This window comes from Marinobacter sp. OP 3.4, from assembly GCF_036224885.1.
Taxonomy (GTDB): Bacteria; Pseudomonadota; Gammaproteobacteria; order Pseudomonadales; family Oleiphilaceae; genus Marinobacter.
This window is the reverse complement of the sequence record NZ_JAVVLT010000054.1, coordinates 1-57,671: the sequence shown is the minus strand read 5'-3', so window position 1 is coordinate 57,671 and position 57,671 is coordinate 1. Positions and strand designations below refer to the sequence as shown.

The window sequence follows — 57,671 nt, the reverse complement described above, 5'->3', positions numbered from 1 at the left end:
CCCCAGACAGCCGGCCATGGTGACGGCCGGAATGCCGGATGAGCTGTACGATCCTGTCACCCGCCTGCTCCAGCTACTCGACCAGCCGGATGATCGTGAGGTGCTGGAGCCCCTGGTCCGTCGGGAGATCTGCTGGCGTGTCCTGCGCTCGCCGCTGGGGCCGGCCCTGCAGCAGATCGGCCTGAAGGACAGCGATACCGCCCGCATTGGCCGGGTAACGGCCTGGATGCAGGCGAACTACCAGCAACCCTTCCGGGTGGCCGAGCTGGCGGCGATGGCGAGCATGAGTCCGGCCTCTTTCCACCGGCATTTCAAGAGCATCACCCGGTTAACGCCGGTGCAGTTCCAGAAGCTGGTGCGCCTGCAGGAAGCGAGGCGACTGTTGTTAAGCGAGCAGGAGGTGGCGAGCGTTGGCTACCATGTGGGCTACGAAAGCCCCTCCCAGTTCAGCCGCGACTACCGCAAACTGTTCGGGGCGCCGCCGGGCCGGGACAAGGCGGTGATGCGGTCGAGTGTGGCGATTGAGAATGGTGTTTGAGGCGGACTATTCGCCCGCCGATGCAGGCTCATCGCTTTTACGCGTCCGCCGATACACCCACGCCAGTCCCAGCAACGCGAGCCCCAGCCCCATAAAGGCGGCGACCCGCCACAGCCCCTGCAGGCCGGACATGTCCACCAGGAAGATCTTGGCGATGACCACCCCGAGCAGGGCCATGCCGCCCTTATGGAGCCACTCGCTGTTGCGGCGGATCGACCAGAGGATGGCGGCGATGGCGTAGCCCATGCCCACGATGGAGTAGGTATACAGCTCGCCCTCGGACGCACCGTACCAGTAGGCGATGTCGCTGCCCTGCCACAGTTGCCGGATTTCCAGGGACGTGAACAGCAGGAACGCGGCGGCGGCCCCGCACTGGGCCCAGCGCTTCGGCACAAGGTCGGTGAAACGGGCATGGGCCAGGGCCAGCAGCACCGGCGCACCATAGGCCAGCAACAGCAGGTTGAAGACCGGTGTATCGCCAACAAGGTCCATCTGCCACCAGGGATTGTTCACCGTGATCACCGTCAGGTAACTCAGTCCCGCCAGCACCAATAGAATCCGTGCCAGCAGCCGATGGAACCAGGCCATGGAGACACTGGCCTGCGCCCGGATCACGTACACCACGCTCAGGCTGCCCCACAGGGCGGTATTGATGGCCGCCTCGGGGAGCCCATAGCTCTCGATAAAGATCTGACCGTCGTACAGCCAGTAACGCAGGACCGCGCCCAGGAACAACACCACGAAATGCAGGGTCGCACCCTCCAGCCACAACCGGATACGGCTGTCCCGGGACGTCAGCCACGTGGCGATGGCGCTGCTGAGGGCGACGCCGCCATAGGTCAGCAGCGTCCAGTGAACGCTGGCCTCATAGTTGTCCAGCCAGGGGTTGAAGGTCAGGCGCGCCACCACAACCGCCAGTATGGCTTTCAGCAACAGGTACAGCTCCGGGGCCTGGTAACGTCTGGCGAGCAGCACGAGGCTGACGAACTGCGCCGCCAGGGCCAGGGTCAGCGAGGCCTCCTGCAACCACATGACCACCGCCAGGGAGTAGCAGGCATGGGCCGCCAGCAACGCCCAGACCAGGCCGGCCCGATACCGCTCGTTCCGGTCCATAAACCAGGCCAGCCCACCGTACAGCCCTCCGGCCAGCAACGTGAAGATCGCCCAGGGGACCGACGACGTTCCGCCGCTGGTCAGCAGCCACCCGAGCACCAGCCATACCACGGGAGACAACAGCACCAGCGATGCCCAACGCCGGAGGTCCACCTGCTGCTGCCACCGCCAGACGGCCGGCAGGACGGTCGCCACGGCCACCATGCCCAGGTAGGCCAGGAAGGCGCCGTGATGAGCCGTGTCCAGGGGTGTCAGTATCTCAATTGAGTGGCCGCGTCCTGCGTATCCCAGCCAGCCGGCAACCGTGGCCAGCACCGCCGCCCAGGGCAGGAACCAGAGCACACCCCGGCTCATGGGTGCCAACACCGCAAGGGGGAGCAGTATCAGCCATCCGGCAAACATGGGATCGCCCAGGGGCTGCAACGTGATCGACACCGCCCAGGCGAGCAACAACAGGGCCGACGCGACGGCACTTTGATGAATCGGGACCCGGGGCGTTCCCGGTAGCATCGAGAACAGTACAAACAGCGCTGAAAGATACACGGGGACAGACAGATCGCTGGCGAACGAGACCATCACCAGCAGCCACCACAGCAGTGCGCCAGCCAGCGTGGCGTACCACAGCCAGAGACGGAACACGTAGCGCATCAGCATCAGGGAACTGAGGGTAATCACAACGCTGTAGCCCAGCAGGAAGGCGGCACTACCGCCCTCACCACCCACCAGAAGCGGCACCACATAGGCACCACTGAGCCCCATCACCGCCAGCAGCGGCCCGTGCACCAGGGCCAACGCCATGGTAATCAGCGAGACCACCGCCAGGGCGACCAGGGCGGTCGCCGGGCCGAGCAGATCGAAGACGTGAACGCCTGCCAGCAGCGCGGCATAGAGGGTCACGCTGCCGCCGCCGGCAAGCGCCGCGAATATCTGGTCGGATCCCATATGGCGACGGCGCAGGAACTCCGCGCCGGCGTGCAGGGCCAGGCCCACCAACAGCGCCAGCAGGAACTGCTGGACGGGGCCGATCAATCCCGAGGTGATGGAGTGGCTCACCATGAAGATGCCGGCCAGGCTGACACTGAGGGCCCCCAGCCAGACCATCCAGTTTTCTTTCAGGGCGGCCAGCAGGCGGTTTTCCATGGACGTCACTGGCACGGGTTCTGGCGCCGTTGGTGGGACGTCGCGGGAAGGGGCATCAGGTTCGGACGGGGTGACAGGCTGGGGCGTCGGATCAGGCTGTCGGCTCATCGGTTCCGATTCCTGAGCCGGTTCCAGATCCAGATCGAGGAAGGGCTCTTCTCCCGGGTCTTCCCCTGGAGGCGCCTCTTTCAGGCGGGCAAGCTCCTGGCGTAGCTGGGCCAATTCCTTATCAAGTTCCGCCACTCGCCTGGCCTGCCGACCATTGGCACGAAAGGCGAGAAAACCCAGCAATGAGCCCACGGGCACCAGTAACACGATGCCGGCAACTACAACGATAAGAAGAGCTTCCAATGCGTTAATCCTGATCCGCTACGTTATTTTTCTGTGGTCGTGACGGCCTCAAGTTAATGGAAAGCGACGGGGCCAGCAAGACGGACAGTCCAACCCCGTGACACGTATGGGATGTATGCAGTGAATAGACGCCCGGGAGGCCCTGGCTGATTGCGCTGGAACCCGGGGCTTCCGGCAGAAACCCCGGGAAGTATGGGTTACTCCCTGGCAGCCGCGGCCTTCTCAGCCGCATCAAAGTTCGCCTGGATCCGCTGCAGCAGGTAATCCCGGGCGGAGATGGGCGGGTACTTCTTCTCCGGGCCCTGGATGATCTCTTCCTTGTTGGCCTGGCAGAAGAAGGCCAGGCTGTAGCGGGGACCGTTGTAGTCGCCCGGTTTGGGCATGCGTACCCGGTGCAGGGTGGACTTGAGGCGGTCGTCGCTCCAGCGCATCAGCATATCGCCGATGTTGCAGGTGATACGGTCTTCCTTCGGGGTCACGCTGAACCACTCCCGGTCATCGCCCTTGCCTTCCGCGTCCTTGCCGGGGCTGACCTGCAGGCCACCCTGGCCTTCCTGCTGGAACACCATGGTCAGGCAGTCGAAGTCAGTGTGGGCGCCGGCTCGCCAGATGGATTCGTCGGGCTGGTGATCCTCCGGCAGCGGCAGGTAGTGCAGCAGCCGCAGGGTGCTCTGGTAGTCTTCCTGGCTGCGATCGTGAGCGCGGGTGAAGAAGTCCCGTTCAAAACCCAGGCGCTCGGCGAAGCAGGACAGCACCTTCATGCCCAGTTGCCAGGCCCGGTGCTCGAAGTCCAGCATCACCCGGTGGAACTCCGGCACCAGGGTCTGGTTCGGCCAGAGGTCGTCCATATGCGGCAGAGTGATCTGGAAGGACTCCTTGTCATCCGCGGTGCCGGTGGACGGGCGCACCTGGGACTTGAACTCCCAGCCGGCGTTCAGGCCCTTCTTCAGGGGGAACCGCTGCTTTTCGGCTTCTGGCAGGGCGAAGAATTTTTCCGACAGGCCAAAGGCCTGTTTGACCAGGGCCAGGTCCAGGCCGTGGTTGGAGAGCTGGAAGAACCCCACTTCCGTAGCGGCGTCCCAGAGCTGGTCGGTGATCTCCTCCCGCCGCAGGTCGAAGTCGGTCAGGTCGATCACGGGCACGTCCCGGTCGATCTCCTTTCCCATGCCACCAAAGGTGGTCTCCAGGTTCAGTTCCTTGAGGGTGTATTTCTCTGCAGTAGTGGTCATCGGTGCCTCCCGGGCAACTCGTCAGTAAACAGTGGACACCGGAGGCGAACAGGCAGGTAACGGCGGGAAGGCAGTGGGTCTGGAGCACTGTCGCCGCCAACCGTTCTGGCATCTCCGGTCGACGACTGAGCAATGACCCGACACCAACCGGATGGCTGGCGCCTGACTGCTTCTACTCAGACTGGGCAGGTAAGCCACCTGGCTATGCCCTGCAGAAGAGTAGGAAGCAGCATCCATGCCACCGACTCCCGAGGAAAACTCTTCTGACAATCAGCCACTTGGCCACAGTGCCGGTATGCATCCACCCTGTTCCGGAACCATGACGGTGCACAATCTGTCACAGATGCACCGTGAAGGTGCTACGTTGAGGCTTATCAGGCGAACAAATCGTTGATCTGACCAGTTGGTCAGATAATGGAAACGATCTTGCATTGCGCTATCTACCAGTGTCATTCCAGACACAGCCAGTGTCGTACCATACACAGAGAGTAGAAGCGGTCAGAGGCCTGCCGGAACGGTGAGGCTTCGGGACATTGCTCTTTCGTTCGCAGAGGAGCAACCAGTGAACTATCTGATCCAGAATGCCGTCGCGATACATTCCGAGGAGGTCCCCGGCGCCCGGGACATCCGTATCCGCGATGGTCGCATTACCGAGTTGGGCCGGGACCTGACGCCCACACCCGAGCACGCGGAAACCGTTATCGATGCTTCCGGCTGCGTCGTCTGGCCGGGGCTGGTGAACACCCATCACCACCTGGCCCAGTCCATCATGAAGGGGGTGCCCGCAGGGCTGAACCAGGGCCTCGGCGAATGGCTCAGCAGTGTGCCCTACCGGTTCTGGCCCAAGGTCACCCCGGAACTGATGTACCACGCCGCCCGCCTGGGCCTGTACGAGCTGATCCGTTCCGGCACCACCACCTGCGCCGACCACCATTACCTGTACCACGCCACTACCAGCCCGGAACTGGAAGAAGCCGTCTGGCAGGCGGCGGAGGATCTGGGCATCCGACTGGTGCTGTGTCGTGGCAGTGCCACGGAAACCGGCTCCCATGAGGGCATGATCGAGCACCGCATTGAGCCGGAAACCATTGAACAGGTGATCGACCGCCTGGATGCCACCCGTCGCAGGCACCATCAGGACGGCCCCAACGCCATGAAGAAGCTGGTGGTGGCCCCCACCAGCCTGATCCACTCCAGCACACCGGACGGCCTGAAAGCGCAGGCACAATGGGCCCGGCAGCATGGCCTGAAGATGCACTCGCACCTGCTGGAGGTGGCGTTCGATGAGATCCAGGCCCGGGAGAAGTACGGCCTGAGCGCCATCGACTACGCGGAATCCTGTGACTGGCTGGGGCCGGACGTCTGGTACGCCCATCTGGTGCACAGCGATCCGCACGCCATTGAGCGTCTTGCCGCCACCGGTACCGGCATTGCCCATTGCCCCACCTCCAACTGCCGGCTGGGTAGCGGTATCGCGCCCGTCATCGATATGCAGAAAGCCGGGGTGCCGGTCTCCCTGGCGGTGGACGGTTCCGCCTCCGCCGAGTCCGGCTCCATGCTGCAGGAACTCAACCTCACCTGGCTGATACACCGGGCGGTGCACGGCCCTGACGCCACGACGCTGGAACAGGTGCTGGACTGGGGCAGCCGGGGCGGTGCGGATCTTCTGGGCCTTGGCGATACCGGCACCCTCGCGGTGGGCAAGGCGGCGGACCTGGTGCTGTACGACATCGACCAGCCCCGATTTGCCGGCGTGCACTCGCCACTGATGGCACCGCTGATGTGTGGTGAGCCGGTGTTTGTGCGGGACAGCTTTGTGCAGGGACGGCAGATTGTGAAGGATGGCCGGATCGGCGACCTGGATGAGACCGAACTGACCCGCCAGGTGCAGGAGAGCGTTGCCAAACTACTGGCCGACGCCTGAGTACAGAAAAGCCGGCAGGTGATAGCACCCGCCGGCTTTTGGTTTGCCGCTCAAAACCGGAGAAGCTTACTCCGGCAGGTTGGCGGTCATGCCTTCCACGTACCAGTCCATGCTGGCCAGCTCTTCCCTGGTCATGGTCTCGCCTTCCGGTACGCGCAACTCACCGCTCTGGTCTTTCAGCGGCCCGGTGAAGGGATGAAATTCGCCACTGTCGATGGATGCGATTACGTCGTCCACTTTGGCACGCTGCTCGTCGGTCAGACGGTCGCTGATGCCGACAATCTGGATGACATCCTCGGAAATACCACCCCAGTAATCCTTCGACTCCCAGGTACCATCCATAACGGACTGAATCGTCTCGATGTAGTACGGTGCCCAGTCATTGACCACGGACAAGAGGTGGGCGTCGCCACCGAACTTGCGCATGTCGGAGGCCTGACCCACACCCCAGTTACCCCGCTTTTCGGCGGCCAGCAACGGCGCCGGGCTGTCGGTGTGCTGGACAATCACGTCGGCACCCTGGTCCATCAGCGCGTTGGCGGCGTCGGCTTCCTTGGCTGGATCGAACCAGGTGTTGGCCCAGACCACCTTGAGTTCGATGTCCGGGTTCACTTCCTTGGCGCCCAGGTAGACGGCGTTGATGTCACGGATGACTTCCGGAATCGGGAAGGACGCGATATAGCCCAGGGTATCGGTTTCGGTCACCAGGCCCGCCGCAGTACCGGTCACGTAACGACCCTCATAGGTGACGGACAGATAGGTACCCAGGTTCTCGGCCTGCTTGTAGCCGGTGGCGTGCAGGAAGGTCACGTCCGGGAACTGCTCCGCCACCCGCGCGGTGGGGTTCATGAAACCGAAGGAGGTGGTGAAGATCACGTCGTTACCCGCCTGGGCCAGACGACGGATGGTGCGTTCGGCATCGGCGCCCTCGCTGACATTCTCCACGTAGGTGGTGTCCACCCTGTCGCCGAAGTGTTCCTCAACGGCAAGACGCCCAAGGTCGTGCTGGTAGCTCCAGCCATGGTCACCAATGGGGCCCACATAGACAAAGCCCACTTTCATGGGGTCCTGTGCCATGGCGGGGGCAGACAGGGTAATAGCGGCAGCAAGCGCCAGGCTGCGTTTAAGGCTCATGGATACATCTCCTGAACGGTTTGATTGTCGTCGTTTTATTGGGTGAACGAATCACACCTTCATGGGCGAGCAAAAAACTGGCCAAGTGTTCAGGAATTCCATTGCCTTGATTTAAAATGACTTTATTTATGTTGCCGGTATCATGCCAGGAAAACAGCACCAAACTGGCGCACTATGGGAACCCCGTGCCACATGAGAAACCGGGTCAGCCCGGTTTCTCTGAAGGAGAAACTGAAAAAGGAACGCCAGCGGGGCGGCAAGTACACCACGACAGCATTAATGGCATGGCAAAAAAACACTCTCTTTCAGCACATCAGAAGATCCTTCTCCTACTGAGCACACTGATCCTTGGGGTTGGCGTATCCGGATTGCCGGAGCACGCAGCCGCCCTGTTCGACAAGCCGGCGGAGATTGCAGCCCCCACTCCCGCCAAGACGCCGGAAACGCCCGACGCATCGCCGCCAACCATCCCCCTGGTGGCAGTGCCAGAGCCCGATCCCGTCGAAACCTACCGTATACGGGAGGGCGATACCCTGAGCGGCATCTTTGATGACAGGGAAATACCGGCCAGTGACCTGCACAAGCTGCTGGTGGCCGATGCGGAATTCCTGTCGCTTGAAACCCTACACCCCGGCAAAACGTTGACGTTCGAGTTTGACGAAAACGAGGACCTGGAGAAGCTGACGCTGCACCAGGACCCCGCCCGCGAAGTAGTCTTTGAGCGTCAGCCAGACGGGGAGTTTGCCCACCGGCAGGTCGAAGCCGAGACCTACTGGTCCCATGAGGTACGGTTGGGAACCATTCAGCGGAGCTTCTATCACGCCGGCATGGAGGCGGGGCTGAGCGAACGACAGGTGGACGAACTTGGCCGGTTGCTGAAGAAGAGGATCGACTTCCGGCGGGACATCCGGAAGGGCGATCCGTTCTCGGTGCTCATCGCCAATGAAATGACCGGAGACCAGAGAACCGGACGTTACCGCATCGAGGCGGTCACGCTGTCAGCCGGAGGGCACGAGACCAATGCCTTCCTCTATACCGACGGCAACTACTACGATGACAGGGGCGAGAGCATCCTGCCGGCCTTCAGGCGCTGGCCCACGGCCAGGCATTACCGGGTGAGTTCCCCATTCGACCGTAACCGCCTGCACCCGATCACGGGACGGGTATCGCCCCACTACGGAGTCGACCTGGCCACCCCCGTCGGCACCTCGGTCCTCGGCACCGGTGACGGCGTGGTCACCCGCGTCGGCGACCATCCCTACGCCGGCAAGTACGTCGATATCCGCCACAATGGGTCGCTGTCCACGCGCTACCTGCACCTGAGCCGGGTACTGGTCAACAAGGGGCAGCGGATCAAGCGTGGCCAGGAGATCGCACGGTCCGGGAACACCGGTCGCTCCACGGGGCCGCACCTGCATTTCGAGTTCCGCATCGACGGTCGTCCGGTCGACCCGATGACCGCCGATATTCCCACGGCTGCCCAGGTGCCACCAGATGAGCTTGAAGGCTTTGAGGCGTTGGCTCACAAACGTCTTACCATGATGAATGTCTCCACCAATAGGGCAAGGGTTCATGCCCAGTCGACGGGGCCACAGAATGGTGGAGAGAGCTAGTACCGTGTCGGGCCTGGCTCCCAGGCCTCTCCCGCCAGGCTACTGCTCCCGCAGCACCAACACCCGACCATCCCGAACCGATGCCCGCACCGGCTGCTGCCCCACCAGAACCTCATAAGGCGACTGGCCCTGCAACACCACACACCTGGCAGGCAGGCCGCTTTCAATGCCGTATTCGGAAAGGTCCAGCGCCGCCGCGCCGTTGTCGGTGATCATCTCCAGGCAGCGATCGATGCGCTCCATTCCCAGCATGTGGCAGGCGTGCAGCCCCACATCCAGGGTCCGTAGCAGGTTGCCGTTGCCCAGCGGGTACCAGGGGTCGCGGATCGAGTCCTGCCCGAAGGCGACTTTCAGGCCCGCATCCAGCAGTTCCGGCACCCGGGTGATGCCCCGGCGTTTCGGGTAGGTGTCAAACCGGCCCTGCAGGTGCAGGCTTTCCGTGGGCATGGACAGGAATCTCAGCCCCGACTTTTTCAATAGCCGGAACAGCCGGCTGCAATAGGCGTCATCGTAGGAGCCCATGGCGCAGGTGTGACTGGCGGTGACGCGGGAGCCGTAATCCAGCCGTAGCGCTTCCGCCGCCAGCACCTCCAGGAACCGGGACTGGGGGTCGTCGATCTCATCGCAGTGTACATCCACCAGCCGGTCGTGTTTATGGGCCAGTTCCACCAGCCAGCGGACGGATTCCACACCATAGTCCCGGGTATGCTCGAAATGCGGGATGCCACCCACCACATCGGCACCCAACCGGACCGCCTCCTCCATCAACTCCCGACCGTTGCGGAAGGACCAGATGCCCTCCTGGGGGAAAGCAACGATTTGCAGATCCACCAGGTCCGTCATGCGCTCGCGCACCGTCAGCATGGCCTTGAGGGCGGTCAACTGTGGATCGGTGACATCCACGTGGGTGCGCACGTACTGGATGCCGTGGTCGGCGAAAAGCTTCAGGGTCTGCTCGGCGCGGTTGATCACGTCTTCCTCGGTGAGCATGGCCTTACGTTCGGCCCAGCACTCAATGCCCTCGAACAGGGTGCCGCTCTGGTTCCAGCGGGGTTCGCCCGCGGTCATGGCGGCGTCCAGGTGGATATGGGGTTCCACGAACGGCGCCACCACCAGGTTGCCCCGGGCATCCAGCGTCCGGCCAGGGGCGTCTACCGGGGCAGACTGGAGGGTGATATCACCAAAGACACCGTCGTCGATGGCAATCTGGTGCAGTCCGTCGCGGCCCTGCAGACGGGCATTCACGATGGTGTTCAGGGGTTCTTGCATAACCTCTCCGGTTCAGGATGGTGTGGCACTGTCCGGCCCTGTCAGCAAATGGGCCAGCAGTAAGGTTCGGAATTCGGCATGGGTCAGGCCGCCCGTCAGCCCATGCATGCGGTTGCGTATGGTATTGCGGTGGCAGCCCAGGGCCTGGGCCATGGCCTGCTGGTTACCGCCGTGGATGAGCCAGGCGTCCAGCAGATCGCCGGCTTCGGGCAGGCCTTGGCCGATGGATGGCAGATAGCGGTCCAGCAGCGGTTCCAGCTGGTCACCGCCGATCCGGTCGACAATGGCACCAGCCAGGGTATCGGCTGACGCCGGTTGCTCCCGGGCGACGATGGCCCGGCTGACCGCTTCGGTGACCCGGACCATGGGCAGCGAATAGGGCTGCTCGAACACAGGGATCGACAGCTCGTCCGCCAGCCGGCTCAGTATCGCCGGGAACTGACCGATATAGGCCTCCCCGGTCAGCACCACCAGGCCGGCGATGCCGCACTGTTTACCCTCGTAGAGACATTCCGCCAGGTTCTCGGGGCTGCGGTGGCGGCTGATACCGGTAACGAAGACAAGTTCGCCGCCGTCCACCCAGTCACGGAAAGACCGGTTCTCCGCCACGTAAGGCCAGCGAATGACGTTCTCCGCCCCGGCCTGCCCGCCCCGCAGCCGGATAGCCTCAAGACCGGGCAGTGTCGGGATGTCCCGGCAGCGGAGCATGGCTCAGGCGGCGCCGGATGTCTGGGCGCGGCGCTCGCGGACCGAGTCGGTCACCAGCAGCAGGATCCCGTAACTGCCCGCGGCGACCACCACGCCCACGATGGGGGCAATCCACGGCGAGGTGTAGGCCACCGCCGAGCCGATGGCGTAAGCCGCCAGGCCCGGCACGTTGAAGGCCGGCAGGGAGACCTGATCCAGTGCCGGGTACTCACGTTTGTAGCCCACGAAATAGCTGGCCATGATCACGCCACCAATGGGGGGAATAAAGGTGCCCAGCAACACCAGGAACGGAATCAGCCACTCGTACATGCCCAGCACCGCCAGCACGGTACCGATGGCCGCGCCGCCAACAGTCACCAGCTTGCGGCGGCGGGTGCGCAACAGGTTGCAGCCGGCCACGGCAAAGTTGTAGACGGTGTTGTCCTGGGTGGTCCACAGGTTCAGGAACAGCATCAGGATGCCCAGCGTGGCCAGGCCCTGGGCCACCATGATGTCGACGATGTCTGCCTGCTGGTACACCAGCGCACCGAAGGCACCGATCAGGGTCATCAGGCCATTGCCCAGGAAGAACGCCAACAGCGTGGCAATGACGGCGGTCTTGCCGGAGCGGGCAAACCGGGTCCAGTTGGTGGCCTGGGTGCCGCCGCTGACGAAGGTACCGAACACCAGGGTGATCGCAGCGGCCACGGTCATGTCCTCACTCGGACTGATGGACATCAGCCCGGCCAGGCCGCCCGCATCGGACCCGGCAATGGTCATGCTGACCGCCACCAAGATGATCATGGCAGGCACGGCAAAGCGGGAAAGTACTTCCAGACCACGGTAGCCGATAAAGGCGGTGACACAGAAACCGAACCCGAACACCACCATCAGCGGCTTGGTCCAGCCCTCCGGCAGGCCGGTCAGTTTCACCAGCAGGATCGCCATGGTCGCCGTACCCCAGGCGTACCAGCCAATCTGGGTAAACCCGAGGATCACATCCGACAGCTTGCTGCCGATTTCGCCAAAGGTGAACCGACTCATCAACGCCGTATTGAGACCGCTGCGGGCGGCGATGTAGCCAAGGATGGCCGCGTAGATGCCCAGCAGCAGGTTACCGGCGCCGAGTACCAGCAGCATGGTGGGAAAGTCGAACGCCACACCGACGCTGCCGCCGGCCCACATGGTGGCGGTAAAGAAGGTGAAGCCAAGCAGCACAAAGCCCATGGACCACAGGCTCTTGCGCTGGTCCAGGGGCACCGGGCTGAGGGGGTAATCCTGCTCCCGGGGTGAGGGTTGTGAGGTCATTGCCATCTCCTGTCATGAACGTGTACACAGCAGCGCGCAAGGTTTATGCCATAGCCCATCAGACTGGCTTGGCAGATCGCCAGCCGCAAGACAAAGCTGTGCACATTGCACAATCGGGAGCCATCAGGTTAGGTCATCAGGCACTTTTTGCATGATTCCGGGGCAGATTCAGGCGTCGGTTTCCAGTTTGGTGCACCTGCGAACCTGTCCACACACGGGCGTGTGGATATGATGGGATAGATGATCGCCGGGCTCCGGCAGGGCGGGCATGCAGATCAGGAATTCAGGGCAACGGGCTGATACCCGTGCGGGGCAGAAAGGCAAAGCCGCTGGTGGCCGGAACCACCAGCGGCGGATGCGGGATGGATCAGTAGGCCGCCGCTCGCAGTTTGCGGGCGGCTGACACCACGTTGGTCAGGGCCGGCACCACTTCCTCCCACTGGCGGGTCTTCAGGCCGCAGTCCGGGTTGATCCAGAGCCGGTCCCGGGGGATGCGCTCGGCGGCCCTGGTCATCAGGGTGATGATGTGATCCTCCGCCGGGATATTCGGTGAGTGGATATCATAGACCCCGGGACCGATCTCGTTGGGGTACTCGAACCGCTCGAACACATCCAGCAGCTCCATATCGGAACGGGATGTTTCGATGGTGATGACGTCAGCGTCCATGCGGGCGATGGATTCGATGATGTCATTGAATTCCGAGTAACACATATGGGTGTGGATCTGGGTTTCGTCCTTCACGCCGTTGGCGGCAATGCGGAAGGCACCCACCGCCCAGTCCAGGTAGTTTGCCCATTCCGAACGCCTCAGCGGCAGGCCCTCCCGCAGGGCCGCTTCGTCGATCTGGATGATGTTCACGCCGGCGGCTTCCAGGTCCAGCACCTCCTGGCGTATCGCCAGGGCCAGTTGCCGGCAGCTCTCGCTGCGGGGCTGGTCATCACGGACAAAGGACCAGTTGAGGATGGTCACCGGGCCAGTCAGCATGCCCTTCATGGGCTTGTCGGTGAGGGACTGGGCGTACCGGATCCACTCCACGGTCATGGCCTTCGGGCGGCTGATATCACCAAACAGGATCGGCGGTTTCACGCAGCGGGAGCCGTAGGACTGCACCCAGCCAAACCGGCTGAACACATACCCCTCAAGCTGTTCGCCGAAATACTCCACCATGTCGTTGCGCTCGGCCTCGCCGTGGACCAGCACGTCCAGGCCCAGGGCTTCCTGCTCACGCACCGCCCGTTCGATCTCCGCCTTCATGCGGGTCTCGTACTCAACGGCGTCAATCTCACCCTTCTTGAAAGCCAGGCGATCCCGGCGGATGTCCTGGGTCTGGGGGAAGGAGCCGATGGTGGTGGTCGGGTACAGGGGCAGCTTCAGATGTTCGGACTGTTTGCGGGCCCGTTCGGCGTAGGGGCTGCGGCGCTGCCCCAGTTCCGGCGTGATCCGGCTGACCGCGTCCTTCACCGCCGGGTTGTGGACCCGGGTGGAACGATTGCGACGGTCCATGGAGGCCTGGTTGTCCGCCAGCGCCCCGGCCACGGATTCGCGCCCCTGGTTGAGGGCCCGGCCCAGCACCACCAGTTCATCCAGCTTCTGGGTGGCGAAGGCCAGCCAGTCCCGGATCTCGCCGTCCATGCTGACTTCACTGTCCAGGTCCACCGGCACATGCAGCAGCGAGCAGGAGGGCGCGATCCACAGCCGGTCTCCCAGCTTTTCCGCAATCGGCTCCAGCCAGTCCAGGGTCCCGTTCAGGTCCGTCTTCCAGATATTGCGACCATTGATGGCGCCCACCGACAGCACCTTGTGGGTGGGCAGCCAGTCCACCACCCGGGTCACTTCCTCCCGGCCACGCACCGCATCCACGTGCAGCCCCGCCACCGGCAGGTTGCAGGCCTGGTGCAGGTTTTCCTTCAGGGCACCGAAATAGGTGGCCAGCAGAATTTTGGGGCGGTTGGCCTTGAGGCTGTGGTAGGCGCTATCCAGGGCCTGCTTCCAGTCGCTGTCCAGTTCCGTGACCAGCACCGGCTCGTCGATCTGTACCCACTCGGCGCCGGCATCCGCCAGCTTTTCCAGCAGTTGGCTGTACACCGGCAGCAGTCTGGGCAGCAGGTCCAGGCGATGGGAGTCGTCCTTCTCCTTGCTCAGCCACAGGTAGGTCACCGGGCCGATGATCACCGGCTTGGCATTGACGCCCTGCTCCCGGGCCTCTTCCAGTTGCCCCAGCAGGCGCTCCGGGTTCAGGGTGAAGTCGGTATCCGCCGTCACCTCCGGTACGATGTAGTGGTAGTTGGTGTCGAACCACTTGGTCATCTCGCCGGCATGCACGCCGCAGCCACAATCCTGGGCGGAGCGACCACGGGCCACGCGGAAATAGTTATCCAGTCCGGCGCCATCCAGCGCCGCCACCCGCTCGGGGATATGCCCGAGGGTAAAGCTCATGTCCAGCACCTGGTCATAGAGGGAGAAGTCCCCCACCGGCAGCAGGTCCAGGTTTTTCTGTAGGCGCCAGTTGGTGGCCCGCAGCCGGCTGGCCACATCCAGCAGGTCCTGGGCCGGGGCCTGGCCTTTCCAGTAGCCCTCAAGGGCGAATTTCAGTTCACGTTTCGCGCCGATGCGCGGAAATCCAAGGTTATGTATCAGTGCCATGCGTGTTCCTCCCAATGATTGGTGGCCAGCCTAACCAAAAACACCCATGACGAATAATGGTATGATTTCATCCATCAATGACATAAATTCATGGATTAACCAATGATTGAACGCATCCACCTGCGCATCCTCCGGGAGATCGAACGCCAGGGCTCCCTCACCGCCGCCGCGGACAGCCTGCACCTGACCCAGTCGGCCCTGAGTCACACCATCAAGAAGCTGGAACGCCAGGTGGGCACGCCCCTATGGACCCGGGACGGTCGCCGCCTGCAACTGACCCAGGCCGGCCACTACCTGTTGCGGGAGGCCCGGCGGGTGCTGCCGCAACTGGAACGGATGGATGAAGTACTGGAGCAGTATGCGTCCGGGGAAAAGGGCACCCTGCGCATCGGGATGGAGTGCCACCCCTGCTACCAGTGGCTGCTGAAGGTGGTGGAACCCTTCCTGGGCCGGTGGCCGGGGGTGGATGTGGACGTAAAGCAGGAATTCCAGTTCGGCGGGGTTGCGGCCCTATTCAATCACGATATCGATATGCTGGTCACCCCGGACCCGATCCGCAAGGCCGGCATCGGCTTCGAGGCGGTGTTTCCCTACGAGCAGGTACTGGTGGTGAGCCGGAACAATCCTCTGTCTCGGCTCAGCCATGTGGAACCGGCGCAGCTATCGGACCAGGTGCTGTACACCTACCCGGTGGACACCGAGCGGCTGGATATCTACCAGCAGTTCCTGCTGCCGGCCGAGTGCAGCCCGCGCCAGCACAAGACGGTGGAGGCCACGGAAATGATGCTGCAGATGGTGGCCGCCAACCGGGGCGTCGCCACCCTGCCCCAGTGGCTGGTGGCGGAATATGCCGAACAGCTGCCGATTGCCCCGGTCAGGCTTGGCCGGCGGGGTATCCACAAGCACATCCACCTGGGGACGCGGGACACGGAGGAACAGCCACTCTATACCAGGGCGTTCCATACCCTGGCCCTGGAGACCGGTCACCATTGACCAACAGAACAGGGACCATCAGAACGGGCCCCCGTAGATGGGTCAATTTTCCCAGGCCCTGACACATTACTGTCACACGAAGCTGCCACTATGAAACCTCACGAGATGCATTGTGCCATTGTGAATGGTTTTAGTGATTGTTGCCGGACTCCATTGGATGTCCGGCTTTTTTTTGCCCGCCACCGCTCGAATCCACCATCGTCCAGTTCATCGGATCGGACTGACGGTTACGATTGGTTACGCAGCCCAACCCTGCCAATATTTAATGTAGGAACGTTTGGGTATAGAATAATCAGGTTGCGAGTTGCCAGGGAGGCCCTCTCCCCGGCCCGTTACGCTGTGTCATCAATAACACGAAAGACTTCAGCCTCAAGGAAGAAGCCAATGACTATTCGCGGACACTGGAGCGTCCTGCTGACGCCCCTCATCCCCCTCGCCCTGGGTCTGTACCTGCTCAACCATTTCGGCGTCACCCCCGGCGAAACCATCGCCAAGATCCAGCATGTCATGAGCCGGCAGCCCCCCTTTGAGTGGACCATTGTCATCGATATCGCCGTGTGGCTGGTGATCGGCTTCGGCGCCGTGGTCATGGCCGGTCGCATCGCCTGGCTGCTGACCACCCGGGTGGATGTGGCGAAGAACGGCATCGAACACCGCACCGGGCTGCTCCACCGGTACACCTCGCGGATCCAGTTCAAGGACGCCGAATGCCTGTCACTGTACCAGTCCTGGCTGGGTTACCTGCTGGGTTACGGCACCGTCACCGTGCACGGACGAGGCAGTGCCACGGTGGCCCTGAAGAACGTGGCCACGGCCCGGGACCTGATGATGCACATCGACCAGCAGATGGCCCACGCCGACGCCGCCGCCAGGCCCACGGCACCGGCGGTTCCGGTATCCCGGAATACGGATGAGGCAAAGGACGACGACGTCGCCCTGGCCGGATAACCCCCGCACTCCCCCACACATCATGTTCCTGTACCCATCGTCCGATGGGTACAGGTGTGTAACCATTGCACGTCCTGAAGTGTTAGGATCTTTCTCCCATAACGAAAAATCGCCTGCCCCGATAAATCCGCCGTCCCTTCCAGACACACCTATCGGGCCAACAACAAGGAGAAGCACATGGATATCCAGAACCGTATCGTCGTCGTCACCGGTGCCGCCGGTGGCATTGGCAAGGCCCTCGCCATCCGCCTGGCCCAGGCCGGCGCCAAACTCGTGGTCTGCGCCGACCTGGACCAGCAGGGCGCCGAAGCCACCGCCGCCGAGATCAACGGCGTCGCCCGCCAGATCAATGTGGCTTCCGAAGACGAGATCCGCTCCCTGATCGAGGACGTGGAAAATGAACATGGGCCCATCGACCTGTTCTGCTCCAACGCCGGCATCATGGTCAAGGGCGGCCCGGAAGCTGCCAATGAAGACTGGCAGAAGATCTGGGACATCAATGTGATGGCCCACGTCTACGCTGCCCGCCACCTGGCGCCACGCATGAAGGAACGGGGCCACGGCTACTTCCTCAACACCGCCTCCGCCGCCGGACTGCTGTCCCAGGTGGGCTCCGCGCCCTATTCCGTCACCAAGCACGCCGCCGTGGCCCTGGCCGAGTGGCTGGCCTTCACCTACGCCGACGACGGCATCAAGGTCTCCGTACTCTGCCCCCAGGCGGTGCGCTCCGCCATGACCAAGGGACACGAAGAAGGCGTTGCCAGCATGGACGGTATGCTGGAGCCGGAGCCGGTAGCCGATGCCTGCCTGAAGGCTATCGAGGAGGAAACCTTCCTGGTGCTGCCCCATGAGAACGTACTGAAGTACTTCCGCAACAAGGCGGAGAACTATGACCGCTGGATCGGCGGCATGAAGAAGCTCAACCGCATCTACAAGTAAACCACCCGTGACCGCCCGGACTGCCCCTGCATTCCCGGCGGTCACCTGGTAATCCCAACGGAGGCAGCCAATGAGCACACAGTGGATCAACGTCACCAATGACGATGGCGACACCTTCGACGCCTACCTGGCCCTGCCACCCACCGGAGAAGGCCCCGGCCTGGTCCTGATACAGGAAATCTGGGGTGTGAACGCCCATATCCGCAGCCTGGCCGAGCAATATGCCCTGGACGGATTCGTGGTGCTGGCCCCGGACGTGTTCTGGCGACAGGAACGGCGGGTGGACCTGCCCTACGACAAGCCGGGCAGTGAAAAGGCGTTCTCGCTGGTCAAGGCAACGGATGCCGAACAGAACGGAGCCGACATGGCCGCCACCGTGGAATACCTGCGCAACCTGGAGCAGGTCACCGGCAAGGTGGGCGTGATGGGCTTCTGCTTCGGCGGCCAACTGGCCTACCGGGCTGCTGCCATTGGCAAACCGGACGCAGCCGTCAGTTACTATGGTGGCGGTACCCACAACCACCTGGACCTGGCTGGTAACATCCAGCAGCCAATCCTGTTTCACTTCGGGGGCGAGGACCCGATGATTCCCTCCGAGGCGGTAAACAGCATCCAGGAAGCGTTTGCGGATCATCCCCGGGCACACTTCCATGTCTATGAGGGGGCCGACCACGGCTTCAACTGCTGGGGACGGCCGTCCTACAGCCAGAAAGCGGCGGCACTGGCCCACGGCCGGACGCTGGAATTCCTGGCAGAGCACCTGTCACCGGACGCCTGACTTCCCCCCGGAGTACCGGATACGGTATTTCGGGTCGCCAAACTTGACAACCCAGTCAGGTTCCATCTTTACTTCCATGAAGCTTCCAGACGTGATTCAGGAATCCGTCCTGATCGCGTCTTGCTGTGTTCGAAAATCCGCCGTCACAGCTATCGGAAACATCCGGTATGGCCAATAATAAAAACACCCCACTGCCCGCCTGGCCAGGCAAGCAGCCGTCAGGCAAGCAATAGTGGGGCAGACAGGGTGACGATCCGTGAGTGAAAACCAGCCTGATTCATCCGTAATCCTTGAAACCCGGGGCCTGACCAAGGACTTCAAGGGATTCAAGGCCATTGAAGACATCAATGTGCAGGTGCAGACCGGGCACATCCACGCGTTGATCGGTCCCAACGGGGCCGGCAAGACCACGTTCTTCAACCTGCTGACCAAGTTCCTGACACCCACTTCCGGCAGGATTCTCTACGACGGTAACGACATTACGCGACACCGCCCGGCGGATATCGCCCAGCACGGCCTGATACGTTCGTTCCAGATCTCGGCGGTGTTTCCGCACCTGTCCGCCCGGGAGAACGTACGCATCGCCCTGCAACGGAAGCTGGGGGTGTCCTACCAGTTCTGGCGATCCATCCGGATACTCGACCAGCTCAACGAGGAAGCCCAGCACCTGCTGGAACAGGTGGGCCTAGGGGACTTCGGTGACACCCCGGCGGTGGAGCTGGCCTATGGTCGTAAACGGGCCCTGGAAATCGCCACCACCATCGCCCTGAAACCGCGCCTGATGCTGCTGGACGAACCCACCCAGGGCATGAGCGCCGAGGATGTCGGCACGGTCACCGACCTGATCCGCGAGGTGGTGAAAGACCGCACCATCGTCATGGTGGAACACAACCTCAATGTGGTCTCAACGCTTGCCGACCGCATTACCGTACTCAACCGGGGGCAGGTGCTGGCCGAGGGTGACTACGAGGCCGTGTCCACCAACCCTGCCGTGATGGAAGCCTACATGGGGACCACCGATGCCGCCTGAGAACGCCAGAGAGCTGCTGAAGATCGAGAACCTGCACGCCTGGTATGGCGAGTCCCACATCCTCCATGGCCTGGAACTGACCGTACACGAGGGTGAAGTCATCACCCTGCTGGGGCGCAACGGCTCCGGTCGCAGCACCACCCTGAAGGCCATCCTGGGGCTGGTGGGCAAGCGTACCGGATCCATCCGGGTCAACGGTACTGAACTGATCAACCTGCCCACCCACCAGATCGCCCGGGTCGGCAAACTGGGTTACTGCCCGGAAGAGCGGGGCATCTATGCCTCCCTCAACGTGGACGAGAACCTGGTGTTGCCACCAGTGATTGCAGAGGGCGGCCTGTCCGTCGACGAGATCTACCAGATGTTCCCGAACCTGAAGGAACGTCGCAAGAGCCAGGGCTCCAAGCTCTCCGGTGGCGAGCAGCAGATGCTGGCCATTGCCCGCATCCTGCGTACCGGGGCCACCTTACTGCTGCTGGACGAGATCACTGAAGGGCTGGCGCCGGTCATCCTCAAGTCCCTGGACGATGTGATCCGCAAGCTTCGGGCCCGGGGCTTTACCATCATCCTGGTGGAACAGAACTTCCGCTTCGCGGCACCGCTGGCGGACCGGCATTACGTGATTGAGCACGGGCGCGTGGTGGAACAGATCGCCGCCGACGAGCTTGACGCCAAACAGGACCAGTTGAACAGGCACCTGAGTGTCTGATCAAAGGTGAGGGACACGCCCCCACCCAATACAACAAGAAGGGGAAACAACATGCTCAAGAACTGGAAGACAGGACTCACCACCGTGGCCGCTGCCGCTGCGGTGTCACTTCCCATGACCGCCAGCGCGGAGCTGTCGGACGAGGTACTGAAGATCGGCGTCCTCAGCGACATGTCCGGTGTCTACAAGACCCTGGAGGGTCCCGGCGCCGTGGTTGCCGCGGAGATGGCCGTTGAGGATTTCGGCGGCTCCATCATGGGCACACCCATCGAGATTGTCTCGGCGGACCACCAGAACAAGGCGGATATCGCCGCCAGCACCGCCCGGGAGTGGATTGACGATGACCAGGTGGACATGCTGACGGCCCTGGACAACTCGTCCGTGGCCCTGGCGGTCCAGGGGCTGGCCGAGGAACGCAAGGTGATCACCATGAACACCGGCGCCGGCACCACCGCACTGACCGAGGAGCAGTGCACGCCCTATGGCATTCACTATGTCTACGACACCCACGCCCTGCCGGTGGGCACGGCAACCGCCATGGTGAAGAACGGCGGCGAGAAGTGGTTCTTCCTCACCGCTGACTACGCCTTCGGCCACTCCCTGCGGGACAACACCGGCGCCGTGGTGAAGGAGCTGGGCGGCGAAGTGGTCGGCAGCATCGAGCACCCGCTGTCCACCAATGACTTCTCCTCCTACCTGCTGCAGGCCCAGTCCTCGGGGGCGGAAGTCATCGGCCTGGCCAACGCCGGCCAGGATACGGTCAATGCCATCAAGCAGGCCAACCAGTTCCAGATTGTGCAGGGCGGACAGAAACTGGCTGGCATGCTGGTGTTCATCACCGATGTGCACAGTATGGGCCTGGATATCGCCCAGGGTCTGCAGTTCACCACCGCTTTCGTCTGGAACCAGGACGAGGAGGCCCTGGAGTGGTCCAACCGCTTCTATGAGCGCCACGGCGCCATGCCCACCATGGTGCAGGCGGGGGTCTATTCCGCCGTCAGCAACTACCTGAAAGCCGTTGATGAGGTGGGCACCGACGACAGCGATGCGGTACGGGCAAAACTGGGTGAAATGGAGCTGAACGACTTCTTCGTGAAAAACGGCAAGATCGCCCCCAACGGCTCCATGCTGCACGACATGTTCCTGGTGGAAGTGAAGTCCCCGGACGAGTCCGACAGTGAATGGGACCTGCTTGAGGTGGTCTCCCGGATTCCGGCGGAACAGGCCTACATCACCATGGAAGAGACCAAGTGCGGCCTGGTTAATAAATAACCGGCAGCGTCGTTCATCAATAACAACAAGAGGGGATAACCGACGTGTCGATGCAGGTCATCCTGGCCCAGGCACTGCTGGGGCTGAACGTAGGTGTGTTCTACGCCATGCTGAGTCTTGGCCTGGCGGTGATATTCGGCCTGCTGAATATCATCAACTTCGCCCATGGCGCCATGTACATGCTGGGGGCGTTCGTCGCACTGATCGGTTATTCCTACCTGGAACAATGGTTTGGTATCAGCCTGCAGATCGGCTTCTGGGGGTCGCTGATTGTGGCGCCCCTGGTGGTCGGCCTGCTGGGCATTCTCATCGAGCGCACCATGCTCAAGCGGCTGGCGGACCTGGACCATATCTACGGCCTGCTGCTGACCTTTGGTATCACCCTGATCCTGCAGGGACTGTTTGCCAACTATTTCAACGTCTCCGGCACCCCTTACCCGGGCCAGCCGGAAGTGCTTGGCGGCGTGCTCAACCTGGGGTTCATGTTCTTCCCCACCTACCGCATGTTCGCCATCGTCTTCTCCCTGGTGGTGTGCTTTGCCACCTGGTACGTCATCGAACACACACGACTGGGGTCACGATTACGGGCGGGCGTCGAGAACCCCCAACTCACCCAGGCCTTCGGCCTCAATGTCCCGCTGATGGTCACTCTCACCTTCGGCTTCGGCGCCGCCCTGGCGGGCCTGGCCGGTGTGCTGGCAGCACCCATCTACTCGGTCAGTCCGCTGATGGGGGCGGACCTGATCATCGTGGTGTTCGCGGTGGTGGTGATCGGCGGCATGGGTTCCATCATGGGGGCGATCCTGTCCGGGCTTGCCCTGGGGCTGGTGGAAGGCCTGACCAAGGTGTTCTACCCACCGGCGGCCAATACCGTGATTTTCTTCCTGATGGTGCTGGTGCTGCTGTTCCGCCCGGCCGGTCTGTTTGGCAAGGAGAAGTAACCTCATGATGAATAAAGTGCTGTTTGCCATCATGCTGGTACTGGGCCTGATTGCGCCGTTCCTGGCCTACCCCGTGTTTGTCATGGACCTGCTGTGCTTCGCCCTGTTCGCCTGTGCCTTCAACCTGTTGCTGGGTTACGCCGGGTTGCTGTCCTTTGGTCATGCCGCCTTCTTTGGCGGTGCCGCCTACATTGCCGGCCATGCCCTCAAGGTGTGGGGGTTCCCGCCGCTGCTGGGCATCCTCGCCGGTACCGGCTTTGCCTTCCTGATCGGGGCGGTGTTCGGCTTCCTGGCCATCCGCCGCCAGGGTATCTATTTCGCCATGGTCACCCTGGCCCTGGCCCAGATCATCTACTTCCTGTGCCTGCAACTGCCATTCACCGGTGGCGAGAACGGGCTCCAGGGCATTCCCCGGGGCAAGCTGTTCGGGCTGATCGACCTGGGCAACGAGATCAGCATGTACTACCTGGTGTTCGCCATCTTCCTGGTGGGTTTCGGCATTATCTACCGGACCATTCACTCGCCCTTCGGGGAGGTGCTGCAGGCCATCCGGGAAAACGAATCCCGGGCCCTGTCCCTGGGGTACGACGTGGACCGCTTCAAGCTGCTGGCGTTCGTGCTATCGGCCACCATGGCGGGACTGGCGGGGTCCACCAAGGCGCTGGTGTTCCAGTTTGCCTCCCTCACCGCCGCCCACTGGCAGACCTCCGGCGAGGTCATACTGATGACGCTGGTGGGCGGCCTGGGCACGGTGTTCGGCCCGGTCCTGGGGGCCATTACCGTGGCCACCCTCACCCATGAGCTGGGTTCCTTCGGCTCCTGGGTACAGGTGATCCTGGGCACTATCTTCGTGGTGGTGGTACTGGTCTTTCGCCGGGGCATTATCGGTGAGATCCATCATCGGCTGGAGCGGCGCAAGGCAGCCCGGGCGGCCGCCGACAACGAGTAACAGATCCCGACCTCAGTTCACCAGTCCTTTCAGGTAGGCCAGGTCGTCCTCGTTGATGGCAACCCCCAGCTGTTCTGCCTCCGCCCGCTGCCGGTAACGGCGATCCCCGGGCTGGCGCTGCTGGCCGGCATCCACCATGGCCTGCACCAGGGTCTCGGTGCGATCGGCAAAGTTGCTGCCAGCGCCCCGGGCCGGATCGATCACGATGATCAGCTCCCCGGTCCAGGGCGTCTTTGCCCCCGGGTGGCCCGACCAGTCGAACTCGAAGGAAAAGTTGCCGCCGGTCAGGGCCGCCGCCAGTAATTCCACCATCATGGACAGGGCCGAACCCTTGTAGCCGCCGAAAGGCAGCAGGGCGCCACCGTCCAGGATCCGTTGCGGATCACGGGTGGGCTGCCCGTCGGCGTCCACCCCATAGCCTTCCGGCAGGGTTTTCCCCTCCTTCGCGGCAATCTGCACATCACCATGGGCAATGGCACTGGTGGCCAGGTCGAACACCAGTGGGTCATGGCCACTGCGGGGTGCCGCAAAACTGATGGGGTTGGTGCCGAACAACGGCTTGCGCCCACCCGCCGGCACCACGCAGGCCATGCTGTTGACCAACGCCAGGGCCACCAGCCCCTCCCGGGCAAAGGGCTCCACGTCCGGCCAGAGCGCGGCGAAATGATGAGAGTTGCGGATGGCCATCAGGGCAATGCCGTTTTCCCGCACTTTCTCCATCAGCAACCCTCGACCGGCTTCCAGTGCCGGCTGGGCAAAGCCGTTACCGGCGTCCACCGCCACAAAACCCGGGGCGCAATCCTCCACCCTCGGTTCGGCTCTGCCGTCCACCCAGCCACTGGCCAACGTGGACAGGTAGCCGGGAATGCGGAACACACCGTGACTGTCGGAGCCATCCCGCTGGGCGCTGGCACAATTGCGTGCCAACACCCTGGCCGTCGCGGCGGATGTTCCGTGTTTGAGGAATACCCGCTCAAGCAGCGAGACCAGTTCCTCAAAGGCGATTCTGGTTTCCGACATACCATTCTCCCATCAGGGTTTCCGACACCAGGGATGCTATAACCGCGTCCCGTCCTCGTATTCCCGAACCAGTTCCGCCAGGAAATGCATACCCGCCGAGCTCAGGAAGTAGCGATCAGCCCCGGACCTGAACACCAGGTTGCGTTTGTCCAGGTAGTCCATGGCTTCGGGCAGGCCCTTCTCGAAACGGGCTGCCCGCAGGATATCCCGGTACTCCTCGTCGGCATCCATAGTGCTCAGGTCGTCGTCTTTCAGGCCGGCGTCGGGCCGACCCAGATAGTCCAGGTCACGACCACTGCGGGCGAAGTAACGACCGATCAGCAGCAGGACCACCTGCACCCGGAAGGCATTCTCGTCATGTTCCTCATTGTCATCATCGCTGCTCTCCCGCAGGTAGAAGAAGGCACCGGTCTCGTTAAATACCAGTTCGCTGCCCAGGTGCTCGTAAAGGGTCCGGAAGTGGGACAGGTGGTTGTAGATCAGGTTGTACAGGGGGTTGGCCACCAGCTCGGAACGGTTGGCGTCCCAGATTTCCCGCACGATCACCCGACCGGCCTGGAACTCCCGGTACACGGCGGCGCTGCGGGCCGGCAGTATGTCGTCGAAGCTGTTGCTGGCTTCCCGCTGGGGGCTTTCAGTTGGTTCCATTGTCGGTCTCGCTCGCTGGTTCCAGGCGTCGTTTGCGGTAGATGAAGTGGTCATCCGGGGTGGCGGAATCCTGCGCCGGGGCGAGGGCACGGAAGCGGTTGGTGGTGACCACCCGAAAGCCCGCCGGCGGCGTGTTGACCAGTCGGTTCAGGGCGGCCAGCAGGTCGGGAAAGCGGTAGCCTTCAATAAAGCCGTCCAGGCGGCCGTGCAGCTCCCGCACCAGGTCGTTGGTGGGGCGCAGCTGCAGGGTTTCCAGCCATTGATAGAGCTGGTGGATTCGCTGGACGTCTACCCGTGTATCACGGCCGCTGCCCGCCACTTCCTGAAGCACCGGCACATCCGCCTTGCGCCTCAGGTCCGCCAGCCTCAGTTCCAGTTCGCTGAACAGCAGCTGGTAGTAGCTCGTCGAGGCGCCAAAGGCGTAATGCTTGGGCCGCGCCTGGGCCCGCAATCCCATAAGGAAGCCGGTGCTACGGGCAAAGTCGCCGCCCTCCAGCCACTTGCGACGCAGACTGAGGGTTTCGGTTTCACCCTTCAGCTCCCGCAGCTGGCCGAAGAAGTGCTCCATGGCGTTGTACTGCACCATGCCCCGGCGGGTCTTGCGCAGAAAGTGCTCCACCTCCTGCGCCACCGCCTGGATCGGCTTGTACAGGGCATTGAGGCTCAGGGAAGATCGGAACATCTGGTCCGCCAGGCTCATTTGCCCGTTCACTTCCAGTTGCTTCACCATGGCCTCAAGTGTCTCAAACAGGTTGGTGCCGTCCGGCAGCCGGGTGTCCGGGTTGAGGAACACCAGGGTGGGCTTGATGTGCCGGTCGTAGAGGGTAACGATCTGCTCGAACAAATCCCGGCGGAAAGCTACGTACTTTTCCGGCACCCGGCTGGCATCGCCGGACATGTCCGCCAGCTGGGTGCTGATGGTCTGCATGCGAAGCACGTTCTGGCGCAGCAGGCCGATCAGCTGGCTGACCCGCTCGTTCAGGTCGTCCCGGAGCTCGGTGAAATCCGGATCTGCCTCGCTGAAGCTGGCGTTTTCGAACCGGTCCCGCACGTCCCGCAGGGTCACCAGATGGCCCCGCAGGCGGGCATCGGTCAGTTCCTGGTAGAGCGAGGCGTTGCAGGCCCGCATCAGATTGATCAGGGCATCCTGCAGTACCAGTCGCCGCTCCCCTTCCGCCTTGATGATGTCGATCACCAGGCCGGTGCGGAACAGGTTGTCGGTGTTCAGGGCCAGTCGGATTCGGTCCTGGTCGGCCCGGCCAAGGGTTCGGGAATAGGCCATTACCTCGTTGATCAGATCACTCTCGCGGATGTAACGGGCCTCGTTACGATCCATGCGCTCGATCAGGCGGAACAGGATTTTCGGGTGTTCGAACAGCAGCCGGGTGGTATCCAGGGTGCTGAAACGCTTACTCATCCGACCACTCCAGCAGGGTATTCTGGGTCTGGTCCGCCCAGTGACTCAGGGGCTCGCCCCCCGTGAAGCCTTCCGCCCCGCCCCAGAACACCAGGGTGCGCTGTGGGCTGTAAGGCCTGGCAGTACGCATCTGCCCCACTTCCAGGTGCCGCCCCACCAGGTAGATCACCTCCGCACTGGCGCTGTGGGTGGCGGCGGAGAACAGGTTGAAGCCCTGCTCCCGCAGCCGGTCCAGCAGCGAGGGCACCTGACTGATATCGACACTGGCCAGCTCGTCCAGCACCATCGGAAACGACAGCTGCACGCCCGGATAGAGCACCCGCCGCAGCAGGCGATACACCAGTTCCAGGTTGATCAGGGCGGTGGTGGAGGTGGACTGGCCCTTCCTGTCCAGGGTGCTGGCGTTCTCCTTGCGGGTGCGATAGGAAATGCCAGTGATCACCCGGTCCATGGTCAGCCGCTGGCTGCCGCCCTGGTCACCGAAGAACTCCGCCACGAACACCCGCAGGCGATCGTAGAAGGCATCGGACTGCAGCTGGTTGCCATACGGGTCAATGTTGTTGGCTTCCTCCACCAGGTTTCGGAAGCGGGGGTCGGTGTGGATGTCCACCCGGATTTCCACCAGGTCGTTGATGCGCACGCCGTCCAGCTCCCGATTCAGTTGGGCTTCAAAACGGCTGATATGTTCGTGGTTGCTCTTGAGGGCCTGGCGGTAGCTGGCCACGGTTTCGTTGTGGATGGCGATCTGCTCTTCCAGCACCGTCCAGCGTTCAGTCATGGCCGCGAACATGTCGGACAGGGCCTTGACGATGTCGCGGATAACCGCCGACGACGGGCTGTCCTTCTGCAGTTCGCCGTCGGCATCGTCGTAGACATCCTGGTAGACGAACTGCCGCAGGTGATCGAGGATGCCCAGCCGCAGTTTTTCCAGGTCGTCCAGCCGGGCCTGCAGGTCATCAAAGGCCGCTACAGAGATCCGCTCAGGCGGTAGCGGCGCCTCCGCGGTGGCGCTTTTAAGGTGCTGGAAGCGGTGCTCCACCGTGGCCACACTGCGGTTCACGGTGATCAGTTCGTTCTCCCGTTCCTCGATACGGTCCTTTTCGGCCCTGGCCTTGTTGACCTTCTGCTGCACAGCCTCGAACTTTTCCTGCTCCAGGCGCGCCTGTTCGTCCACTTTCGCCAGGGCTTCCTCTCCCGCCTCCTTGTCCCGAGTCGCGTCACGGATGCTGGTGGCCGCTGACGGGTAGCGTTCCCAGGTCTCCAGGTCCTTCTCCAGAGCCTTGATCTCTTTTTCCGTGGCGGCAATCACCTGTGGCCGGTTTTCCGCCTGATTGCCAGTATCGCTCAGCTCAGTCTGTTCCCGCTCCAGGGCGTTGCGCTCCCCCTGCAGTCGACGGCCCTCGGCGGCAAAGTCCTGTTGCCGCGCGGGTTGGGACGGGTATTCCACATCAAACCAGTCATGGCCCCGGTCGGTGGTTTCAAACAGACGGGAGAAGGCTTCGATGGTGGCCTTGGTGTCGCTGTCCAGGGTCTCCCCCGGGCTGGCCATCACCAGGCGGGGGTCGACGGCTCGCAGGGGCGCGACCACGGTGTCATCCAGCTGGTTCTGCAACTGCCACTGCTGCTTGCTTTCTCGCTCGCCCAGCTGCGTCAGCTTGCGGTCGATGATGTCCAACTCGCTGCGTATCTGCTGGAGACGGACCTCGGCCTGTGCGGCACTTTTCAGAGCCTTCAGGTGACCGCGCTTGCGCTCGAGGTCTTCCTTGAGGACCTCGCCGATCTCCTGCAGGGTCATATCGCCGTATTGAGAGACCAGCAACTCCCCTTCCCGCTGGTTCTGCTCGGCGCGCTTGAGGGTCCGGTCCGCGGATTTCAGCTCGCCCTTCAGGCTGTTGGCCTCCTGCTCCATCCGTTTCAGCGACTGGACCACATGCTTGAGGGTGTCGTTCTGCTCATGCCAGGCAGTGGCGGCCTTTGCCCGCTGCTGACCGATGTCCCTGAGGGCATCCTGCAACCCGTCCCGGAAGGCGGCGAAATCCTGCTGGCTGCGCAGCAGGCTCTGGTAGTGCTCGTAATCCCGGCTCAGGCGCTCGAAGCGGGGGCGCTCCTTCTCGATCCGGTTGAGCTGCACCTGTTGCTGCTTGAGTTCATCGTGACGGCTGAGGAACTGGTCGATATTGAAATCGAAGGCGTCGTCGGCGAACTTCTTGTCCGCCTCGATGATGCTGGCGACGGCATTGGCCATGGCCTGGTCATCGGCCTTCATTTCGAACAGCAGCAGGATCAGCGTGCGCAGGGACTGCACCCGGCGCTCGTCGGACTCGCCGAGGGGAAGCACGGAATAGCGCACGGTGTCGGCGTTCATTAGCTCGCTGTTGTAGAGCATCGACTTGAGCTTGCCAGGGTCACTGGTGAACACGGTATCCCGGGACAGCTTCTTGAGGGCGTCGGACAGGCGGCTGAAGGACAGCTCCGGCACCGCCTCACCGATACCCTCCGGGTCGTCGCCGTTCCAGAACAGCGGCCGCAGCTGGTCGTAGGAGGCGGGCACGAACACCCGGCCGTAACTGAGCTGGCTGCTCTGATCCCGGTAGAGGATCTGGCAGTGGACGCCGGCCGGGTTTTCCGCCTCCATGATCAGGAAGCTGAACTGACTGGGGAAATAATGCTGATAGCTTTCCTCATTGGTATAGAAGCTGCCGGCACTGGCGTTGCGGAAGGCGAACTTCTTGCGGCTGTTACGGAAGTTGTTCTCCGGCAGCAGGAACAGGCGCAGGGAATTCAACAGGCTGGACTTGCCCAGGTTGCCCGGCCCCAGGATCAGGGCATGGTTGTCCACCGGGATCTCGACGTAACAGAAGCCGGCGGAATCCACCAACACCAGGCGCCGGATACCGAAGGTGAAGGCGTTACTGCTCGCCAGAGTATCTGTCATCCAGAATGGTCTCCTGCTCCATGAACTTGCCGGTTACGCGAAAGGCCTCGGCGAGGCCGTCAAACCCCAGATCTTCCGCCAGGGTGATGGCCCTTGTAAACCGATGGGTACTGTCTGGCGTCTTTTTGCAGGCGGGATACCACGCGGACCAGTCCGGAGGTTGCACAAACCGGGCTTTATCACCCAGGGTCCGCCGTAGCGTGTTGAACATCTCCAGGCCACCGGCGTCGTAGTCGAAGGCGCAGTAGACGGCCTGGTACTGGTCGAGCCATTGGCGGCAGGCCGGGCGGGTGATACGGTTGCCGCCCCCGAGCACCACATCGCAGTCCGGCAGTGCCAGACCGGCTCCCAGGCACTGGGCCGCGAAAGCCAACATTTGCCGGTAATGAAAGAAGTTCTCTTCATTCTCCACCACCAGTACCTGCGCCGCTGGCCGAAAACCCGCATTGGTGCCATTATCCGAGCAAATCACTACCTCGGGGCGGTCGTCCACGGGTGGCTCATGGAACACCAACAGGAACGCATGCCCGGTGCCGTGGCGATGCGAGTCTCCCTGTCTCGCCGCGTGGGCCCGGTTCTGGGGAGTTTCAACCCTCGCTATAAGTTCGGCGAACAACTCCCTGTCGAGTACGTTCACCCGCCAACGGTTGGGGGCCACCTTCTCCGTCGCGAACAGCTTGCGGTGGTTGCGGGCCATATCGGCGGGCAGGACCTTGAGGAAAGCCTCGTAGTTCAGCGGTTGTCCCTGCACGATCTTGTTGAGGTAAGCTTTCATATCATTCCTGGTGTCCCGTCGCGTGCCCACAGTGTACAAAAGGGCCGGATACCTGACAGCAGAAACCTGCAGGAGACATCATGCGCAAGAATATCCTGATTACCGGCGCCAGTACCGGCCTGGGCGAGGGCATGGCCCGAAGCTGGGCGGCAAAGGGCTGTAACCTGGCCCTGTGCGCCCGCCGTACCGAAAAGCTGGTGCAGTTACAGAGTGAACTGCTGGCCAGCCATCCCGGCATCCAGGTGGTGGTGCGCCCACTGGACGTGTGCGACTACGACCGGGTGTTCCAGGTGTTCCGGGAGTTCCATGAGGAGCTGGGCACCCTGGACCGGGTGGTGGTGAATGCCGGCATGGGCAGCCAGTCGGCCGTTGGTCATGGTGACTTTGCCTCCAACCGGCAGACGGCGGAGACCAATTTCGTGGCCGCCATCGCCCAGTGCGAGGCTGCCATGGAAATCTTCCGGGTGCAGAACGCCGGGCACCTGGTACTGATGTCGTCGGTGAGCGGCGTCCGCGGTTTCCGGGGACCTTTCAACGTCTATGCGGCTACCAAGGCGGCGGTCGCGGCCCTGGCGGAAGGCCTGCAACTGGATACCCGGGACACGCCCATCCGGGTGACCAGCATACTGCCGGGCTATATCCTCACGGATATCAACCGGAGCGTGACCAACGCCCCCTTTCGAGTGGATCTGGAGACGGGGGTAAAAGCCCTGGTAAAGGCCATCGACAGCGAGAAACGCCGGGCCTATGTGCCCTGGTGGCCCTGGACACCGCTGAGTTATGTGCTCAAGGCGATGCCCTTTGGCCTGTTTTCCCGGGCCATGTAGTTCGGTTCACGAACAGGGAGCAACCCGGGCGTGTCCGTTACAGGGCGTCGACGATCTCCTGCACCTGCAGGCGAACGCTCTGCAGGCCGCCACCGGAGAGGTACCACAGGCGCGGGGACAGCACCGTCACCCTGATGTTCGCCGCCCCGGCAGCCGCCAGGTCGCTGCGAAGCTGGCCCACATCCAGTGCCCCGGCGCCAATGGCGGCACTGCGGTCCACCACGAACAGGTGCTCCGGGGCCATGTCAGCCAGTATCTCCGGTGTTACCGGGGTGAACACCCGGGTTCCACGGGTAACCGACTCGACACCATCCGGCACCGGCGGCTGTTCCAGGTCCAGCAACTGGAACACAACCGCCTCGTCCCGCAGTGAGAAGTTGCCATCGTTATGGGTGACCACCGCCACCTGCGGACTGCCGTCAATGCCGCTCCGTTGCTGGTCGACGAATGCCCAGAGTTCCTGCAGGCTTTCATTCGCGTCGTTGTAACGACCGTACAGGGTACCCAGACCCAGTACACGAACGTCGACCGCTTCACGGTAGTCGTCGCCCAGCAGGGATACATCCTGTACCGGTACGATCTCTTCCAGGGCCTCAAGGCTGTCGCCCTGACGACCGGTAACCAGCACCAGGTCCGGTGCCACGTCGGCTACTACATCCAGATCCGGGGTCTTCAGGTTGCCGGCATCGGGGCGGCCATCCGCGAGATCACCCAGGTAGTCCGGCAGTCCGGTCTTCGGCACCGCCAGGATCTTCTCCTCAAGACCCAGCTCCACCAGGGTATCGGTGGCACCGTGGTCAAAGCTGATCACCGTAGGGCCCGCAACCTCCTTTGACAGGGTGCTGCAACCCGAGAGGATTACCGTGCCCGCCAGGGCCAGTAAACAGGTTCGTATCGTGTTCATGGGGTTCTCCCGCTTCAGAAGTCGACCGTCAGGCCAAGGTTAACGCGACGGCCATCCAGTACGACGCCGTAGGTATCGTTGGTCACCTCTTTATCAGCCACATTGTAGAGGCCCGCCTTCACCCGCGCGCTATCGTTCAGCGCGTACACCATGCCGACATCCACAAAGGTATAGTCCGGCGTGCCATCTTCCATGCTGGTGCGGCTCAGGTAGTCGGTGGTTTCGCCCCGGTAGTTGGCGTCAAGCCACAGGTTCAGCCGGTTGGTGCTCTGCCAGTCCAGGCCGGCGTTGGCCATGTGTTTGGGAATCTTGTTGAGGGGCTCGCCCTCGAACTCGCCGGATTTCTGCTCGGAATCCGTATAGGTGTAACTGGAACTGAAGGTCAGTGCCGGCGTGATGCCATAGTCCAGGGACAGCTCCACACCCTGCATGGTGGCCTTGTCGATGTTGTCCCGGGTGCTCAGGAACAGGTAGTTGTTGCCCTGGTAGGCACACTGCCAGGTGGACGGATCGTTGCGGTCGCCGCCCGGATCGCAGAACCGGTCTTCGGCGATCTTGTCGTCAAATTCGGTGTAGAACACCATGGCACTGGCATCCAGGTCCGTGGCCAGGCTGTTGAACACGAAACCGGCTTCATAGCTGGTACTGGTTTCCGGCTCCAGGTCCTCGTTACCGATGATCAACGCCCGGGCGTGTGGAGCGGGAGACCCGCCACCGCCAGTGCCACGACCAAAACCTTCGGTGGCTTCCGGCAGACTGGGCTGCTTGTAACCGGTGGATACACCACCTTTCAGGGTCCACTCCGGCGTGACGTGGTAGTTGGCGTAGACACGGGGCGTCCAGTGGCCACCGAACAGCTCGTCGTCGTTATAGCGGATGCCGGTGGTGACGTTCAGGTCATCCAGCACAGACCACTCAACCTCGGCGAACAGGGCGCCGATCCAGCGGTCTACACTACGAGTGGCGATGGGAATATCGGTATCCAGCAGGCCATTGGTTTCATCGGTCAGGTCTTCGTATCGGTACTGGCCGCCGAAGGTCACGATATGCCGACCCAGCAGGGTGGTGCCCTGGGTATTGAAGGTGGTGATCTCCTCCCGCTTCTCCAGGTCCTGCTCACGCTCGGACACGTCGTGCTGCAGGTAGGTGTCCAGGGTCAGGTTGTCATAGGTGCCCTTGTGGCCGATCAGGTAGACATCCTTGTGGTAGGTGTAGGTGCTGGTATCGCTGTCTTCCGGGACACTGACGCCCGGATTATGGGTGTATTCCAGTTCCGCGGTGTTGTAACCCACCTCGATTTCATTCCGGTCGTCCGGCGTAAAGATCAGTTTGGCCCCACCCTGGCGGCGGTCGCTTTCCGGGGTGCTTTCGGCGTTGTCGTCACCACCGATGTAATGGCTCTCGTCGGTCCCCTGCCAGGAACCATCAAACTGCAGCCCCAGCAGGCCCGGCACGATGGCGCCGCTGGCGTAGGCACTGACCAGTTGCGAGTCTTCGTTCAGGTCACTGAGGGACTTGGTGTATTCGGTGGCGACCGAGCCGTGCCATTCCTCGGTGTTCTTCTTGGTAATGATGTTGACCACACCGCCCATGGCTTCGGAACCGTACAGGGACGACATGGGCCCACGAATCACCTCGATCCGCTCAATGGCCGAAATCGGCGGCAGGGCAATCTGCTTGCCACCATCGCTGCCGTTGGTGTTGATGTTCCGGCCCGCCGACACCGGGCGGCCATCCACCAGGTACAGGGTGTAGCCCTCGGTCATGCCGCGAATGGTGATGTCCCTGGCATTGCCACCACCGTTGACGTAGACGCCGGGAATGTTGCTTACGGCATCGGTAATGTCGGTGTAGGAATGCTTTTCCAGTTCCTCCGCCGGAATCACGGAAATGCTGGCCGGCGCATCCGAGATGTTCTGCTCGAAGCCGGAGGCCGTGACAACGATCTCGTCGAGCTCGGTGGATTCGGTCTGGGCCATGGCGGCTCCGGCGTTGGCCAGGGCCACCGCGGATGCCAGCAACGTCATACGGCGATGCATGGAAAACTCCTTGTGTCTGAATGGTTCACTGTTTTATTGCAGACCCGCATATGAATGCGAATCACTATCATTTGCAGCGAACATTAACACAAGGCCATCATCAACTGCGCGGTATGATGCGTTCCGTTTCATGGAACGATGGCGTCGGACACCCCTGATAGCGTCTGCCGCTTCCACTGCGCCGGCGTGGCGGACCGCACATTCTGCATGAACAGGCGGGTCCGCCTGGGCAGCATGCCGTGGGGGTAGAGCATACTGACCGGCAGCACCGGCCCCTGCCAGTCCGCCATACAGAGCTCAAAGGCCTCGGGGTGGGCCTGCAGGCGTTTTTCCGCCAGCCAGTGGGGGATCAGGCCGACCCCGCGACCGGCGGCAATGGCATCGCCCTGGACCGTGTACTGGTCGACACTGAACCGGCCGGCCCGGGGCATGATCGGATAGGGGCCGTGCACCGGGTGATTCAGTACCACGCCGGCGTTATCGGCTCCCAGCATGTCAATCCAGGCATGTTGGTCCAGGTCCGCCGGCGATTCCGGGCAGCCATGCTTGCTGTAATACGTCCGGCTGCCATACACCCCCTGGGTCAGGTGGCCCAGCAACTCGCACCGGAAATTGCCCTCCGGTGGCGCCCCCAGCCAGACGCAAACCCCTTCCACCAGTTCCTCAGGGGTGGTCCGCTGGGTCCGCACGGACACACTCAGGCCCGCGTGCTGGTCCCGGAAGCGCTCCACCATGCGGGCGAACCAGCCCCGCACGAAGGCTTCGTGGCAACAGAGCTCCAGTGTGCCGCTGACGCCCGCCCGCAGCTCATCCAGCGCATCGTGCCCCTGCGAGACCAGCTCCAGGATTTCATTGCTGTAGCGGTAGAACACCCTGCCGGCATCGTTGGGAAAGATACGCTTCGACTGCCGCAGCAGCAGGGGCTGGCCCACGGCCTCCTCCAACTGACGGATACGGCGACTGAGGGTGGACTTGGGCAGATCCAGGTCGCGGGTACTGGCGGTGAGGCTGCCGGTTTTCACCACGGAAACAAAGGCTTCCAGCTCTTTCAGGTCGTACATGACGGCGATCGTTCCAGGTTATGCAACAGGTCGTGCCAATCTATCAGCTTTATCAATTTAATGCGAACAATTATCATTAACCGACTTGTTGCCATGGTCGCCCGTTACAGCGGCCTTCTGTCGGAGAGTTCCCTGTTATGTCATACCTGAAACACCCTCGGTTGTTCACCGCCCTGCTCTCAACCCTTGTCCTCGGAATCCTGAGCGGACCGTCGCACGCGGATACCCGCACCATCACTACCGCCTTTGGTGACGTGGAAGTGGACGGCCGGCCGGAGACCGTCGTCACCCTGTATGAGGGCGCCCTGGACTCCGCCATTGCGGTTGGCGCTCAACCGGTGGGCGCGGTGATCACCCGGGGTGGCCAGAACGTGGCCAACTACATCCAGGAAGCCGCTGGCGATATCGAGATTGTGGGCACCCCCGGAGAGACCAACCTGGAAGCGGTCATCGCCCTGCAGCCGGACATTATCCTGGCCTCCGCCTGGACCAGCGAAGAGCAGTACCGGCTACTGTCCCGTATCGCGCCGACTATCGTGCTGGACGTTCCCGCCTACCAGGACGATACCTGGAAGCGCGAACTGACCCTGTTCGCCCGCGCCCTGGGCCGTGAGAACCGCGCCGCAGACGTGATTGCCAGGGTGGAGCAACGGGCCGCAGAGGTTCGCGCCCAGGTGGAAGCCGCCACCGACGGAGGCCAGCGGGATACCGCCCTGGTGCGCTGGATGCCCCAGGGTCCGCTGGTGATGGCCGAAGGTCTGTTCTCCGCCACCGTGCTGGCCTCCGCCGGCTTCGAGGTGGACGACGCCGACCTGGTGAAGGAAGGTCGCCCCCACAGTCAGCCCCTGAGCCAGGAAAACCTGTCGCTGATGGACCATAGCTGGATCTTCCTGGCCACCCTCAATGAAGACGGCCGTGAGGCCCTGGCAGTCGCCCGTGAGGCGCCGGCCTTCCAGCGCCTGGAGGCCAACGACACCGACCAGATCGTACCGGTGGATGGCACTCTGTGGACCAGCGCTTCCGGCCCTCTCGCCGCCCTGGCCATCCTCGACGACATTGAGGCCGCACTGAAGTAATCCATGGCCGTCACCCCCAGAAGCACCCTTGCATCCAGTGCCCTGACACCGCCACTTGCCGTGGCGGTTTTTTTCGTTGTGGCCACTGCCCTCGCCAGCCTGCTGTGGGGCGCCGGACCGGTGTCGGCCATCGACGCCCTGCCGGTGCTGATCGGGCAAGGCACCGAGGAAGCCCGCTTTGTGGTCACGGAACTGCGGTTGCCCCGCCTGGCCACCGGCCTTGTCGTCGGCCTTGCCCTGGCCGTGAGTGGTGCCCTGCTGCAGGCCCTGACCCGCAACCCGCTGGCGGAACCCGGCCTGCTGGGGGTCAGTGGCGGCAGCGCCTTTGCCGTGGCCATTGCCATCCTGCTGGGGGCCAGTTCCGCCACCATGACCACGCTGGTGGCCCAAAGCGGCGCACTGGCCGGTTGCGCCCTGGTGATGCTGGCCACCCGCTCCCGGGGCCTGGCAGCGGACCCGGTGCGGCTGGTGCTGGCCGGTGCCACGGTGACCGGCCTGCTGCTGTCGCTGACTTCCGTGTTAATGCTGGCGGACCAGCGGGCGGCGGACGAGATACGCTTCTGGATCACCGGCAGCATCGCCGGTACGCCGCTGTCCCACCTCAGGGCGGTGGGACCGTCGCTGCTGGTCGCCGGCGTACTGGTGGTGTTGGTGGCCTCACCACTGGCGGCCATGTCCCTGGGGGAGCGGGCCGCCATGGGTCTGGGCCACAAGCCGGGCCGCATCCGGCTGCTGGTAATCATTGCGGTTGCCCTGCTGGTGGGTGGCGCCACGGCCCTGGCCGGCCCCCTGGCCTTTATCGGCCTGGTGGTGCCCTTTATCGCCCGCGCCCTGGCGGGCCCGGATATCCGCAAGACCCTCTGGCTATGCCTGCCCATCGGCCCGGCGCTGCTGCTCCTGGCGGATACCATGGCACGGGTGGTCGCGGCTCCCTCGGAGTTGCCCCTGGGCGTGATTACCGCGCTGATCGGCGCACCAGTGCTGCTGATGATTGTCCGTTCCGGGCGCATGCCGACGTTATGAGGATCACTGCCATGACCCTGCTGACCGCCCGCCAACGCAATGCCTCCGCCAACCTGGGCCTCGCCCTGGCCCTGATGGCGGCGGTTACCGCCTCCCTGGCGCTGGGCACGGTGGCGGTGCCTCCCGAAGCCATACTGGATGTGCTGGCGGGCGGCGGCGATACCATCCACCAGTTCGTGATCCGGGAGCTGCGGTTGCCCCGGGTGCTTGCCGGCGCCCTGACCGGTGCCGCCTTCGCCCTGGCCGGCTGCATGATGCAGACCGTGGCCCGCAACCGCCTGGCAACCCCGGGCATCATCGGCATTGATAACGCCGCCACCGCCTTTGCCGTGGCGTCGGTGGTCGGCACCGGTATCGCCGTGGCGCCATCGGCCATGGCCCTCACGGGCGCGGCCGCCGCCACGGCCCTGGCCTTCGGTCTGGCCGGTGCCAACGGCACCCGTGGCTACCGCTTCATTATCGCCGGTCTGGGCATCGGCGCCATTGCCGGAGCCGTCACCCAGGTGATGCTCAGCCGCGTGGCCATTGACGCCGCCAATGCCGCCTTCCCCTGGACCGTGGGCAGCCTGAACGCCCGGTCGGAAACCGCCGTGCAGGTGCTCGCCATCGGCCTGGCGATCGGCTACGGGCTGGCCATCGCCCTGGGGCCGGCACTGACCACCCTGCAATTCTCCGATCCGGTGGCCATCAACCTGGGCACCCGCCTGAAACGGACCCGCGCCCTGAGCCTGGCCTGCGCGGTATTACTGACCGGCCTGGCGGTCGCCGTTGCCGGCCCCGTGGGCATGGTGGCCCTGCTGGCACCGGAGCTGGCCCGTGCCCTGGGCCGTGCCGGCAAGGTGCCGCTGACCGCCTCGGCCCTGGCCGGTGCCGCCTTCATGGTGGCGGCGGACCTGGTGGGCCGGCTGGCCCTGGCGCCCCTGGAACTGCCGGTGGGCCTGGTGACCGCCATTGCCGGCAGCCCCTACCTGATCTGGATACTTGTTAAACCCTCCTCCCGGAGCCTGTCATGACCAACGCCGACTCAACCCCCAAGCTGGAAGCCCGGGGCCTGACCCTGGCCCATCGCCATACGCCGGTGATCGACCAGCTCGACCTGACGCTCCCCCCGGGTCAGGTGACCGCCATTGTCGGCCCCAACGGTTGCGGCAAGTCCACCCTGCTGAACGGACTCGCCCGGGTGCACGCCCCCGCTGGCGGTGCGGTGCTGCTGGACGGCGGCGATATCCACAGCCAGCCCAGCCGCGAGGTGGCCCGCAAGCTGGCCCTGCTGCCCCAGGACAATTCCGCACCGGAGGGGCTGACCGTGACCGACCTGATCCGTTTCGGCCGCCAGCCCCACCAGGGTTGGCTGCAGCGCTGGACCAACGACGACCAGACCGTCCTGGAGCAGGCCCTGGCGGCGGCGGACCTGGCGCCACTGGCCGATCGCCCCCTGGATACCCTGTCCGGCGGCCAGCGGCAACGGGCCTGGATCGCCATGAGCATTGCCCAGCAGACGCCCCTGCTGTTGCTGGACGAGCCCACCTCCGCCCTGGACCTGGGGCACCAGATCGAGGTGTTCGAACTGATCCGCCAGCTCGCCCGCCAGGGCAAGACTGTGGTGATGGTGGTGCACGACCTGGTCAGTGCCTGTCGCTATGCCAACCACCTGATCGCGATGACGGACGGCACCATTCAGGCCCAGGGAGCCCCTGGCGAGATCCTGGACCGGTCACTGATCCACCGGCTGTACGGTGTCCACTGCGATGTCATCCAGGACCCGGCCAGTGGCACCCCGGTACTGGTCAATCTCCGCAAGGCACCGTAAGCCCTTGGTCATCCAACTGTCATGAAGCTGTAATCGCCATAAGTTATAAATGCGACCACATTTATTTCTTCGGAGATGCAGTAATGTCCGAGAATGCCTCCCTCCTGGTAGAACAACTCTGGCAACTCAAGCGGCTGGTGGATCGCGGCGAATGCAGCGATATCCAGTTCGTGCACCTCAACAACCTGTTGCGGGAACCCAACTACCGGGCCGATGTACTGCGTCGGGCGGAGAGTTCCGGCTCGGACAAGGTCCGCAAGCTGGTGAAGGACATCCGGGACAACGACCCGGGCAAGGCCCTGATGGCCAACCCGGACAGCCGCCAGGCACCGTTCCGGGAGCCCGAGGAGGAAAAGCCCCGCAAGCGCCGCCGGCATCTGGTCTGGGTTGCGCCGGTCCTGGTGGCCGGTGCCGTAGCCACGGTGGGATTCACGGCGCTGGAACCCCAGACCATCCGCATCACCGACGACATCACCACCGCCACCACCTGGGAAGGTGACAAGACCTACGTACTGGAAGATATCGTCTTCGTGGACAACGCCAGCCTCACCATCGAGGCGGGTGCCACCATTCGGGGAGAGAACGGTGCCGCCCTGATCGTGACCCGGAACAGCCAACTCTTTTCCCGTGGGCGTCCGGACAACCCCGTGGTGTTTACCAGCGCCCGGGACGCGGGTACCCGTTCACGGGGCGACTGGGGTGGCGTGGTGTTGCTGGGTAATGCCCCGGTCAACCAGCCCTCCCCCCAGATCGAAGGCATCCCCGACAGCGACCAGCGGGGCAGCTTTGGCGGCACCAACACCACGGACAGCTGTGGTGTGGTGGAATACACCCGTATCGAGTTCGCGGGCTTCGAGGTGTACCAGAACAATGAACTGAACGGCCTGACTCTGGGCGGCTGTGGCAGCAACACCATTATCCGCCACGTCCAGGTTCATCGGGCCCTGGACGACGGTATCGAGATGTTCGGCGGCACCGTGGACCTGCAGCATATCCTGGTGACCGGCGCCGCGGATGACAGCATCGACTGGGACTGGGGCTGGCGCGGCCGGGTTCAGTTCGCGGTGATCCAGCAACACGCGGATGTCGGCGACAACGCCTTTGAGGGGGACAACAACGGCGACCAGCACGAGGCAACGCCACGCTCGGAGCCGGTATTCTACAACGTGACCCTGGCCGGTACCGGACAGAGCGCCAAGACCCATCGGGGCATGGTGCTGCGCGAGGGCACCGGCGGGCATTTCCACAACATGATCGTCGACAGCTATGCCATCGAGGCCGTGGATACCCGTGACGAAGCCCGTGCCCTGGCGGGCGGTGGCATACTGTCCTTCAGCCACAACATCCTGGCCAGCACCGGCAGCCTTGCCGGCCAGCAGCGTGAACAGGGTGAGAACGACGATGACTTCGGCTTCGACGAGCATGCCTGGCTGAGGGAGCCGGAGCACCAGAACCAGGTCCGGCTCGACAGTGCCCTGCACCCGGCGGCCCGCAACCCTACATCCCCGGACTTCCGGCCCCGGGTCCCCCTGAGCGACATGCCGGCAACCACACCACCCAAGAGCGAATTCTTTGACGAATCCGCTGCCTACTCCGGCGCCATCAACCCCCGTAACCCCGGTGACTGGCTGGAGGGCTGGACCGCCTATCCCGAATCCTGACCCCGGGAGTCCGGGCGGCAAAACGTGTAGAATGCTCTCTTTCCGGAACCTCCGGTCACCTGCCCTGCCCGGCGGGTGACCGGGTTACCAGCAGTAAAGAGAGGCGCCATGAACCAGGTTATCGATCTACTCAAATCCCACCGCTCGATCCGCAAGTTCACCGACCAGAGCATCCCCCGGGACCTGTTCCTGGAGCTGATCCGTGCCGGCCAGAGCGCGGCCACCTCCAGCCATGTGCAGGCCTACTCCATTATCCATGTAAAGAACCAGGCCAACCGGGAGAAGATTGCCGAACTGGCCGGCGGCCAGCCGTATATCGCCACCTGTTCGGATTTCCTGGTGTTCTGCGCCGACATGAAACGTCCCACCGACTCGGCGGAGCGCACCGGTGCCGAGGTGGTGCGGGGCATGACCGAACAGTTCCTGGTGGCCAGCGTGGACACCGCGCTGATGGCGCAGAACGTGGTGGTGGCCGCCGAGTCGGCGGGCCTGGGCATCTGCTACATCGGCGGCATCCGCAACAATCCCTCGGAAATCAGCGAATTATTGCAGCTCCCCGACCATGTCTTCCCGGTATTCGGCCTGTGCCTGGGCTACCCGGACCAGGACCCGGAGGTAAAACCCCGCCTGCCGGTGGAGAGCATCCTGATGGAAGACGTCTACCGGGAGGACGAGGATTCCGTTAACCGGTTCGACGACACCATGCGCACTTACTATCACCAGCGCACCGGCGGCAACAAGGACACCAACTGGTCACAGCAGCTCAGCCCGCTGTTCAATGCCAAGCTGCGCGCCCATATGCGGGAGTTCCTGAAGAAGCGGGGCTTTGACCTGAAATAGGCGTTATCGGCTCACTATTCCCAAAAAAATGAGCCGTTAGGAAAACCCTAACGGCTCATGATGTTCCTTATGACCAGGAGCAGGCTTTATTCCGTCGGCAGCCTGTAGTCCTTGAAGTCGTCGCGGAGTTTCGCCTTCTGCAGCTTGCCAGTGGCGCCGTGGGGCAGTTCGTCCACGAACACCACATCATCCGGCAGCCACCATTTGGCAACCCCCCGCTCTTCCAGGAACTTGAGCACGTCCTCCCGGGTAACATCGGCATCCTCGTTCTTCACCGCCACCAGCAGCGGCCGCTCCTGCCACTTCTCGTGGCGGACACCAATGACTGCGGCTTCCGCCAGGCCCGGATGGGCGATGGCTTCGTTCTCAAGGTCGATGGAGCTGATCCATTCGCCACCGGACTTGATCACGTCCTTCACCCGGTCAACGATCTCCATGAAACCGTCCGGGGTGATCACGGACACGTCACCGGTATGGAACCAGCCGTCCTTGTCCAGGGCCTTTTTGGTGGCTTCGGGGTTTTCGTAGTAACCGCTGATGACTGCGTTGCCGCGCACCAGCAGTTCCCCCTGGGACTCACCGTCATGGGGCAGTTCCTTGCCTTCGGCATCGACGATCTTCATCTCGACACCGAACACCAGTCGGCCCTGGGAGGCCCGCAGACGCAGTTCCTCGCTCCAGTCGCCCTCACGCTGGCTCGGGCGCGGTGTTGCGACGGTACCCAACGGGCTCATTTCCGTCATGCCCCATCCCTGGATGGCCTCGACACCGAAGTTGTCGCGGAAGTCCTCGATCATGGACCTGGGTACGGCGGAACCGCCGATCAGCGTGCGTTGCAGGGTGCTGAACTTCTTGCCGGCCTTTTTCATGTATCCCAGCAGACCCAGCCAGACTGTGGGTACGCCCCAGGCATCGGTAACCTTTTCATCTTCAATCAGGTTCGCCAGGTTCTCGCCATCCAGGCCCGGACCCGGGAATACCAGCTTGGTGCCGGCAATCAGGCCGAAATACGGCGTCCCCCAGGCGTTCACATGGAACATGGGGACCACCGGCAGGATGGTGGAACGCTCATCCAGTGGCAGGCCGGACACCGTCAGGGCAAACAGGGCATGGAGCACGTTGGAGCGATGGCTGTAGAGCACGCCTTTCGGGTTGCCGGTGGTGCCGGAGGTGTAGCACAGGGATGAAGCAGTGTTCTCATCGAACTCCGGCCAGTCGAACTGGTCGGGCTCGTCCTTGATCAGGGTTTCGTAGCAGTAGACCCTGGGCAGGTCCGTCTGGGGCATGTGCTCTTCATCGGTCATCACGATGTAGCCTTCCACATCCGGGAAATGCTCGTGGAGCTTTTCCATCAGCGGCAGGAAGGTCAGGTCCACGAAGATGAACTTGTCCTTGGCGTGATTGATGATGTAGATGAACTGCTCCGCCGGCAGTCGCGGATTCATGGTATGGCAGATGGCCCCCATGCCGGAGCTGGCGTAATAGACTTCCAGGTGCCGGTAGGTATTCCAGGCGATGGTGCCGATCCGGTCTTCCTCGGTAACACCCAGCTTCTTCAGGGCATTGGCCAGTTTGCGTGTGCGCTGGGCCAGTTCCGGGTAGGTGTACCGGTGGATGGGGCCCTCGGTGGTACGGGATACGATCTCCTGGTCGGGGTAGTTCCCGGCCGCGAACTCCAGGATCTGGGAAATGAGCAGGGGGCGTTGCATCATCAGGCCATGCATCGGGCGTCTCCTTTGTTGTTATGGTTTGATATCAGGTTGATATCGGGTTGTTATGGTTTGGGTGTCAGGTCGGCGAGCAACCGCTTTATTTTGAACACATACGATATAGCCACAGGTTGGATCCTGACAAGCCGCTTATATATGTTTTTCTCAGATTTCTTTCTCCTGCCCCTCATTGTAGCCAATCCCCCCGGGCAATTCCGGCAAGCCCGGAATATCCAGGGAATCCCTGACTAACCGGGAAAAATCCAGCCTCAGGAACTACATTGAAAATTGAACCAGCTTATTGAACTTTCAGGGATTCCGAAGGTCCATGCATCCCTATCATTAAGGTAAGCATCCCGTTAGTAACAGAGAGAGACCGATCATGATCCAGGACAACGTTGACCGATACGGTTCCATCAGTCGCCTGCTCCATTGGGGCATGGCCCTGCTACTGCTCTGGCAGTTCTCCTCCGCTGCTGCCAGGATGCTGGCGGAGGACACCGCCGTCGAGCAGTTCCTCTGGTCAACCCATAAGCCCCTGGGCGCCCTGTTACTGACCCTGGTGGTCATCCGTATCCTCTGGGCGCTGGTCAACGCCAGCCACCGGCCGCCTTCCATCAACATCGCGGCCAGGGCCGGCCATATTGCCCTGTACCTGCTGTTGCTGGTGATCCCCGCCATTGCCCTGCTGCGCCAGTATGGTTCCGGACGCAGTTTCGAGCCTTTCGGCATCCCGCTGTTCCCCGGTTTCGAGGGCAACGAAATCGCCTGGATGGAGGCCCCGGCCAACCTGCTGCACAGCTGGCTGGGCTGGCTTCTGCTGGTGATGGTGATGGGTCATATCGCCATGGTAATCGTGCATCGCCGCTCACCGAACCACGAAGACGTGTTGAGAAGGATGATAAAAAGCGACATAACGTGACACAGACTATGTTTTTCAGCGCGCTGAGGGAGTAGGTTACGCGACTCGCCCGTTCGCACCGGTCATTGGTCAGACGGGCTACAAACTCCCAACGAGGATGGCATCATGGAAGACTCTCCGGGCAGGACGCCCGCCAGCGCACGACTGGAGCTGTCCCGCCTTACCGACTACCGTCGTTACACCTACGCCGTGGCCTGCCTCATGGCCATGGCCATTTTCTTCGTCAGTTGGCTGTTCCGGCATCCCCACGACCTGTTTATCGCCATTGGCTACCCGATCTTTTCGGTGATCTACGGTGTTTCCTGCGTCCTGCTGATTCATGGGCGGGTGCGCCTGCGGCTGCTGGAAGTGGGCCTGGTGTCGCTGATCGCCGTGATCGTGCTCAGCCGGCTTGCCTGGCACTTCATCGCCGGCGATCCGTTCGGCGCCAACTTCCTGCCACTGGTGTCCGGCCACTACTGGGCCGTGGGGATGCTGATCGTCGTGGCCTTTATCGCCCTGGGCTTCCGGGCCGGGATGGCAGTGGCCCTGGTGACCTTTGCCTTCTCGGCGCTGCTGGCCACCGGCGCCTCCCTGAGCTGTACCCTGGACGGATCGGCGAGCTGTTCAGATGCCATGTATTTCCTGCGTATCCACTTTTTCCTGCTGACGCTGCTGACCCTCACCAGCGCGGGCACCTTGCTGCGGGACCGTACCTTTGCCGCCATCGCCCGTACCGAATTGCAGGAACGCCTGGACGTCACCGACAACCTGACGGGCCTGGCCAACCGGCGGGGGGCCCTCGAGTACCTGAAGAAGGCCACCCATACCGCCAGGCGCAGGGACCAGCCACTGTCGCTGACCCTGGTAAACCTGGATTATTTCCGCCGGATCAATCACAGCCAGGGTCATGAGACCGGCGACCGGGTCATGACCCTGGTGGGAAAGTTACTGGCGGAAGCCCTGGGGCATGACAGCCTGGTGGCCCGGTGGGGCAGCGATGAGTTCCTGGTGGTCAGTCCCGGCAAGACGGAGGGGCAGGCCCTGCACAGCGCCGAACATTGCCGGTGGCGGATGGAGCATTTGCCAATGGCGGGACTGGCCGTTACCGCCACGTTTGGTGTCGCCGAGTATCATCCGGAGCGGGACCTGGACGACGCCCTGGTCCGGGTCGATCAGGGGCTGGCCCAGGCGAGGAGCCTGGGCCGCAACATTGTCGCCACCGCACCGGCGGAGCAACCAGCCCCCCACACCTTGCGACGCCACCGACGGGAGGATGCGCCGACGGCGTGAGAGAGCTCAACTCAGCCCCGAAAGGGCCGGTCTAGAACAGCAACCCGGGCAAGAAGGTCGACAGGAAGGGCACGTAGGCCAGCACCATCAATCCCAGGATCAGTGCAATCAGGAACGGTACGATGGCGCGGCTCAACCGGCCGATGGATACCCCCGAGATGCCACAGGTGGCAAACAGCGTGATACCCACCGGCGGCGTTGCCATGCCGATGGCCAGGGCGACCACTGTCACCACCCCGAAATGCACCATATCGATACCCAGCTGCTGGGCAATGGGCGCAAAGATCGGCACCGCCAGCAGGATAATGGCACCGGTTTCCATGAAGGTGCCCAGGATCAGGTACATGATGATGATCAGCATCAGGATGATGTACATGTTGGTGGATATACCCAGGATGGCACTGGACGCCATCTGCGGGACCTGCTCGATGATCATCACCCACCCGAACGGGCTTGCCGCGGCAATCAGCAGCATGATCATGGCGGAGTTCAGGGAAGCCTTGTAGAAGATGGGCACCAGGTCACTCAGCCTGAGCTCCTTGTAGACGAAGAAGCTGATTATCAGCCCGTAGACCACGGCAATCGCGGCGGATTCCGTCGGCGTGAACGCCCCGGTCATGATGCCGCCGAGGATGATGATCGGCAGCAGCAGCCCCCAGACCGAGTCAAGGAAGGGTTGCCAGCGTTCTTTCCAGGTCCGTCTGTCTTCCGTCGGGTAGCCATGCTTGCGGGACCAGATCAGGTTCACACCAATCAGCAGGACCGCCAGGAATATCCCGGGGATAATAGCGGCGACAAAGAGCTGACCAATGGAGACGTTGGCCACAATGCCGAAGATGATAAAGGTAATGCTGGGGGGAATGATCACCCCCAGACAGGAGGCGGACGACACTACGGCCGACGCATAGGCCTTGGAGTAGCCCCGCTTTTCCATCTCCGGGATGGTCAGCTCACCCACTGCGGCAGCGGTGCCGGGGGCCGAACCGGAAATAGCCGCGAAGAAGGTACAAGCCAGGATGGAAACCGCAGCCAGTCCGCCGGACACATGCCCGAGCAGTGAGCTCGCAAGGCTGACGATACGGCGGGAGATCCCGCCCCGCTCCATGATCGACCCCACCAGCATGAACAGGGGGATCGCCAACAGGGGAAAGGAGTTCACGCCGGCAATCATCCTCTGGGGCAGGATACCGATGGGCGCCATGCCCGAGGCCACCAGACTCGCCAGGGCGGCAATGGCCAGGGCGAAACCGATAGGAACATTGATCAGGAACGCGATCAGCAGTGTCGCAACGAGGGCAAACAGCATGGTCAGTGGCTCCCCGACGCGGTGAAGCGTTTCCAGGCATCGCCGATTTCCAGGCTGCAGTAGAACACCATCATGGCGCCCATGACCGGAATCGACAGGTACACCCAGCTCATGGGAATCCCCAGGGCCGGAGACGGTTGGCCATCCGCCATCTTGACGTTCTGCCAGCCGTAATAAACCATGAATCCGGCAAAGACCAGGATGGCCAGATTCACCACGATATGCATCAGGGGAGCGGACTTACGAGGCAGCAGATCGACGAATATGGTGATGCCGATGTGTATCCCTTCACGCACACCAATCGCGGCGGCCATGAAGCTGCACCAGATAAATATGAACCGGATAAGCTCCTCGCTCCAGGAGGATGCACTACTGAACACATAGCGCATGATCACCTGGTAGAAAGTCAGGCCGGCGATCGCCATCATCATGATGACCAACTGCCATTTGACCAGGGTATTGAAGTAGTGAACCAGGCCTGAATCGTTTGTTGTCTTCACGTTTGCCATCCCGACATCGTCACCGTTTATTATTGGAAATGACGCCGGGGGAAGCGTGAACTCCCCCGGCATCAGACTTACTTGGTGTTGAGGATGCGCTGGACCAGTTCCCTGGCCTTGTCGGCATCACCCTCGCCGATGGTTTCATAGGACGTGGGATAGATGTCCTGCTTGGCAACCTCGATGAAGTCGGACTTGTCGACTTCGTTGATCTGCATTCCCTTCTCTTCCAGGACGCCACGGATCTCCTGCTCATAGCTGGCCAGTTCCGCCCGCTGGATATCACAGGCTTCCTTGGCCGCCTTGGCGATAATGGCCTGGTGTTCCTCGCTCAGCCCCTGCCACCAGCGCTCGGAGGCGATGAACTGACGGGGATAGTAGAAGTGGCCGCTCAGGGACAAGTATTGCTGGACCTCATAGAAGCGCTGGCTGTAGATGAGGTTCATCGGGTTTTCCTGGCCATCCACGACGCCCTGTTGCAGCGCCGAGTAGAGTTCGCCGAAGGACATGGGAACCGCCGACGCGCCAAACGCGTTCACCGTATCGATCATGACTTCGCTTTCCATCACCCGGACCTTCAGGCCTTCCAGGTCGGCCATGGTCTCGATGGGACGCTCGTCATTGGTGAAGTAGCGGAAGCCGCCATCGTTGTAGGCCAGGTGGCGGATGCCGACATCCAGGTACGCCTCCTGCACCTGCTGGCCGATGGGTCCGTCCAGTACCTGGTGGGCATGGTCGATATCCCGGAAGATGAATGGCAGGTCCCAGAGCATGGCTTCCGGTACGAACCGACCCATGGGGCCGTTTTCGACGTCACCCATTTCCAGGCTGCCCATCTGGACGCTCTCGACGATGGTCCTGGCATCGCCGAGCTGTCCGGCGGGATAGATGTTCACCTCAATGGCGCCATCCGAGCGTTCTTCCACCATCTCCTTGAAGGCGGCGACACCCACGTTCTGGGGATCCTCGGGATTGGTATTGCCATTATGGGCAAACTTGATGGTGACATCGGCGGCGGACGCCACGACCGGCACGGTCAGTGACATCGCGCCGGCCATCATGACAAACGCTGCGGTTATGGCAGACAGTTTACGGTGCATGTGGTACTCCTTGTTGTTGTTTTGCAATGGCGATCACACGAGTGACGCCGTGTTCGGATCAGGTTGGATCCGTCTTCTGGGAAATGACCATCCCCTGTGGGATGGGCCGGTTCGTTATCGTTGTTGTCGGGGTATTTTCAGTTCCTGTTGACCCAGAACTTCGGCTGCCCCTCCTGGAGGGTGCGGATGATCTCCCGGGACGCCTTCTTCCTCAGCTCCACCACGGAGGCCTCTGAGTAGAACGCGGCATGGGGTGTGATCACCGTGTTGGCAAGCCGCGACAGGGGCGGCGCGTCCGCCGGTGGTTCCGTCTCCAGCACGTCGATGCCGGCACCGGCCAGTCGGCCCTCCTCCAGAACCTCCTGCAGGTCCTGCTCGTTGATCAGCCCGCCCCTTGAGGTGTTGATGACGTACGCGGAGGGCTTCATCTTCTCCAGGTTTTCCCGATCGATGACGTGATGTGTATCGTCGGTCAGCGGCACATGCAGGGACAGCACATCGACGCTGGCCAGGAAGTCGTCAAAGTCGGTAACGCGGCGAATACCGTTGTCCCTGAAGGTGGCCTCCGGCGCGTAGGGGTCGTAACCCACCACGTCCATGCCGAAGGCGGCGGCCCGCCGGCCCACCTGCTGGCCGATCGCGCCACAGCCGAACAGGCCGAACACGGCGCCCCGCAGCGGGGGCATGGGCTTGGCATCGGCGATGCTCCAGACACCATCGGACACCTTACGGTTCAGCAGGCAGGTTCGACGGATCATGGACAGCGCCAGGGCCATGGTGTGATCGGCCACTTCATCCAGGCAGTAATCGGGAACGTTGGCCACCATGATCCCGGCTTTGGTGGCCGCTTCCAGGTCCACGTTGTTGAAGCCGATGCCGGCCCGCACGATGACCTTGCAGCGGGTGAGGCTGTTGATGACGCTGGCATCCACCTTGGCATAGACCACCAGCATGGCATCACAGTCACGGCCCTCGCGGATCAGGGTGTCGGCGTCCGGTGCGCTGGAGAACGTCAGCTCCGCATCGGCGAGCCCCAGTTCGTCCCGTTCGATGGCCGTGTCGGGAAAGATGCTATCGGTCATGAATACAGAGTACTTGGCCACGGTCTGCTCCTTTCAGAAATCGGGGAAACGCCGGCCACCGAAGGCCGGCGGCGTCTGGTCCGTCGCTTAGCCGGCCACCAGTTGATTGGTCAGCGAACCAATGCCGTCGATGGTGACGGTCATGGAATCGCCGGGTGTCACGGGACCAACGCCGTGGGGCGTGCCGGTCAGGATCACGTCCCCCGGGAGCAGGGTCATATGGGCCGAGATGTAGCTGACCACTTCGTGCACATTGAAGATCAGCTGGTTGAGGTTGGACCGTTGCCGCACCTCGCCATTCACGGTCAGCTCGATGGTGGTATCGGCCTGATTGATGGTGGGAACAATGCCCGGTCCAATCGGGCAGAAGGTGTCAAAGGACTTGCCCCGGGTCCACTGCTTGTCGCCCAGTTGCAGGTCACGGGCGGTAAAGTCGTTGGCACAGGTGTAGCCGAAGATGTAGCCGCTGGCCTCTTCCACCGACACGTTCTTTGCGCGTTTGGCGATGACGATCCCCAGTTCCCCTTCATAGTCCAGGCGTTTGCTGTGGGCCGGGGCGACAATCGCCTCCTGATGGCCGATCACCGAGGTGGAGGGCTTCATGAACAGCAACGGTTCCTTGGGCAGGGACTCGTTCATTTCCGCCGCGTGGTCCCGGTAGTTCAGTCCCACACAGACCACCTTGCTCGGTTCGCAGGGCGCCAGCAGGCGCACATCGGCCAGGGCCACGGAGCGCTCACTGGCGCTGCCACCCTCCAGCATGGGGCCGTTGAGATAGAAGACTTTGTCCCCTTCCAGGTAGCCTTCATGGATTTCTTTGTTGTTGTCGTTGAAACGCACGTACATCTTTTTATTCTCCAGCTTTGAGTTTATCGATCCCGGTCATGTGATCGAGTCTTTCCTGTACATCCAGCAGGTGGGACTGCATTTCGTGTTCGGACTCCGGCACATCGCCCCGCTTCAGGGCGTCCAGGATCCGGCGGTGATACTTGATGGACTCCTTCATCACCGTGGCGTCATAGCCGACCCGGGTCTGCACCTTGAAGATCAGCATGATGATGGAGTTGTAGAGAATGATCAGGACGCTGCTGCGGGAGGCCTTGGCGATCTGCTGGTGGAACGCGATATCAGCGATCACGAAATCGTTGTTGTTCTCCCGCTCGTCGGCATCGATCATCGAGGCCAGGTGCTGCTCCATCAGTTCGATGTCCTCGTCGGTAATGCGCTCCGCCGCCAGGCTCACCATGGTCTTTTCCAGGAATAGCCGCGCCTCGGTAATGTCCTCGTAGCTGGTGTCATCCAGCAGGATCTTCAGGGTCAGCGTCTCCTCCAGGATCGAGGAAAAGCTGGTGGTAATCACCGTGCCGGCATTGGTGCGCTTCAGCAGCCCCTGGAGCGAGAGGATCTTGAGCCCTTCCCGCACCGAGGCCCGGCTGACGGCGAACTGTTCGCAGAGCTCCCGTTCCCCGGGAATCCGGTCACCTTCCTTCAGCTCACCCTTGAGAATCAGCTGCTTGATCTTCTCAACCACCAGGTCGCTCAAGCTCTTTCGTTCCAGGGGTTCAATACTCATTACGCAACATGCCTCGATGAATCGGATAAAAATGCCTCAATGGATCGATGGACTGATGGTCTGACCACTCGATCTGGAATTAGCCTAGATTCGATATATTCAAACCGTCAAGCACTTTTTTTAATTTTTATATTGCAATAACGATACTTTTTGTCTCATTATCGAATAACAAAATCGATAACACCCTTGCCAACAGGCCCCAACACACCCGACACCAACAAGAGGATCAATCCATGACCCAACGCGTCGTCCTGCCCCGCATCCTGGAAACCGGACCCGGCACCCTCCAGCGCCTGCCGGACATCCTGTCCACCCTGGCCTGCCGCAACCCACTGATCGTGACTGACCAGGTCATGATGTCCCTCGGCTACGCCGACCGGCTCACCGATATCCTGAAGACAGCGGGCATGACCTGGGGGCTCTTCGCCGACACCGAGCCGGAACCCACTGAGAGTTCCCTCCTGCCAGCGGTGGAACAGCTCCGGCAGGGCAGCTTTGACGCCGTGGTGGCGTTGGGTGGGGGCAGCGCCATCGACAGCGCCAAGGCCATTTCGGTACTTGGTCTCCACGGTGGCCGCATGGCGGACTATAAGGTGCCACGGGATGTGTCCGAGCCAGCACTGCCGGTGGTGGCCATCCCCACCACCGCTGGTACGGGGTCCGAGGCCACCCGCTTCACCATCATCACCGATGGCGAGACCGACGAAAAAATGCTGTGCATGGGGCTGGCGTTCATGCCCTACGCTGCGATTGTGGACTACGAGCTGACCCTGTCCGTGCCCGCCCGGGTTACCGCGGATACCGGCATCGACGCCCTCACCCATGGCATTGAGGCCTACGTCAGCCGCAAGGCCGGCCCCTTCAGCGACCAGCAGGCCCTGGCGGCCATTGCCCTGATCGCGCCCAACCTGCGCCGGGTCTACCACAACCCCGAGGACCGGGAAGCGCGGGAGGCGATGATGATGGGCTCCACCCTGGCGGGCATTGCCTTCTCCAACGCGTCGGTCGCCCTGGTCCATGGCATGAGCCGCCCCATCGGCGCCCACTTCCATGTGCCCCACGGGCTCAGTAACGCCATGCTGCTGCCCGCCATTACACGCTTTTCCCTGCCCGGGGCACCGGACCGCTATGCCCGCTGTGCCCGGGCCATGGGCATCGCCGGGGCGGAGGATTCAGATGACAATGCCAACGACAAGCTGCTGGCGGAATTGCGCGCCCTGAACCGGGAGCTGGAGGTGCCCAGCATGGCGGCCTTCGGCATCGACGAGGCCCGGTTCATGGAACTGCGGCAACTGATGGCGGAACAGGCCCAGGCGTCCGGTTCACCGGGCAACAACCCCCGGGTACCCAGCCAGGCGGAAATGGTCGAACTTTACGAACAGGTGTGGAACCAGGAGTAACTCAGGATGCAGAACATTCTCGGACATTTTATCAACAACACCCACAATGCCGGCGACGGCGGGCGCACGGCCCCGGTCCACGACCCGGCAACCGGCGAGGTCCGCTGCCAGGTTGCCCTGGCCTCGAAGGCCGACACCGAACGCGGCATCCAGGCCGCCCATGAGGCCTTTCCCGCCTGGTCCCGGACGCCGCCACTGAGCCGGGCGCGTATTCTGTTCCGGTTCAAGGCCCTGCTGGAGGAACACGAGGACGAGCTGGCGGAACTGATCTCCCGGGAGCATGGCAAGGTCCTGTCGGATGCCAAAGGGGAGCTGACCCGGGGCAAGGAAGTGGTGGAGTTCGCCTGCGGCATGCCGCACCTGCTCAAGGGGGAACACAGCCGCAACGTGGGCAGCGAGGTGGACACCCATTCGCTGATGATGCCCCTGGGTGTCTGCGCCGGTATCTCGCCGTTCAATTTCCCGGCCATGGTGCCCATGTGGATGTTCCCGGTGGCGATTGCCGCCGGCAATACCTTTATCCTCAAGCCCTCGGAGAAGGATCCGTCGGTGGCCCTGAGGATCGCCGAACTGCTGACCGAGGCCGGCCTGCCCGAGGGGGTCTTCAACGTGATCAATGGCGACAAGGAGGCCGTCGATGTGCTGCTCACCGCCCCCCGGGTCGAGGCGGTCAGCTTTGTTGGTTCCACCCCGGTGGCGGAGTATATCTATGCCACCGGCAGCGCCCACGGCAAGCGCGTGCAGGCCCTGGGCGGCGCCAAGAACCACCTGGTGGTGATGCCGGATGCCGACCTGGACCAGGCCGTCAACGCGCTGATGGGCGCGGCCTACGGCGCCGCCGGTGAGCGCTGCATGGCCATCTCGGTGGCGGTGGCGGTCACCGATGAGGTAGGTGACGCGCTGGTCAAACGTCTGAAGGAAAAGGTACAGGCGCTGCGGGTTGGTCCGGGCTATGGCGTCGACACCGAGAACGACATGGGGCCGCTGATCTCCGGCGAGCATCGCGACAGGGTGCAGGGCTTTATCGACTCCGGCGTGGCCCAGGGCGCCAGCCTGGTGGTGGATGGCCGTGGCGTCGAGGTCCCGGGCCATGAAACCGGCTACTTTATCGGCGGCACCCTGTTCGACGATGTCACGTCGTCCATGGACATCTACCAGCAGGAAATCTTCGGGCCGGTACTGTCGGTGGTACGGGTACCGGATTATGACGCGGCGGTGTCCCTGATCAACGACCACGAGTACGGCAATGGCACCGCCATCTTTACCCGGGATGGGGATACCGCCCGCAACTTCGGCGACGACATCCAGGTGGGGATGGTGGGCATCAACGTGCCGATTCCGGTGCCCATGGCCTATCACTGCTTCGGGGGCTGGAAACGGTCGCTGTTTGGCCCATTGCATATGCACGGGCCGGATGGCGTCCGGTTCTTCACCCGCATGAAGACCATCACCAGCCGCTGGCCGACCGGTATCCGCCAGAATCCCGACTTCAACATGCCCACGCTGTAACCGGCGACAGGGGCCGATGCCCGACCAATGTCATGGTAGCATCGGCCTCTTTTCAACAACGTCTGGACAGGGATTCATGACCACCTCTCGCGACCACCAAACGGCGTCCCGCCGCGAAAAAGGCTCCTCGATCCTGCGGGTGCTGAATATCCTTCACCATGTCTGTACCGCCGAAAAAGCAACACCCCTGCCCGAGCTGATCGCCGAACTCAACATACCCAAGGCCACCGCCCACCGGCTGGTCCAGCAACTGGAGGAGCAACGCTTCTTCCAGACCAACATGCGCGGCAACCTGGTGCCCGGGCCGGCCATGCGCGCGATTGCCCTGGGTGTCATGAACAGCAACGAGATCAAGGTACAGCGCCAGGCCATCCTCCAGGGCCTGTCACACCGGATCGATGAAACCTGCGGCATTTCCATTCCCGACGGCACCGAGATGATCTACTACGACCGGGTGCAGGCCAACTGGCCGCTGCAGGTCCACCTGCCCATCGGCAGTCATGTGCCGATATGGGGGTCCGCCAGCGGCAAGCTCTACCTGGCCCGCCTGCCGAAGGCCACTCGCCGCCGGGTGCTCCGGAACCTGCCCCTGGTCAAACTGGCCCGCAACACCATCATCGACGCGGACCAACTGGAAGAAGAACTGGCGCAGATTCGCCAGACGGACCTGGGTATCGACAACGAGGAATTCATCGACGGCATGGTCGCCATCTCGGTACCGGTCACCCACCGGGACGGACGGCTGGCCGCCTGCCTGTTCTGCCACGCACCGGTCATCCGCAGCAGCCTGGAAGAGCTGAAGGCCCACGAGCCACTGTTACGGGAGGCGGCAGTGCAGTTGCAGGAAGTGCTGATTGATGCGGAAGACAGGGCTACGCAACCGTAGCCCTGTACCTCCAGAGGACTTACTCGAACGGCGGCTCGTCCCACCAGGGGAAGAAATCGGGCATGTCGGTGGACACCTTGTTGGGGAACTCCGCCGGACGCTTCTCCAGGAATGAGGTCACCCCTTCCTTCGCATCCGCCGATTCGCCCCGGGCCTGGATGGAGCGGCTGTCGATGCGGTGGGCGTACATGGGGTGCGGGGCCGCGGACATGCGCCACAGCATCTGACGGGTCAGGGCCACGGATACCGGTGCGGTGTTGTCGGCAATTTCCCGGGCCAGTTCGTAGGCCGCCGGCAGCAGGTCGTCGGGCTCATGGAGGGAGCGGACCAGTCCCTTCTGCAGGGCCTCCTCGGCACCGAACACCCGGCCGGTCATGCACCACTCCATGGCAGTCTGCATGCCCACCAGGCGCGGCAGGAACCAGGACGACGCCGCTTCCATGGTGATACCGCGACGGGCGAAGACAAAGCCGAACTTGGCCTGGGTGGACGCCAGACGGAAATCCATGGGCAGCTGCATGGTGGCGCCGATGCCCACCGCCGGGCCATTGATGGCCCCGATCACGGGCTTGAGGCTCTCGTAGATGCGCAGGGTGTTGGTGCCGCCGCCATCACGATAGACATCCCCCACCCTCAGGGATTCCCGGGACAGGTCGCCGGACTGGGCGTTACGGTCAAAGGTGGAACCGCCGGAGGCGAGGTCCGCCCCGGCGCAAAAGCCGCGGCCCGCGCCGGTGATCACCACCGCTTTCACATTGTCATCGGCGTCGGTCTCATCAAACAGGGCCAGCAATTCCTCACGCATCTTCGCGTTGTAGGCGTTGAGCCTGTCCGGGCGGTTCAGGGTGATGGTGGCAATGCCCTGGTCCACGCTGTACTGGGTTGTTTCAAGGGTAGGTAAAGCCATAAGGCCTCCGGGTGTTGTTATCGGAATCTGGAAAGATGGATCTGGAAGACTAAGCAGCCCTGCCGGATCTGACAAATGCATGATTTTGATGCATGTGTATTCGTGCTGCGAATAGTTCGTCCATCAAACCCATGGTGCCGGCGACTCAGGCATCCGGACTGAAGTAGCCCTTGATCCAGTCCACCAGGGTATCGGTGCTGACATCTGACAGAGCCGCCCGTTGGAATTCCTCAGCCATCTCCTGCTCTAGCGTCACGAACTGGTACAACAGGACACCGGGCTCCTCGTCGTGGAGGATCAGCAGGATTCGCCGGCGGGTGCGCAGGCAGTCAATGGTCATCACATCCGCCGGAATACCGGCATCCCGCATGCCCCGCCGAACTTCCACCACCGGGTTGATGTGTTCATAGGTCTGCTGGATGCGGGCATGGGCGTCGCTGGCCATATCCGACAGGCTTTTCAGGGGATCTTCAGGCATCGGGGGCTCCTTGGGTCTATACCCCGAGCCTAACAGAAAGCCCCCTGCCCGCGCTGCTACCCCAGCGCCCGGACCAGCGCGGCCACCAACTCCGCCTGGCGCCGGTAGCCGTTTTTCGACAGCAGGCTCTTGATGTACTGACGAACGGTATGGATCGACAGGGCTTCGGCCCCGGCGATCTGGTCCGGAGTCAGGCCCCGCATCAGCAACGCAGCGGTGCGCGATTCCGCCACCGTACAGTCGAACAGGGCCCTGAGCCTGTCCTCATCAATGGCGCGGGACGAGGAAAAACAGACCAGCTCCGCCAGGGCACCCTGGCCATGGCCGCCGTCATCCTGCAGGGGCGTGAAACACAGGGCGACACGCTCGTCTCCCGTGCCATCCACCAGCGTGATGGTGTCGTGAACGTTCATGCGAGCGTTGAAAACGCTGGTGGCAATGGCCGCCATCAGTTCCTCGTTGAAGCCGGCATGACGACTTCGCAGAACGGGCGCCGGACCGTCGGTCACAAACAGCCGGGGGTGATCCCGCAGTACCTCCCTGGCCGACGCATTGAGCTGTGCCACCTGGGCCAGCTCGTTGAACACCAGCATGGGCTTGCCCACCAGGTCCAGGGCGGCGGACAGGCTGCTGTTATCCGCCCGGGTGTGGTACAGCTTGTGGTGAAGGTTGATCGCGTTCTCGATATGGGGCGCCAGCAGGTTCATCTGCAGGATTTCCTGGCGGCTGTACGGGCCTTCGCTGCGATGGCGATTTGCCAGGAACACGATCTGGGCATCGCGCCCACGGGTCACCAGCATGCCGGCACTGTCTCCAAGGCCGGCTTCCGCCGCCCAGGCCCGGGTGTCATCGGTAAGCAAGTCCAGGATATCCACAGACGCATCACCACCGACCAGACTGTCAAAATGCCGGGGCGGAAGAGCGGTAAAGGTTCTCAGGGCTTCGTCTTGCCGGGGCAGGTCACTGTTGATAAACCACTGTTCAAACCCGTCCGGATAGCCGAAGGTCCAGCCATACATCATCCGGATGGGCGCCAGTGTGAGCCCCAGGATACCACCCTGGAGGCACCGGAAGTGGGACTGAAAGGCATCAAAGAAGGGCTGGAACCCGTTGTTATCGTTGAGGCAGCGATAGAGCGAGGCGACCAGTTGACTGTAACCGATGAAATCCCGCTCGCTGATGGCGCTGTCATCCGGCGCCTCCGGACTCCGCGGCAAGGCAGGTTGACCGCTCCCCGAGGTGGTTTCTTTCGGGTCCATGCAGAGAGTTTCCCGTCGATGGCGACAATGCCGCGTTTTCGAATCCTATTGTTTGTATATTTAACTTATATTTTATTGCACCCGGTATATCAACACCCGGTATGGCGCCTCGTCACAAACCATCGTCCCGCAGTTATCATCCCAGGCGGCCCCGCTAGTGTCCCGTCCGGGTAATTCGTTAGCCTACTGCGTGACGCTGAGGCTTCTGGCCAAGGCGCCAGTC

49 protein-coding genes (1 of these 49 running past the window's edge) are annotated in these 57,671 nt (G+C 62.6%); 24 read left to right on the top strand and 25 right to left on the bottom strand.

The genetic code is table 11. The features are described from left to right. A protein-coding gene (locus RO069_RS09995) for an AraC family transcriptional regulator (protein ID WP_328187191.1) crosses the window boundary here: on the top strand, positions 1–538 show its 3' portion. It extends 422 nt beyond the left edge of the window; 538 of the gene's 960 nt are visible here — the last part of the coding sequence; the start codon falls outside the window, past its left edge; its stop codon occupies positions 536–538. 6 nt (positions 539–544) lie between these two features. Here the strand turns inward: RO069_RS09995 and RO069_RS09990 are convergent, their stop codons facing one another. Then, positions 545–3,142, bottom strand: coding sequence for a DUF2339 domain-containing protein (locus tag RO069_RS09990; protein ID WP_328187189.1), 2,598 nt, complete (start codon positions 3,140–3,142; stop codon positions 545–547). A 197-nt stretch (positions 3,143–3,339) separates the two neighbouring features. Further along, the gene (locus RO069_RS09985; RefSeq protein WP_328187187.1) at positions 3,340–4,371 is read right to left on the bottom strand and encodes an isopenicillin N synthase family dioxygenase; all 1,032 of its coding nucleotides are present in this window, start codon (positions 4,369–4,371) and stop codon (positions 3,340–3,342) included. Positions 4,372–4,933: 562 nt separating this feature from the next. Between RO069_RS09985 and RO069_RS09980 the strand changes: the two genes are divergently transcribed. Next, positions 4,934–6,295, top strand: a complete 1,362-nt coding sequence (locus RO069_RS09980; protein WP_328187186.1) for an amidohydrolase family protein — start codon at positions 4,934–4,936, stop codon at positions 6,293–6,295. A gap of 66 nt (positions 6,296–6,361) precedes the next feature. On the opposite strand, the gene RO069_RS09975 is transcribed toward RO069_RS09980, so the two are convergent. Further along, entirely contained in the window at positions 6,362–7,429 is a 1,068-nt protein-coding gene (locus RO069_RS09975; RefSeq protein WP_328187185.1) for a BMP family ABC transporter substrate-binding protein, read from the bottom strand. 284 nt (positions 7,430–7,713) lie between these two features. Here RO069_RS09975 and RO069_RS09970 point away from each other — a divergent pair, with 284 nt between their 5' ends. Continuing rightward, positions 7,714–9,042, top strand: coding sequence for a peptidoglycan DD-metalloendopeptidase family protein (locus RO069_RS09970; protein WP_328187184.1), 1,329 nt, complete (start codon positions 7,714–7,716; stop codon positions 9,040–9,042). Between the two features lie 39 nt (positions 9,043–9,081). Here RO069_RS09970 and codA read toward each other — a convergent pair whose 3' ends face one another. From codA to metE, 4 genes are all read right to left on the bottom strand, one after another. Then, a complete protein-coding gene (gene codA / locus RO069_RS09965; RefSeq protein ID WP_328187183.1) occupies positions 9,082–10,311 on the bottom strand; it encodes a cytosine deaminase in 1,230 nt (409 codons plus the stop codon). A gap of 12 nt (positions 10,312–10,323) precedes the next feature. Next, positions 10,324–11,019: a PucR family transcriptional regulator gene (locus RO069_RS09960; RefSeq protein ID WP_328187181.1), complete on the bottom strand. Its 696-nt coding sequence runs from the start codon at positions 11,017–11,019 to the stop codon at positions 10,324–10,326. A gap of 3 nt (positions 11,020–11,022) precedes the next feature. Next, the gene (codB, locus tag RO069_RS09955; protein WP_328187180.1) at positions 11,023–12,306 is read right to left on the bottom strand and encodes a cytosine permease; all 1,284 of its coding nucleotides are present in this window, start codon (positions 12,304–12,306) and stop codon (positions 11,023–11,025) included. A 367-nt stretch (positions 12,307–12,673) separates the two neighbouring features. Then, complete coding sequence (metE, locus tag RO069_RS09950) at positions 12,674–14,950, bottom strand: 5-methyltetrahydropteroyltriglutamate--homocysteine S-methyltransferase (protein WP_328187179.1); 2,277 nt, start codon at positions 14,948–14,950, stop codon at positions 12,674–12,676. Positions 14,951–15,052: 102 nt separating this feature from the next. Between metE and RO069_RS09945 the strand changes: the two genes are divergently transcribed. The 9 genes from RO069_RS09945 to RO069_RS09905 all read left to right on the top strand — a co-directional run bounded on the left by RO069_RS09945 (position 15,053) and on the right by RO069_RS09905 (position 23,509). Continuing rightward, a complete protein-coding gene (locus RO069_RS09945) occupies positions 15,053–15,943 on the top strand; it encodes a LysR family transcriptional regulator (RefSeq protein WP_328187178.1) in 891 nt (296 codons plus the stop codon). Between the two features lie 384 nt (positions 15,944–16,327). After that, complete coding sequence (locus RO069_RS09940; protein ID WP_328187176.1) at positions 16,328–16,891, top strand: PH domain-containing protein; 564 nt, start codon at positions 16,328–16,330, stop codon at positions 16,889–16,891. Between the two features lie 177 nt (positions 16,892–17,068). Further along, positions 17,069–17,830: an SDR family oxidoreductase gene (locus RO069_RS09935; RefSeq protein ID WP_328187175.1), complete on the top strand. Its 762-nt coding sequence runs from the start codon at positions 17,069–17,071 to the stop codon at positions 17,828–17,830. A gap of 70 nt (positions 17,831–17,900) precedes the next feature. Beyond that, positions 17,901–18,608 carry a dienelactone hydrolase family protein gene (locus tag RO069_RS09930; RefSeq protein ID WP_328187173.1) on the top strand — a complete coding sequence of 236 codons (708 nt, stop codon included), beginning with the start codon at positions 17,901–17,903 and terminating at the stop codon, positions 18,606–18,608. A 256-nt stretch (positions 18,609–18,864) separates the two neighbouring features. Further along, entirely contained in the window at positions 18,865–19,638 is a 774-nt protein-coding gene (locus tag RO069_RS09925) for an ABC transporter ATP-binding protein (protein WP_328187172.1), read from the top strand. Continuing rightward, complete coding sequence (locus RO069_RS09920) at positions 19,628–20,347, top strand: ABC transporter ATP-binding protein (RefSeq protein ID WP_328187170.1); 720 nt, start codon at positions 19,628–19,630, stop codon at positions 20,345–20,347. Before RO069_RS09925 ends, RO069_RS09920 begins: the two co-directional genes overlap by 11 nt. A gap of 51 nt (positions 20,348–20,398) precedes the next feature. After that, entirely contained in the window at positions 20,399–21,619 is a 1,221-nt protein-coding gene (locus RO069_RS09915; RefSeq protein WP_328187168.1) for an ABC transporter substrate-binding protein, read from the top strand. A gap of 50 nt (positions 21,620–21,669) precedes the next feature. After that, entirely contained in the window at positions 21,670–22,560 is an 891-nt protein-coding gene (locus tag RO069_RS09910) for a branched-chain amino acid ABC transporter permease (protein ID WP_328187337.1), read from the top strand. 4 nt (positions 22,561–22,564) lie between these two features. Then, positions 22,565–23,509 (top strand): branched-chain amino acid ABC transporter permease, encoded by a 945-nt coding sequence (locus tag RO069_RS09905; RefSeq protein WP_328187166.1) that lies wholly within the window; start codon positions 22,565–22,567, stop codon positions 23,507–23,509. 12 nt (positions 23,510–23,521) lie between these two features. On the opposite strand, the gene RO069_RS09900 is transcribed toward RO069_RS09905, so the two are convergent. The 5 genes from RO069_RS09900 to RO069_RS09880 are packed head-to-tail and all read right to left on the bottom strand — an operon-like array spanning position 23,522 to position 30,304. Continuing rightward, positions 23,522–24,529 carry an Ldh family oxidoreductase gene (locus RO069_RS09900; RefSeq protein ID WP_328187164.1) on the bottom strand — a complete coding sequence of 336 codons (1,008 nt, stop codon included), beginning with the start codon at positions 24,527–24,529 and terminating at the stop codon, positions 23,522–23,524. Positions 24,530–24,565: 36 nt separating this feature from the next. Then, complete coding sequence (locus RO069_RS09895; protein WP_328187162.1) at positions 24,566–25,177, bottom strand: condensin complex protein MksE; 612 nt, start codon at positions 25,175–25,177, stop codon at positions 24,566–24,568. Next, a complete protein-coding gene (locus tag RO069_RS09890; RefSeq protein ID WP_328187161.1) occupies positions 25,164–26,594 on the bottom strand; it encodes a hypothetical protein in 1,431 nt (476 codons plus the stop codon). Before RO069_RS09890 ends, RO069_RS09895 begins: the two co-directional genes overlap by 14 nt. Further along, the gene (locus RO069_RS09885) at positions 26,587–29,529 is read right to left on the bottom strand and encodes a hypothetical protein (RefSeq protein ID WP_328187160.1); all 2,943 of its coding nucleotides are present in this window, start codon (positions 29,527–29,529) and stop codon (positions 26,587–26,589) included. Before RO069_RS09885 ends, RO069_RS09890 begins: the two co-directional genes overlap by 8 nt. Next, entirely contained in the window at positions 29,504–30,304 is an 801-nt protein-coding gene (locus tag RO069_RS09880) for a Wadjet anti-phage system protein JetD domain-containing protein (RefSeq protein WP_328187159.1), read from the bottom strand. Before RO069_RS09880 ends, RO069_RS09885 begins: the two co-directional genes overlap by 26 nt. 80 nt (positions 30,305–30,384) lie before the next feature. Here RO069_RS09880 and RO069_RS09875 point away from each other — a divergent pair, with 80 nt between their 5' ends. Then, the gene (locus RO069_RS09875; RefSeq protein ID WP_328187157.1) at positions 30,385–31,131 is read left to right on the top strand and encodes an SDR family oxidoreductase; all 747 of its coding nucleotides are present in this window, start codon (positions 30,385–30,387) and stop codon (positions 31,129–31,131) included. Positions 31,132–31,168: 37 nt separating this feature from the next. Here RO069_RS09875 and RO069_RS09870 read toward each other — a convergent pair whose 3' ends face one another. From RO069_RS09870 to RO069_RS09860, 3 genes are all read right to left on the bottom strand, one after another. Beyond that, a complete protein-coding gene (locus tag RO069_RS09870; protein ID WP_328187155.1) occupies positions 31,169–32,035 on the bottom strand; it encodes an ABC transporter substrate-binding protein in 867 nt (288 codons plus the stop codon). Positions 32,036–32,049: 14 nt separating this feature from the next. After that, the gene (locus RO069_RS09865; RefSeq protein ID WP_328187153.1) at positions 32,050–34,074 is read right to left on the bottom strand and encodes a TonB-dependent receptor domain-containing protein; all 2,025 of its coding nucleotides are present in this window, start codon (positions 34,072–34,074) and stop codon (positions 32,050–32,052) included. Positions 34,075–34,202: 128 nt separating this feature from the next. Continuing rightward, complete coding sequence (locus tag RO069_RS09860; RefSeq protein WP_328187152.1) at positions 34,203–35,135, bottom strand: LysR family transcriptional regulator; 933 nt, start codon at positions 35,133–35,135, stop codon at positions 34,203–34,205. 137 nt (positions 35,136–35,272) lie between these two features. Here RO069_RS09860 and RO069_RS09855 point away from each other — a divergent pair, with 137 nt between their 5' ends. From RO069_RS09855 to nfsA, 6 genes are all read left to right on the top strand, one after another. Beyond that, positions 35,273–36,211, top strand: coding sequence for an iron-siderophore ABC transporter substrate-binding protein (locus tag RO069_RS09855; RefSeq protein WP_328187151.1), 939 nt, complete (start codon positions 35,273–35,275; stop codon positions 36,209–36,211). 3 nt (positions 36,212–36,214) lie between these two features. Next, positions 36,215–37,234, top strand: a complete 1,020-nt coding sequence (locus RO069_RS09850) for a FecCD family ABC transporter permease (RefSeq protein ID WP_328187150.1) — start codon at positions 36,215–36,217, stop codon at positions 37,232–37,234. A gap of 11 nt (positions 37,235–37,245) precedes the next feature. Beyond that, complete coding sequence (locus RO069_RS09845) at positions 37,246–38,247, top strand: FecCD family ABC transporter permease (protein WP_328187148.1); 1,002 nt, start codon at positions 37,246–37,248, stop codon at positions 38,245–38,247. Further along, complete coding sequence (locus RO069_RS09840) at positions 38,244–39,044, top strand: ABC transporter ATP-binding protein (RefSeq protein ID WP_328187146.1); 801 nt, start codon at positions 38,244–38,246, stop codon at positions 39,042–39,044. Before RO069_RS09845 ends, RO069_RS09840 begins: the two co-directional genes overlap by 4 nt. A gap of 83 nt (positions 39,045–39,127) precedes the next feature. Continuing rightward, positions 39,128–40,705, top strand: a complete 1,578-nt coding sequence (locus tag RO069_RS09835) for a hypothetical protein (protein ID WP_328187144.1) — start codon at positions 39,128–39,130, stop codon at positions 40,703–40,705. A gap of 108 nt (positions 40,706–40,813) precedes the next feature. After that, entirely contained in the window at positions 40,814–41,545 is a 732-nt protein-coding gene (nfsA, locus tag RO069_RS09830; protein ID WP_328187143.1) for an oxygen-insensitive NADPH nitroreductase, read from the top strand. Positions 41,546–41,631: 86 nt separating this feature from the next. Here the strand turns inward: nfsA and RO069_RS09825 are convergent, their stop codons facing one another. Continuing rightward, the gene (locus tag RO069_RS09825) at positions 41,632–43,269 is read right to left on the bottom strand and encodes a long-chain-fatty-acid--CoA ligase (protein ID WP_328187142.1); all 1,638 of its coding nucleotides are present in this window, start codon (positions 43,267–43,269) and stop codon (positions 41,632–41,634) included. A gap of 367 nt (positions 43,270–43,636) precedes the next feature. On the opposite strand from RO069_RS09825, the gene RO069_RS09820 reads away from it, so the two are divergent. Continuing rightward, on the top strand, positions 43,637–44,176 hold the full coding sequence (locus tag RO069_RS09820) for a cytochrome b (protein ID WP_328187141.1): 540 nt from the start codon (positions 43,637–43,639) through the stop codon (positions 44,174–44,176). Between the two features lie 105 nt (positions 44,177–44,281). Further along, positions 44,282–45,448 carry a GGDEF domain-containing protein gene (locus RO069_RS09815; RefSeq protein ID WP_328187140.1) on the top strand — a complete coding sequence of 389 codons (1,167 nt, stop codon included), beginning with the start codon at positions 44,282–44,284 and terminating at the stop codon, positions 45,446–45,448. A gap of 31 nt (positions 45,449–45,479) precedes the next feature. Here RO069_RS09815 and RO069_RS09810 read toward each other — a convergent pair whose 3' ends face one another. The 6 genes from RO069_RS09810 to RO069_RS09785 form a co-directional block, all read right to left on the bottom strand. Beyond that, positions 45,480–46,754 (bottom strand): TRAP transporter large permease, encoded by a 1,275-nt coding sequence (locus RO069_RS09810; protein ID WP_328187139.1) that lies wholly within the window; start codon positions 46,752–46,754, stop codon positions 45,480–45,482. A gap of 2 nt (positions 46,755–46,756) precedes the next feature. Beyond that, positions 46,757–47,254 carry a TRAP transporter small permease gene (locus RO069_RS09805; protein ID WP_328187136.1) on the bottom strand — a complete coding sequence of 166 codons (498 nt, stop codon included), beginning with the start codon at positions 47,252–47,254 and terminating at the stop codon, positions 46,757–46,759. Positions 47,255–47,331: 77 nt separating this feature from the next. Continuing rightward, a complete protein-coding gene (locus RO069_RS09800) occupies positions 47,332–48,354 on the bottom strand; it encodes a DctP family TRAP transporter solute-binding subunit (protein ID WP_328187135.1) in 1,023 nt (340 codons plus the stop codon). A gap of 137 nt (positions 48,355–48,491) precedes the next feature. After that, positions 48,492–49,457 carry a C-terminal binding protein gene (locus RO069_RS09795; RefSeq protein ID WP_328187134.1) on the bottom strand — a complete coding sequence of 322 codons (966 nt, stop codon included), beginning with the start codon at positions 49,455–49,457 and terminating at the stop codon, positions 48,492–48,494. Positions 49,458–49,523: 66 nt separating this feature from the next. Next, entirely contained in the window at positions 49,524–50,282 is a 759-nt protein-coding gene (locus RO069_RS09790; RefSeq protein ID WP_328187133.1) for a fumarylacetoacetate hydrolase family protein, read from the bottom strand. A gap of 4 nt (positions 50,283–50,286) precedes the next feature. Next, a complete protein-coding gene (locus RO069_RS09785; RefSeq protein WP_328187132.1) occupies positions 50,287–51,009 on the bottom strand; it encodes a FadR/GntR family transcriptional regulator in 723 nt (240 codons plus the stop codon). A gap of 233 nt (positions 51,010–51,242) precedes the next feature. On the opposite strand from RO069_RS09785, the gene RO069_RS09780 reads away from it, so the two are divergent. From RO069_RS09780 to RO069_RS09770, 3 genes are all read left to right on the top strand, one after another. Further along, positions 51,243–52,409 carry an iron-containing alcohol dehydrogenase gene (locus tag RO069_RS09780; protein ID WP_328187131.1) on the top strand — a complete coding sequence of 389 codons (1,167 nt, stop codon included), beginning with the start codon at positions 51,243–51,245 and terminating at the stop codon, positions 52,407–52,409. A 6-nt stretch (positions 52,410–52,415) separates the two neighbouring features. Continuing rightward, on the top strand, positions 52,416–53,918 hold the full coding sequence (locus RO069_RS09775) for a CoA-acylating methylmalonate-semialdehyde dehydrogenase (RefSeq protein WP_328187129.1): 1,503 nt from the start codon (positions 52,416–52,418) through the stop codon (positions 53,916–53,918). A 76-nt stretch (positions 53,919–53,994) separates the two neighbouring features. Next, entirely contained in the window at positions 53,995–54,804 is an 810-nt protein-coding gene (locus tag RO069_RS09770; RefSeq protein ID WP_328187128.1) for an IclR family transcriptional regulator, read from the top strand. 19 nt (positions 54,805–54,823) lie between these two features. Here the strand turns inward: RO069_RS09770 and RO069_RS09765 are convergent, their stop codons facing one another. From RO069_RS09765 to RO069_RS09755, 3 genes are all read right to left on the bottom strand, one after another. Next, on the bottom strand, positions 54,824–55,711 hold the full coding sequence (locus tag RO069_RS09765; RefSeq protein WP_328187125.1) for a crotonase/enoyl-CoA hydratase family protein: 888 nt from the start codon (positions 55,709–55,711) through the stop codon (positions 54,824–54,826). A gap of 145 nt (positions 55,712–55,856) precedes the next feature. Beyond that, entirely contained in the window at positions 55,857–56,189 is a 333-nt protein-coding gene (locus RO069_RS09760) for a hypothetical protein (protein WP_328187124.1), read from the bottom strand. 56 nt (positions 56,190–56,245) lie between these two features. Then, positions 56,246–57,448 carry a helix-turn-helix transcriptional regulator gene (locus RO069_RS09755; protein WP_328187123.1) on the bottom strand — a complete coding sequence of 401 codons (1,203 nt, stop codon included), beginning with the start codon at positions 57,446–57,448 and terminating at the stop codon, positions 56,246–56,248. Between the last annotated feature and the right edge of the window lie 223 nt (positions 57,449–57,671).

Excerpts from the sequence above, each read along its gene's own strand:
- RO069_RS09985 (WP_328187187.1), bottom strand. The coding sequence starts at position 4,371 with ATGACCACTACTGCAGAGAAATACACCCTCAAGGAACTGAACCTGGAG.
- RO069_RS09975 (WP_328187185.1), bottom strand. The coding sequence starts at position 7,429 with ATGAGCCTTAAACGCAGCCTGGCGCTTGCTGCCGCTATTACCCTGTCT.
- RO069_RS09970 (WP_328187184.1), top strand. The coding sequence starts at position 7,714 with ATGGCAAAAAAACACTCTCTTTCAGCACATCAGAAGATCCTTCTCCTA.
- codA (WP_328187183.1), bottom strand. The coding sequence starts at position 10,311 with ATGCAAGAACCCCTGAACACCATCGTGAATGCCCGTCTGCAGGGCCGC.
- RO069_RS09960 (WP_328187181.1), bottom strand. The coding sequence starts at position 11,019 with ATGCTCCGCTGCCGGGACATCCCGACACTGCCCGGTCTTGAGGCTATC.
- codB (WP_328187180.1), bottom strand. The coding sequence starts at position 12,306 with ATGACCTCACAACCCTCACCCCGGGAGCAGGATTACCCCCTCAGCCCG.
- metE (WP_328187179.1), bottom strand. The coding sequence starts at position 14,950 with ATGGCACTGATACATAACCTTGGATTTCCGCGCATCGGCGCGAAACGT.
- RO069_RS09945 (WP_328187178.1), top strand. The coding sequence starts at position 15,053 with ATGATTGAACGCATCCACCTGCGCATCCTCCGGGAGATCGAACGCCAG.
- RO069_RS09940 (WP_328187176.1), top strand. The coding sequence starts at position 16,328 with ATGACTATTCGCGGACACTGGAGCGTCCTGCTGACGCCCCTCATCCCC.
- RO069_RS09935 (WP_328187175.1), top strand. The coding sequence starts at position 17,069 with ATGGATATCCAGAACCGTATCGTCGTCGTCACCGGTGCCGCCGGTGGC.
- RO069_RS09930 (WP_328187173.1), top strand. The coding sequence starts at position 17,901 with ATGAGCACACAGTGGATCAACGTCACCAATGACGATGGCGACACCTTC.
- RO069_RS09920 (WP_328187170.1), top strand. The coding sequence starts at position 19,628 with ATGCCGCCTGAGAACGCCAGAGAGCTGCTGAAGATCGAGAACCTGCAC.
- RO069_RS09915 (WP_328187168.1), top strand. The coding sequence starts at position 20,399 with ATGCTCAAGAACTGGAAGACAGGACTCACCACCGTGGCCGCTGCCGCT.
- RO069_RS09910 (WP_328187337.1), top strand. The coding sequence starts at position 21,670 with ATGCAGGTCATCCTGGCCCAGGCACTGCTGGGGCTGAACGTAGGTGTG.
- RO069_RS09905 (WP_328187166.1), top strand. The coding sequence starts at position 22,565 with ATGATGAATAAAGTGCTGTTTGCCATCATGCTGGTACTGGGCCTGATT.
- RO069_RS09900 (WP_328187164.1), bottom strand. The coding sequence starts at position 24,529 with ATGTCGGAAACCAGAATCGCCTTTGAGGAACTGGTCTCGCTGCTTGAG.
- RO069_RS09895 (WP_328187162.1), bottom strand. The coding sequence starts at position 25,177 with ATGGAACCAACTGAAAGCCCCCAGCGGGAAGCCAGCAACAGCTTCGAC.
- RO069_RS09890 (WP_328187161.1), bottom strand. The coding sequence starts at position 26,594 with ATGAGTAAGCGTTTCAGCACCCTGGATACCACCCGGCTGCTGTTCGAA.
- RO069_RS09885 (WP_328187160.1), bottom strand. The coding sequence starts at position 29,529 with ATGACAGATACTCTGGCGAGCAGTAACGCCTTCACCTTCGGTATCCGG.
- RO069_RS09880 (WP_328187159.1), bottom strand. The coding sequence starts at position 30,304 with ATGAAAGCTTACCTCAACAAGATCGTGCAGGGACAACCGCTGAACTAC.
- RO069_RS09875 (WP_328187157.1), top strand. The coding sequence starts at position 30,385 with ATGCGCAAGAATATCCTGATTACCGGCGCCAGTACCGGCCTGGGCGAG.
- RO069_RS09870 (WP_328187155.1), bottom strand. The coding sequence starts at position 32,035 with ATGAACACGATACGAACCTGTTTACTGGCCCTGGCGGGCACGGTAATC.
- RO069_RS09865 (WP_328187153.1), bottom strand. The coding sequence starts at position 34,074 with ATGCATCGCCGTATGACGTTGCTGGCATCCGCGGTGGCCCTGGCCAAC.
- RO069_RS09860 (WP_328187152.1), bottom strand. The coding sequence starts at position 35,135 with ATGTACGACCTGAAAGAGCTGGAAGCCTTTGTTTCCGTGGTGAAAACC.
- RO069_RS09855 (WP_328187151.1), top strand. The coding sequence starts at position 35,273 with ATGTCATACCTGAAACACCCTCGGTTGTTCACCGCCCTGCTCTCAACC.
- RO069_RS09850 (WP_328187150.1), top strand. The coding sequence starts at position 36,215 with ATGGCCGTCACCCCCAGAAGCACCCTTGCATCCAGTGCCCTGACACCG.
- RO069_RS09845 (WP_328187148.1), top strand. The coding sequence starts at position 37,246 with ATGACCCTGCTGACCGCCCGCCAACGCAATGCCTCCGCCAACCTGGGC.
- RO069_RS09840 (WP_328187146.1), top strand. The coding sequence starts at position 38,244 with ATGACCAACGCCGACTCAACCCCCAAGCTGGAAGCCCGGGGCCTGACC.
- RO069_RS09835 (WP_328187144.1), top strand. The coding sequence starts at position 39,128 with ATGTCCGAGAATGCCTCCCTCCTGGTAGAACAACTCTGGCAACTCAAG.
- nfsA (WP_328187143.1), top strand. The coding sequence starts at position 40,814 with ATGAACCAGGTTATCGATCTACTCAAATCCCACCGCTCGATCCGCAAG.
- RO069_RS09825 (WP_328187142.1), bottom strand. The coding sequence starts at position 43,269 with ATGCATGGCCTGATGATGCAACGCCCCCTGCTCATTTCCCAGATCCTG.
- RO069_RS09820 (WP_328187141.1), top strand. The coding sequence starts at position 43,637 with ATGATCCAGGACAACGTTGACCGATACGGTTCCATCAGTCGCCTGCTC.
- RO069_RS09815 (WP_328187140.1), top strand. The coding sequence starts at position 44,282 with ATGGAAGACTCTCCGGGCAGGACGCCCGCCAGCGCACGACTGGAGCTG.
- RO069_RS09810 (WP_328187139.1), bottom strand. The coding sequence starts at position 46,754 with ATGCTGTTTGCCCTCGTTGCGACACTGCTGATCGCGTTCCTGATCAAT.
- RO069_RS09800 (WP_328187135.1), bottom strand. The coding sequence starts at position 48,354 with ATGCACCGTAAACTGTCTGCCATAACCGCAGCGTTTGTCATGATGGCC.
- RO069_RS09790 (WP_328187133.1), bottom strand. The coding sequence starts at position 50,282 with ATGTACGTGCGTTTCAACGACAACAACAAAGAAATCCATGAAGGCTAC.
- RO069_RS09785 (WP_328187132.1), bottom strand. The coding sequence starts at position 51,009 with ATGAGTATTGAACCCCTGGAACGAAAGAGCTTGAGCGACCTGGTGGTT.
- RO069_RS09780 (WP_328187131.1), top strand. The coding sequence starts at position 51,243 with ATGACCCAACGCGTCGTCCTGCCCCGCATCCTGGAAACCGGACCCGGC.
- RO069_RS09775 (WP_328187129.1), top strand. The coding sequence starts at position 52,416 with ATGCAGAACATTCTCGGACATTTTATCAACAACACCCACAATGCCGGC.
- RO069_RS09770 (WP_328187128.1), top strand. The coding sequence starts at position 53,995 with ATGACCACCTCTCGCGACCACCAAACGGCGTCCCGCCGCGAAAAAGGC.
- RO069_RS09765 (WP_328187125.1), bottom strand. The coding sequence starts at position 55,711 with ATGGCTTTACCTACCCTTGAAACAACCCAGTACAGCGTGGACCAGGGC.
- RO069_RS09760 (WP_328187124.1), bottom strand. The coding sequence starts at position 56,189 with ATGCCTGAAGATCCCCTGAAAAGCCTGTCGGATATGGCCAGCGACGCC.
- RO069_RS09755 (WP_328187123.1), bottom strand. The coding sequence starts at position 57,448 with ATGGACCCGAAAGAAACCACCTCGGGGAGCGGTCAACCTGCCTTGCCG.